Annotated in this window: 53 protein-coding genes and 2 pseudogenes (2 of these 55 running past the window's edge); 20 read left to right on the top strand and 35 right to left on the bottom strand. The window is 73.6% G+C overall.

Going from position 1 to position 55,680, the window contains the following annotated elements; genetic code table 11:
* Positions 1-280, top strand: partial view of a helix-turn-helix domain-containing protein gene (locus F3L20_RS21705; RefSeq protein ID WP_150155793.1) — the 3' portion only. It extends 155 nt beyond the left edge of the window; 280 of the gene's 435 nt are visible here — the last part of the coding sequence; its start codon lies off the left edge, out of view; it ends in the stop codon at positions 278-280.
* Positions 281-308: 28 nt separating this feature from the next.
* Here F3L20_RS21705 and F3L20_RS21700 read toward each other — a convergent pair whose 3' ends face one another.
* Positions 309-911, bottom strand: coding sequence for a ClpP family protease (locus tag F3L20_RS21700; protein ID WP_024885960.1), 603 nt, complete (start codon positions 909-911; stop codon positions 309-311).
* Entirely contained in the window at positions 911-1,567 is a 657-nt protein-coding gene (locus tag F3L20_RS21695) for an ATP-dependent Clp protease proteolytic subunit (RefSeq protein WP_150155792.1), read from the bottom strand. Before F3L20_RS21695 ends, F3L20_RS21700 begins: the two co-directional genes overlap by 1 nt.
* A gap of 234 nt (positions 1,568-1,801) precedes the next feature.
* Between F3L20_RS21695 and F3L20_RS21690 the strand changes: the two genes are divergently transcribed.
* The 5 genes from F3L20_RS21690 to F3L20_RS21670 all read left to right on the top strand — a co-directional run bounded on the left by F3L20_RS21690 (position 1,802) and on the right by F3L20_RS21670 (position 5,377).
* Positions 1,802-2,287, top strand: coding sequence for a VOC family protein (locus F3L20_RS21690; RefSeq protein WP_150155791.1), 486 nt, complete (start codon positions 1,802-1,804; stop codon positions 2,285-2,287).
* Between the two features lie 79 nt (positions 2,288-2,366).
* Complete coding sequence (locus tag F3L20_RS21685) at positions 2,367-2,696, top strand: nuclear transport factor 2 family protein (protein ID WP_150155790.1); 330 nt, start codon at positions 2,367-2,369, stop codon at positions 2,694-2,696.
* Positions 2,697-2,801: 105 nt separating this feature from the next.
* Entirely contained in the window at positions 2,802-3,596 is a 795-nt protein-coding gene (locus F3L20_RS21680; RefSeq protein ID WP_150155789.1) for a VOC family protein, read from the top strand.
* Positions 3,597-3,626: 30 nt separating this feature from the next.
* On the top strand, positions 3,627-4,334 hold the full coding sequence (locus tag F3L20_RS21675) for a ribonuclease H family protein (protein ID WP_150155788.1): 708 nt from the start codon (positions 3,627-3,629) through the stop codon (positions 4,332-4,334).
* Positions 4,335-4,393: 59 nt separating this feature from the next.
* Positions 4,394-5,377 (top strand): aldo/keto reductase, encoded by a 984-nt coding sequence (locus tag F3L20_RS21670; protein ID WP_150155787.1) that lies wholly within the window; start codon positions 4,394-4,396, stop codon positions 5,375-5,377.
* 32 nt (positions 5,378-5,409) lie between these two features.
* Here the strand turns inward: F3L20_RS21670 and F3L20_RS21665 are convergent, their stop codons facing one another.
* Entirely contained in the window at positions 5,410-5,751 is a 342-nt protein-coding gene (locus F3L20_RS21665; RefSeq protein WP_150155786.1) for a hypothetical protein, read from the bottom strand.
* A gap of 132 nt (positions 5,752-5,883) precedes the next feature.
* Between F3L20_RS21665 and F3L20_RS21660 the strand changes: the two genes are divergently transcribed.
* The gene (locus tag F3L20_RS21660) at positions 5,884-6,381 is read left to right on the top strand and encodes a DUF6328 family protein (protein ID WP_150155785.1); all 498 of its coding nucleotides are present in this window, start codon (positions 5,884-5,886) and stop codon (positions 6,379-6,381) included.
* Positions 6,382-6,431: 50 nt separating this feature from the next.
* Here F3L20_RS21660 and F3L20_RS21655 read toward each other — a convergent pair whose 3' ends face one another.
* Positions 6,432-6,857, bottom strand: coding sequence for an SsgA family sporulation/cell division regulator (locus tag F3L20_RS21655; protein ID WP_150155784.1), 426 nt, complete (start codon positions 6,855-6,857; stop codon positions 6,432-6,434).
* Between the two features lie 103 nt (positions 6,858-6,960).
* Positions 6,961-7,932, bottom strand: a complete 972-nt coding sequence (locus F3L20_RS21650; protein ID WP_150155783.1) for an LLM class F420-dependent oxidoreductase — start codon at positions 7,930-7,932, stop codon at positions 6,961-6,963.
* A 72-nt stretch (positions 7,933-8,004) separates the two neighbouring features.
* Between F3L20_RS21650 and F3L20_RS21645 the strand changes: the two genes are divergently transcribed.
* Positions 8,005-9,453 carry a serine hydrolase domain-containing protein gene (locus F3L20_RS21645; RefSeq protein ID WP_150155782.1) on the top strand — a complete coding sequence of 483 codons (1,449 nt, stop codon included), beginning with the start codon at positions 8,005-8,007 and terminating at the stop codon, positions 9,451-9,453.
* On the opposite strand, the gene F3L20_RS21640 is transcribed toward F3L20_RS21645, so the two are convergent.
* From F3L20_RS21640 to F3L20_RS21610, 7 genes are all read right to left on the bottom strand, one after another.
* Positions 9,445-11,037, bottom strand: a complete 1,593-nt coding sequence (locus F3L20_RS21640) for a serine/threonine protein kinase (RefSeq protein WP_206338811.1) — start codon at positions 11,035-11,037, stop codon at positions 9,445-9,447. The two genes, F3L20_RS21645 and F3L20_RS21640, sit on opposite strands and share 9 nt — an antisense overlap.
* A gap of 99 nt (positions 11,038-11,136) precedes the next feature.
* Positions 11,137-12,096 (bottom strand): threonine/serine dehydratase, encoded by a 960-nt coding sequence (locus F3L20_RS21635; RefSeq protein WP_150155780.1) that lies wholly within the window; start codon positions 12,094-12,096, stop codon positions 11,137-11,139.
* An 81-nt stretch (positions 12,097-12,177) separates the two neighbouring features.
* Positions 12,178-12,855 (bottom strand): AIM24 family protein, encoded by a 678-nt coding sequence (locus F3L20_RS21630; protein WP_150155779.1) that lies wholly within the window; start codon positions 12,853-12,855, stop codon positions 12,178-12,180.
* Between the two features lie 79 nt (positions 12,856-12,934).
* A complete protein-coding gene (locus F3L20_RS21625; RefSeq protein WP_150155778.1) occupies positions 12,935-14,311 on the bottom strand; it encodes a CAP domain-containing protein in 1,377 nt (458 codons plus the stop codon).
* Between the two features lie 117 nt (positions 14,312-14,428).
* Positions 14,429-14,782: a UBP-type zinc finger domain-containing protein gene (locus F3L20_RS21620; protein ID WP_024885943.1), complete on the bottom strand. Its 354-nt coding sequence runs from the start codon at positions 14,780-14,782 to the stop codon at positions 14,429-14,431.
* On the bottom strand, positions 14,779-16,233 hold the full coding sequence (locus tag F3L20_RS21615) for an ATP-binding protein (protein WP_382682780.1): 1,455 nt from the start codon (positions 16,231-16,233) through the stop codon (positions 14,779-14,781). Before F3L20_RS21615 ends, F3L20_RS21620 begins: the two co-directional genes overlap by 4 nt.
* A gap of 11 nt (positions 16,234-16,244) precedes the next feature.
* Positions 16,245-17,921 (bottom strand): FAD-dependent oxidoreductase, encoded by a 1,677-nt coding sequence (locus tag F3L20_RS21610; RefSeq protein ID WP_150155776.1) that lies wholly within the window; start codon positions 17,919-17,921, stop codon positions 16,245-16,247.
* A gap of 217 nt (positions 17,922-18,138) precedes the next feature.
* On the opposite strand from F3L20_RS21610, the gene F3L20_RS21605 reads away from it, so the two are divergent.
* Positions 18,139-19,011 carry a universal stress protein gene (locus tag F3L20_RS21605; protein ID WP_150155775.1) on the top strand — a complete coding sequence of 291 codons (873 nt, stop codon included), beginning with the start codon at positions 18,139-18,141 and terminating at the stop codon, positions 19,009-19,011.
* 19 nt (positions 19,012-19,030) lie between these two features.
* Here the strand turns inward: F3L20_RS21605 and F3L20_RS21600 are convergent, their stop codons facing one another.
* The 4 genes from F3L20_RS21600 to F3L20_RS21585 all read right to left on the bottom strand — a co-directional run bounded on the left by F3L20_RS21600 (position 19,031) and on the right by F3L20_RS21585 (position 23,079).
* Positions 19,031-20,263, bottom strand: coding sequence for a DUF4032 domain-containing protein (locus tag F3L20_RS21600; RefSeq protein ID WP_150155774.1), 1,233 nt, complete (start codon positions 20,261-20,263; stop codon positions 19,031-19,033).
* Between the two features lie 41 nt (positions 20,264-20,304).
* A complete protein-coding gene (locus F3L20_RS21595) occupies positions 20,305-21,057 on the bottom strand; it encodes an MBL fold metallo-hydrolase (RefSeq protein ID WP_150155773.1) in 753 nt (250 codons plus the stop codon).
* A 53-nt stretch (positions 21,058-21,110) separates the two neighbouring features.
* On the bottom strand, positions 21,111-22,343 hold the full coding sequence (locus tag F3L20_RS21590; RefSeq protein WP_150155772.1) for an acyltransferase family protein: 1,233 nt from the start codon (positions 22,341-22,343) through the stop codon (positions 21,111-21,113).
* Between the two features lie 97 nt (positions 22,344-22,440).
* A complete protein-coding gene (locus F3L20_RS21585; RefSeq protein WP_150155771.1) occupies positions 22,441-23,079 on the bottom strand; it encodes an alpha-ketoglutarate-dependent dioxygenase AlkB in 639 nt (212 codons plus the stop codon).
* 151 nt (positions 23,080-23,230) lie between these two features.
* On the opposite strand from F3L20_RS21585, the gene F3L20_RS21580 reads away from it, so the two are divergent.
* Positions 23,231-23,836 carry a TetR/AcrR family transcriptional regulator gene (locus F3L20_RS21580; RefSeq protein ID WP_150155770.1) on the top strand — a complete coding sequence of 202 codons (606 nt, stop codon included), beginning with the start codon at positions 23,231-23,233 and terminating at the stop codon, positions 23,834-23,836.
* A gap of 47 nt (positions 23,837-23,883) precedes the next feature.
* Positions 23,884-25,557: an FAD-binding dehydrogenase gene (locus F3L20_RS21575; RefSeq protein ID WP_150155769.1), complete on the top strand. Its 1,674-nt coding sequence runs from the start codon at positions 23,884-23,886 to the stop codon at positions 25,555-25,557.
* 36 nt (positions 25,558-25,593) lie between these two features.
* Here the strand turns inward: F3L20_RS21575 and F3L20_RS21570 are convergent, their stop codons facing one another.
* On the bottom strand, positions 25,594-25,947 hold the full coding sequence (locus tag F3L20_RS21570; protein WP_150155768.1) for a DUF488 domain-containing protein: 354 nt from the start codon (positions 25,945-25,947) through the stop codon (positions 25,594-25,596).
* A 133-nt stretch (positions 25,948-26,080) separates the two neighbouring features.
* Between F3L20_RS21570 and F3L20_RS21565 the strand changes: the two genes are divergently transcribed.
* On the top strand, positions 26,081-26,530 hold the full coding sequence (locus tag F3L20_RS21565) for a DUF6098 family protein (protein WP_150155767.1): 450 nt from the start codon (positions 26,081-26,083) through the stop codon (positions 26,528-26,530).
* 78 nt (positions 26,531-26,608) lie between these two features.
* Here F3L20_RS21565 and F3L20_RS21560 read toward each other — a convergent pair whose 3' ends face one another.
* Both F3L20_RS21560 and F3L20_RS21555 read right to left on the bottom strand, forming a co-directional pair.
* Entirely contained in the window at positions 26,609-26,866 is a 258-nt protein-coding gene (locus F3L20_RS21560) for a WhiB family transcriptional regulator (protein WP_150155766.1), read from the bottom strand.
* A gap of 106 nt (positions 26,867-26,972) precedes the next feature.
* Positions 26,973-28,193, bottom strand: coding sequence for a saccharopine dehydrogenase family protein (locus tag F3L20_RS21555; protein ID WP_150155765.1), 1,221 nt, complete (start codon positions 28,191-28,193; stop codon positions 26,973-26,975).
* A 139-nt stretch (positions 28,194-28,332) separates the two neighbouring features.
* Here F3L20_RS21555 and F3L20_RS21550 point away from each other — a divergent pair, with 139 nt between their 5' ends.
* A complete protein-coding gene (locus F3L20_RS21550; RefSeq protein WP_150155764.1) occupies positions 28,333-29,070 on the top strand; it encodes a TetR/AcrR family transcriptional regulator in 738 nt (245 codons plus the stop codon).
* Here the strand turns inward: F3L20_RS21550 and F3L20_RS21545 are convergent.
* Positions 29,036-29,935, bottom strand: coding sequence for a LysR family transcriptional regulator ArgP (locus F3L20_RS21545; protein WP_150155763.1), 900 nt, complete (start codon positions 29,933-29,935; stop codon positions 29,036-29,038). The two genes, F3L20_RS21550 and F3L20_RS21545, sit on opposite strands and share 35 nt — an antisense overlap.
* Before the next feature lie 66 nt (positions 29,936-30,001).
* Here F3L20_RS21545 and F3L20_RS21540 point away from each other — a divergent pair, with 66 nt between their 5' ends.
* Both F3L20_RS21540 and F3L20_RS21535 read left to right on the top strand, forming a co-directional pair.
* Positions 30,002-30,619 carry a LysE/ArgO family amino acid transporter gene (locus F3L20_RS21540; RefSeq protein WP_150155762.1) on the top strand — a complete coding sequence of 206 codons (618 nt, stop codon included), beginning with the start codon at positions 30,002-30,004 and terminating at the stop codon, positions 30,617-30,619.
* A 70-nt stretch (positions 30,620-30,689) separates the two neighbouring features.
* On the top strand, positions 30,690-31,988 hold the full coding sequence (locus F3L20_RS21535) for an MFS transporter (RefSeq protein ID WP_150155761.1): 1,299 nt from the start codon (positions 30,690-30,692) through the stop codon (positions 31,986-31,988).
* A 416-nt stretch (positions 31,989-32,404) separates the two neighbouring features.
* Here the strand turns inward: F3L20_RS21535 and F3L20_RS21530 are convergent, their stop codons facing one another.
* The 3 genes and pseudogenes from F3L20_RS21530 to F3L20_RS21520 form a co-directional block, all read right to left on the bottom strand.
* Complete coding sequence (locus F3L20_RS21530; protein ID WP_150155760.1) at positions 32,405-32,857, bottom strand: cyclic nucleotide-binding domain-containing protein; 453 nt, start codon at positions 32,855-32,857, stop codon at positions 32,405-32,407.
* A gap of 312 nt (positions 32,858-33,169) precedes the next feature.
* A pseudogene (locus F3L20_RS21525) lies at positions 33,170-34,658 on the bottom strand (aminotransferase class I/II-fold pyridoxal phosphate-dependent enzyme).
* Positions 34,659-34,739: 81 nt separating this feature from the next.
* On the bottom strand, positions 34,740-34,973 hold the full coding sequence (locus F3L20_RS21520) for a hypothetical protein (RefSeq protein WP_150155759.1): 234 nt from the start codon (positions 34,971-34,973) through the stop codon (positions 34,740-34,742).
* Between the two features lie 145 nt (positions 34,974-35,118).
* On the opposite strand from F3L20_RS21520, the gene F3L20_RS21515 reads away from it, so the two are divergent.
* From F3L20_RS21515 to F3L20_RS21500, 4 genes are all read left to right on the top strand, one after another.
* Positions 35,119-35,562 carry an ATP-binding protein gene (locus F3L20_RS21515; RefSeq protein WP_150155758.1) on the top strand — a complete coding sequence of 148 codons (444 nt, stop codon included), beginning with the start codon at positions 35,119-35,121 and terminating at the stop codon, positions 35,560-35,562.
* A gap of 208 nt (positions 35,563-35,770) precedes the next feature.
* Entirely contained in the window at positions 35,771-36,625 is an 855-nt protein-coding gene (locus F3L20_RS21510; RefSeq protein ID WP_150155757.1) for a SigB/SigF/SigG family RNA polymerase sigma factor, read from the top strand.
* Between the two features lie 50 nt (positions 36,626-36,675).
* Complete coding sequence (locus F3L20_RS21505) at positions 36,676-36,918, top strand: DUF5133 domain-containing protein (RefSeq protein ID WP_150155756.1); 243 nt, start codon at positions 36,676-36,678, stop codon at positions 36,916-36,918.
* 28 nt (positions 36,919-36,946) lie between these two features.
* The gene (locus F3L20_RS21500; protein ID WP_150155755.1) at positions 36,947-37,375 is read left to right on the top strand and encodes a hypothetical protein; all 429 of its coding nucleotides are present in this window, start codon (positions 36,947-36,949) and stop codon (positions 37,373-37,375) included.
* Positions 37,376-37,939: 564 nt separating this feature from the next.
* On the opposite strand, the gene F3L20_RS21495 is transcribed toward F3L20_RS21500, so the two are convergent.
* The 10 genes from F3L20_RS21495 to F3L20_RS21450 all read right to left on the bottom strand — a co-directional run bounded on the left by F3L20_RS21495 (position 37,940) and on the right by F3L20_RS21450 (position 53,682).
* Positions 37,940-40,177: an FUSC family protein gene (locus F3L20_RS21495; protein ID WP_150155754.1), complete on the bottom strand. Its 2,238-nt coding sequence runs from the start codon at positions 40,175-40,177 to the stop codon at positions 37,940-37,942.
* Positions 40,178-40,238: 61 nt separating this feature from the next.
* On the bottom strand, positions 40,239-41,612 hold the full coding sequence (locus F3L20_RS21490) for an NAD(P)/FAD-dependent oxidoreductase (protein WP_167534715.1): 1,374 nt from the start codon (positions 41,610-41,612) through the stop codon (positions 40,239-40,241).
* A 511-nt stretch (positions 41,613-42,123) separates the two neighbouring features.
* Positions 42,124-43,842, bottom strand: coding sequence for a PP2C family protein-serine/threonine phosphatase (locus F3L20_RS21485; protein WP_150155752.1), 1,719 nt, complete (start codon positions 43,840-43,842; stop codon positions 42,124-42,126).
* Complete coding sequence (locus tag F3L20_RS21480) at positions 43,839-44,906, bottom strand: ATP-binding SpoIIE family protein phosphatase (protein ID WP_150155751.1); 1,068 nt, start codon at positions 44,904-44,906, stop codon at positions 43,839-43,841. The genes F3L20_RS21485 and F3L20_RS21480 overlap by 4 nt, the downstream gene beginning before the upstream one ends.
* A complete protein-coding gene (locus F3L20_RS21475) occupies positions 44,906-45,349 on the bottom strand; it encodes an anti-sigma regulatory factor (protein WP_145825740.1) in 444 nt (147 codons plus the stop codon). Before F3L20_RS21475 ends, F3L20_RS21480 begins: the two co-directional genes overlap by 1 nt.
* A complete protein-coding gene (locus F3L20_RS21470; RefSeq protein WP_150155750.1) occupies positions 45,349-45,765 on the bottom strand; it encodes an STAS domain-containing protein in 417 nt (138 codons plus the stop codon). The genes F3L20_RS21475 and F3L20_RS21470 overlap by 1 nt, the downstream gene beginning before the upstream one ends.
* Entirely contained in the window at positions 45,762-46,661 is a 900-nt protein-coding gene (locus F3L20_RS21465; RefSeq protein ID WP_150155749.1) for an STAS domain-containing protein, read from the bottom strand. Before F3L20_RS21465 ends, F3L20_RS21470 begins: the two co-directional genes overlap by 4 nt.
* Before the next feature lie 69 nt (positions 46,662-46,730).
* Positions 46,731-47,120 (bottom strand): STAS domain-containing protein, encoded by a 390-nt coding sequence (locus F3L20_RS21460; protein ID WP_145825737.1) that lies wholly within the window; start codon positions 47,118-47,120, stop codon positions 46,731-46,733.
* Between the two features lie 102 nt (positions 47,121-47,222).
* Complete coding sequence (locus tag F3L20_RS21455) at positions 47,223-49,589, bottom strand: SpoIIE family protein phosphatase (protein WP_240810956.1); 2,367 nt, start codon at positions 49,587-49,589, stop codon at positions 47,223-47,225.
* Between the two features lie 88 nt (positions 49,590-49,677).
* Entirely contained in the window at positions 49,678-53,682 is a 4,005-nt protein-coding gene (locus F3L20_RS21450) for a HAMP domain-containing protein (protein WP_150155748.1), read from the bottom strand.
* A 359-nt stretch (positions 53,683-54,041) separates the two neighbouring features.
* On the opposite strand from F3L20_RS21450, the pseudogene F3L20_RS21445 reads away from it, so the two are divergent.
* Positions 54,042-54,409: pseudogene (locus tag F3L20_RS21445) on the top strand (PRC-barrel domain containing protein); the annotation flags it as partial.
* A 45-nt stretch (positions 54,410-54,454) separates the two neighbouring features.
* Here F3L20_RS21445 and F3L20_RS21440 read toward each other — a convergent pair.
* Positions 54,455-54,889, bottom strand: a complete 435-nt coding sequence (locus F3L20_RS21440) for an ATP-binding protein (RefSeq protein WP_145825735.1) — start codon at positions 54,887-54,889, stop codon at positions 54,455-54,457.
* Positions 54,890-55,036: 147 nt separating this feature from the next.
* Positions 55,037-55,680 carry the final stretch of an AMP-dependent synthetase/ligase gene (locus F3L20_RS21435; protein WP_150155747.1) on the bottom strand. It continues 1,261 nt past the right edge of the window, so 644 of the gene's 1,905 nt are visible here — the last part of the coding sequence; the start codon falls outside the window, past its right edge; the stop codon is at positions 55,037-55,039.

The following is a 55,680-nucleotide window of genomic DNA, read 5'->3' as shown; positions in this document are numbered from 1 at the left end:
GCTGCGCAAGGAGCGGCAGGCCCAGGAGCGGACGCTCAAGGACGTCGCCGACGCCGCCCGGATCTCCATGCCCTATCTGTCGGAGGTCGAGCGGGGCCGCAAGGAGGCCTCGTCGGAGGTCCTCGCGGCCGCCGCGGGGGCGCTCGGCCTCGGTCTCGGCGACCTGCTGGCCCGCACCCACGCGGAGCTGGTCCGGGTCACGTCCCGGCGGACCGCCGTCGGCACCCGGCCCGTCGTGCGAGACGGCTCCGCGCACAACGGGCTCTGCCTGGCCGCCTAGACCGGGAACCGTACGGCCGCCCGGCCTCTCACATGCCCACGAGGCGCCGGGCGAGCACCTCGTCGGCGAGGCCGTACTCCACGGCCTCCTGCGCGGTGAACACCTTGTCGCGGTCCATGTCGGCCCGCAGGGTCGCCACGTCCTGGTGCGTGTGCCGCGACAGCACCTCCTCGACCTGGGCGCGGATCCGCACCATCTCCCGGGCGCGCAGGGCCAGGTCGGACGCCGTGCCCCGCACCCCGCCGGTGGCGGGCTGCCCGAGCAGCACCCGCGCGTGCTCCAGCACGAACCGCCGCCCCGGGTCGCCGCCGGCCAGCAGCACGGCGGCCGTGGACGCCGCCTGCCCGACGCAGTAGGTCGAGACGGGCGCCCGCACGAACGTCATCGTGTCGTAGATCGCCATCAGCGAGGTGAACGAGCCGCCGGGGGAGTTGAGGTAGACCGCGATCTCGCTGTCCGGGGCCTCCGACTCCAGGTGCAGCAGCTGGGCCACGACCACGTTGGCGACCCCGTCGTCGATCTCCGTGCCCAAAAAGACGATCCGCTCGGCGAGCAGTCTGCTGAACACGTCGTAGGACCGCTCGCCGCGGGCAGTGCGCTCGACGACGTTCGGAATCGTGTAGCTCCCCATCAGCGCAGCCCCATCCTCGGTCGCGCGGCCGCCGGCCGGACGTCGTCGAGCGACTCCACCACCCGGTCGACCATTCCGTAGGCCAGGGCCTGCTCGGCCGTGAACCAGCGGTCCCGGTCGCCGTCCCGGGAGATGGTCTCCGGGGTCTGCCCGGTGTGCTCGGCGGTGATCCGCTCGATGGTCCGCTTGGTGTACTCCAGGCTCTCCGCCTGGATCTCGATGTCCGCGGTGGTCCCGCCGATGCCCCCCGACGGCTGGTGCATCATCACCCGCGCGTTCGGCAGGGCGTACCGCTTGCCGGGCGTGCCGACGCTGAGCAGGAACTGCCCCATGCTGGCCGCGAAGCCCATGGCCAGGGTGGACACGTCGTTGGGGATCAGCCGCATGGTGTCGTAGATGGCCAGCCCCGCGTGCACCGAACCGCCGGGGCTGTTGATGTACAGACTGATGTCGGTGCGCGGGTCCTCGGCGGACAGCACGAGGAGCTGCGCGCACACCCGGTTCGCGGAGACCTCGTCGACCTGGGTGCCGAGCAGCACGATCCGCTGCGCGAGCAGCTGAGCGGCGAGGTGGTCGTCGAACCGGGTCGGCGGGGTGTCGCCGTCCTCGGCCGTGGGCCGGACGGCCGGCCAGGGGCCGGCGGTGAGTGGGGACATGGACGCTCCCGTGGTTGCTCGTCGGAGCACGGCCGGGCGGCCGTGTGCGTCCACTGTCGGCCCGTCGCACCGGCCGGGGGAGAGATCTCTGCCCGCGGCAGATTCGCCCCGGGCAGAACGGCCCCGGCTGCCCTCCTCGGCCGCTGCGCGGCGACACCGATGAGTTCCGGCGCCCGGACCGGTCTGCCCCCGTGACCGGTTCCCACGAGGGGCACCGCACCCCGGGAGGTACTCATGGACACCGACGGATTCACCACCTGCCTCTGGTTCGACGGCCAGGCCGAGGAGGCCGCGCGGTTCTACGTCTCCGTCTTCGGCAACTCCGAGCTGGGCGACGTCGTCCGCAACACCGGCGCCACCCCCGGCGAGGCGGGCTCCGTGCTCACCGCCGAGTTCACCGCCAACGGCCAGAAGTTCGTCGCCCTGAACGGCGGACCGGAGTTCACGTTCAACGAGGCGATCTCCTTCCAGCTCGAGTGCGACGACCAGGACGAGATCGACCACTACTGGGAGAAGCTCGTCGAGGGCGGCGGCGAGCACGGCCCGTGCGGCTGGCTCAAGGACCGGTACGGCGTCTCCTGGCAGGTCAACGCCAAGCGGCTCACGCAGATGATCGGCGACCCGGACCGCGAGAAGGCGGACCGCGCGTTGAAGTCCATGATGACCATGGGCAAACTGGACATCTCGAAGCTGGAGAAGGCGTACGCGGGCGAGGCGTGAGGACGGCTCGGGGCGTGGCCGCGGACCCACGCTCCCGCCCCCGCGCCCGCCCGTCCGCACGCCGTGAGGAAGGAATCAGATGACCGCTCCTGATCTCCCCGACGCCATCCGTACCTTCGTCGAGGCCACCAACCGCGGTGACAGCGGCGCCTTCGTGGCCGCCTTCACCGAGGACGCCTACCTCAACGACTGGGGCCGCGAGTTTCACGGCCATGACGGAGTGCGGTCCTGGAACCGCACGGACAACATCGGCGTCCAGTCGCACTTCTCCACGGAGGGGATCGAACCCGGCCCCGACCCGGACAGCTACGTCGTCACCCTCGCGGTCACCGGGAACGGATACAACGGAACCGGCCCGATGACCTTCCACCTGCGCGACGGCCTGATCGCAAGCGTGCGGATCGGCTGAGCCGCCTCCGGCACCCCGGAGGGCCTCGCCGCTCGGCGCGCGGGTCCCGGTGGTCGTGGCTAGCGTGAGGGGAAAACCGAACCGTCGACGCGGAGGGCCGCAGCCATGGCCGTACCACCCGAAGGAACACCGTGCTGGGCCGACGCGACGTTCGAGGACCTCGACGCGGCCAAGGACTTCTACGGCGACGTCCTCGGCTGGACCTTCGGCGAGACGTCGTCCGAGCAGGGCAACTACACCCAGGCGTACGCCGACGGCAGGGCGGTGGCCGCCGTCGTACCGCCCATGCCCGGGCAGGAGGGCACCTCCCAGTGGTGCCTGTACTTCGCCGCCCGGGACGCCACCGCCACCGCCGCCCGGATCCGGGACAACGGCGGAGAACTGCTCCTGGACCCCATGCAGGTCGGGGACTACGGCACCATGTGTCTGGCGCGCGACCCCGGCGGGGTCGTGTTCGGCGTGTGGCAGCCCGGCACCCACGAGGGCTTCCAGGCGGTCGCCGAACCGGGCGCGTACTGCTGGGCCGAGGTCTTCACACGCGAACCGGAGAAGGCCGACGCGTTCTTCCCGGCCGTCTTCTCCTACCGCGCCAAGCAACTCGAGGGCGAAATGGACTTCCGCGTCTACGACCTGGGGGAGCGCAGCGTCCTCGGCCGGATGCGGATGACCGACGACTTCCCGCCCGAGGTGCCGCCGTACATCAACGTCTACTTCACCGTCGCCGACTGCGACGAGGCGGTCGCCCGGGCGACCGCGCGCGGCGGGGTGCTGCGGTTCGGGCCGATGGACACGCCCTTCGGACGGTTCGCGGCGATCAGAGACCCGCAGGGTGCGAACTTCTCGGTGCTCGACATCACCACCACGGCGGGGGAGATGCCGAAGACCACCGAGGTCGGCTGAGCCGGACCGGCGCACCCTCACGGCCGTGGCATGATCGGGCGCATGGGTGAACGTGTGGTGGCCGCGTGCGACGGGGCCTCGAAGGGAAATCCCGGGCCCGCCGGCTGGGCCTGGGTGGTCGCCGACTCCTCCGGGACACCGGAGCGCTGGGAGGCCGGCGCGCTCGGCACCGCCACCAACAACGTCGCCGAACTCACCGCCCTTGAGCGGCTGCTGGCCGCCACCGACCCCGGCGTGCCGCTGGAGGTCCGGATGGACTCGCAGTACGCCATGAAGGCCGTCACCACCTGGCTGCCCGGCTGGAAGCGCAACGGCTGGCGCACCGCGGCCGGCAAGCCGGTCGCCAACCAGGAGCTCGTGGTCCGCATCGACGGGCTGTTGCAGGACCGCCCGGTGGAGTTCCGCTACGTCCCCGCCCACCAGGTCGACGGCGACCGGCTCAACGACTTCGCCGACCGCGCCGCCAGCCAGGCGGCCTCCGCCCAGCAGGACGCCGGCAGCGCACAGGGCTCTCCCGAGCCGCCGCCGTCCGCCCCGCGCCCGGCGGGCGGCACGGCCCGCCGCGCCTCCGGCGGCGCCACAACGTCCCGGCGCACCGGCGGCTCCTCGGCGCGCACCGTCAAGGCCAAGTTCTCCGGGCGCTGCCCGTGCGGGCGGACGTACGCGGCCGGCGAGCCCATCGCCAAGAACGACAAGGGCTGGGGCCACCCCGAGTGCCGGACGGCCGTGACCGCCTGAGCAGCCCGAACGGGGGAGCCGCCGGTCGCCGGACCGGAGCGGATGACAGACTGACCGCCATGGAAGAGCGCACTTTCGACAGGTCGGGACAGCACGCCTCGGTGATCGGTCTCGGCACATGGCAACTCGGGGCGGACTGGGGAGACGTCGACGACAAGGAAGCCCTCGCGGTGCTGGAGGCCGCCGCCGAGTCGGGCGTCACCTTCTTCGACACCGCCGACGTCTACGGCGACGGGCGCAGCGAGCAGACCATCGCGTCGTTCCTGAGCGGACGGCCCGACCTGCACGTGCTGGTCGCCACCAAGATGGGCCGCCGCGTCGACCAGATCCCCGAGAACTACGTCCTGGACAACTTCCGCGCCTGGAACGACCGCTCCCGGCGCAACCTGGGCGTCGACCGCATCGACCTGGTGCAGCTGCACTGCCCGCCCACGCCCGTCTACTCCACCGACGAGGTCTTCGACGCCCTCGACACCCTCGTCGAGGAGGAGCGGATCGCCGCCTACGGCGTGAGCGTGGAGACCAGCGCCGAGGCCCTGACCGCCATCGCCCGGCCGAACGTGGCCAGCGTGCAGATCATCCTCAACCCGTTCCGCATGAAGCCGCTGCGCGAGGTGCTCCCCGCCGCGCGCGAGGCGGGCGTCGGCATCATCGCCCGGGTCCCGCTCGCCTCGGGTCTGCTGTCCGGCAAATACACCAAGGACACCGTCTTCGCGGAGAACGACCACCGCTCGTTCAACCGGCACGGCGAGGCCTTCGACCAGGGCGAGACCTTCTCCGGCGTGGACTACGCGACCGGTGTCGAGGCGGCAGCCGAGTTCTCGGCCCTGGTCCCCGAGGGCTGCACGCCGGCCCAGCTGGCGCTGCGCTGGATCGTCCAGCAGCCTGGCGTGACCACCGTCATCCCGGGCGCCCGCTCGCCCGAGCAGGCCCGCGCCAACGCGGCGGCGGCCCGGCTGCCGGAGCTGTCCGACGCGACCCTCACCGCGATCGCCGACCTGTACGACCGGCGGATCCGCGAACAGGTCGAGGGCCGCTGGTAAGGGAACGGGTCACCGCCGGCGGGAGCGGCGGCTCAGCTTTCGAGGAGCAGCTGACGCTCCTGCTCCTGGTCGCCGGCGACGGCGCCCTCGTCGCGGGTCGTGAAGGACCGCGACAGCGCGTCGCTCGCCCGGCGCACCGCCTCCGGGCTGCCCTGCACGGTGACGGTCACCGGCTCCGACAGGGGCCTGGTGTCCGTCCGCCCGGAGGCGTCCCCCTGCCCCTCCCCGGTGAACGTCGCCATACGGACCGTCGCGTCCGTGTCGGAGGGCCGCTCCTGCGGCGGTCCGAAGGTGCCTTCCAGCGCCCCGACGACCGCCCGGGCGTCCTCGGTGTCCCCGCCGCTGAGTGTCACGGTGAGCTGGGTGTCCGGCATGTGTCCCACTTTCCTCGGGCCTGGGTCGTGTCGTCGACCGTGTAACCGTGCCCCGCGCCGCCAAACCGGCGGTGGGGAGACGCCCCCTTTTCGGGGAAACCGCAAGGGGGAGACCTACCCGAAGGAGGCACCGTGCCGGACGCGGAGCGGGGCGAGAACAGGCGCCGGGGGCGGAACGAGTCGGAGGAGGAGAGAGCCGACAGGATGTGGACCGAGCTCATCCAGGAGGTCCGCGTCGCCCAGATGGGCGTGCAGATCCTGTTCGGTTTCCTTCTGACGGTCGTGTTCACCCCGACGTACGACGACCTGTCCGGCACCGACAAGACCATCTACATCGTCACGGTGGTCCTGGGCGCCTGCGCGACCGGGGCGCTGATCGGCCCGGTGTCGCTGCACCGGCTCGTCAGCGGACGGCGCATCAAACCGCAGGCCGTGCGGTGGGCCTCCCGGCTCACCCTGCTCGGGCTGGCGCTCCTGCTGGTCACCACCAGTTCGTCGCTGCTGCTGATCCTGCGCGTGGCCAGCCACGACGACTTCGTCCCGTACCTCGTGGCCGGGGTGGTCTGCTGGTACCTGCTGTGCTGGTTCGGCCTGCCGATGTGGGCCCGTTACCGCCACACCACCCGCTGACGCGGGGGAGGGGGCGCGCCTCGTCATCCGGCTGCCGCGGTGAGGCCCTTTCAGCTCCCGGCGAGGACGTCCGCGAGGAAGTCGTCCACGCGCACCTCTTCGCACCCCGGCGGCACCACCCGGTGGGTATCGTGCAGGAACTCCCCGACCGCCTCCGCCCAGGCGAACACCACCGCGTGGTGCCGGCCGCCGTCGGCGCGCGCCTCGCCCAGGAACTCCATCCGCAGCTCCCGCTCCACCCCGCGGGCCTGCGGGCACAGCCGTACGTCACCGATGCCGACCGGGCGGGTCAGGCCGTCGGTGACCATCTCCCGGTCCAGCTGCCAGCGGGCCAGGACCCGCCCGTCGAGAGTGAAGACGGCGGTGACGGCGAACGGGTCCGACGGGTCGTAGCTCAGGTGGGCAAGCACGGGAAAGCGTTCCGTGTCGCCTGCCTGGAGCTCCACCACCAGGGTTGTGTGCACGAACGAGTTCACGAGGTGCCTCCGGGACGTACCGACGTAGAGCCCTCTAGTACCCCGGTTCCGCGCAAGATGCTCAGCTCTCCGGGTGAATCTGTCACCGGCCCGGGACGGAGGGTCAGGCGAACGCCTCCCGGAGCGCCGGCAGCAGCGTCTTCTCCGACCAGTCCAGGAACGCGGGCTGCGACTCGCCGCCGATCTGCACCAGGGCGATCTCGGTGAAACCGGCCTCGGCGTAGGGGCGGACCGCTTCGACGAAGTCCTCCGGGTCGCTGCCGCACGGGATGGACGCGGCGACGTCGTCGGGCCGTACGAACTGGGTCGCCGAGGCGAAGGAGTCCGGGTGCGGCAGCTCGGAGTTCACCTTCCAGCCGTTGCCGAACCAGCGGAACTGGGCGTGCGCGCGTTCCACGGCCGCGTCCCGGTCCGGGTCGTAGCTCACCGGCAGCTGCCCCACGCGCGGCTTGCCCTCGCCGCCGTGCCGGTCGAAGGCGTCCAGCAGCTCCGGCCTGGGCTCGGTGGCGATCAGCAGGTCGGCGTGGTGTCCCGCGAGGGCGCATGACCGCTTGCCCGACACCGCGATCCCGATCGGCGGCGGCTGGTCCGGCAGGTCCCACAACTTGGCCGACTCCACGTCGAAGTGCTCGCCCCGGTAGTTCACGTGACCGCCCTCGAACAGCGCGCGGATGATCTCCACCGCCTCCTCGAGCATCTCGTGGCGTACGTCCACCGGCGGCCAGCCGCCGCCCACCACGTGCTCGTTGAGGTTCTCTCCCGAGCCCAGTCCCAGCCGGAACCGGCCTCCGGACAGCAGCTGCATCGTCGCCGCCTTCTGCGCCACCACCGCCGGGTGGTAGCGCTTCGTCGGACACGTCACGTACGTCATCAGCGGGATCCGCGAGGTGGCCTGCGCGGCCGCGCCCAGGACGCTCCACGCGTACGGCGAGTGTCCCTGCTCGGCCAGCCACGGGAAGTAGTGGTCCGAGGTCACCGAGAAGTCGAAGCCGGCCTCCTCGGCGCGCACCACGTGCTCCACGAGTTCTCGCGGCCCGGCCTGCTCGGTCATCATCGTGTATCCGATTCGCACCATGGTGTCCGGGTCCCCCACCGCGACCGGCGAAAACGATGGATCACCCGGCGGTGGCCCGGGCAGGATGCCCCCATGACCCACCGAGCCCTTCCCGCTGCAGCCCCCGCGACCCAGGGCGTCGACGCCTTTGGTGTCCACGCCTTCCTCGACGCCGTCGAGGCCGACCCGGACATCGAGCCGCACGGACTGATGGTCCTGCGGCACGGGAAGGTGGTGGCCTCCGGCTGGTGGGCGCCCTACACCGCCGAGCGACCGCATCTGCTGTACTCGCTCAGCAAGAGCTTCACCTCGACCGCCGCCGGGCTCGCCGAGGCGGAAGGACTGATCGACTTCGACGCCCCGGTGCTGTCGTACTTCCCGGAGTTCGAGGCGGACATCACCGACCCGCGCAGCCGGGCCATGCTGGTGCGCCACGTGGCCTCCATGGCCAGCGGGCATGACCACGAGACCGTCGACGAGGCGTTCGGCGCCGACCCGGCCGAACCCGTGCGCGGCTTCCTGCTCCAGCCGCCGCAGCGCGACCCCGGCACGCTCTTCACCTACAACCAGCCCTGCACCTACACCCTCGGCGCGATCGTGCAGCGGGTCACCGGACAGACGATGGCGGACTACCTGCGCCCCCGGCTGTTCGACCCGCTGGGCATCGGCGAGGCCCTCTGGTCGCGGGACCGCGCCGGACGCGACATCGGCTTCGCCGGACTGCACACCACCACCGACGCGATAGCCCGCCTCGGGCTGCTCTACCTGAACGACGGCGTCTGGGAGGGCGAGCGGCTGCTGCCCGAGGGGTGGGTCGCCCGCGCGACGCGCCCGCACATCGACACCGCCGGCGCCATGGGCGGGGACGACCGACCGGACTGGGACCAGGGCTACGGCTACCAGTTCTGGCGGGGCAGGCACGGCTTCCGCGGCGACGGCGCCTACGGCCAGTACTGCCTGGTGCTGCCCGAGCACGACGCGGTGATCGCCGCCACGACGGCCACCGTGCAGATGCAGCGCTACCTGGAACTGGTGTGGGAACACCTGCTGCCCGCCTTCGGCCCGAGCCCGCTCACCGGGCGGGAGGCGGCCGACGCCGCCCTGCGCGAGCGCCTGAACGGCCTCGCCCTGCCGCCGGCCCCGGGCGCCCCCGCGCCGGCCGACGGCTGGTCCGGCGCCGCGTTCACCCCGGACGGCGGGCTCTGCGCCGAGCAGCCGAAGCTGACCGCCGCCGAGCTCACGGCCGACGCCGACGGCGGCTGGTCGCTGACCCTCACGGAGGACGGCCACCGGTTCGAGGCGCGCCTGACAGGTCCTGGCTGGACCGTCACCGAGGGGGCCCAGCCGACCGCGGTGAGCGGAGGCTGGACCGACCCGGACACCCTCACCGTGGACATCTCCTTCCTGGAGACGCCGCACCGTCTGCGCGTCACCTGCTCCCTCTCCGACCGCACCTTCCGGGCGCACTGGCTCACCCGCCCTCTGGTCCCCTGGCCGCTGCGCGCGCTGCGCGCGCTGCGCGCCCCGCGCGGCTCACGCTGAGCCGGGCCGGAAGGTGCGCAGGACCGTCCGCAGCGCCTCGCGGCTGCCGGGCCGCGTCCAGTCGGCGGCCGGGGTGGTCCAGCGCAGCGAGAAACCCCGGCCCTCGCCCAGCAGGAATCCCCGGCCGAAGGTGCGCACCCGGGTGCCGTCGTCCGCCGCCAGCCACTCCATGTCGGCGGCCTCGCGCCCCTGGTACGTCGTCGGCCGGATCACGCCGATCCGCCGGTAGGAGCCGGTCCCGACGAGCCCCGGCTCCACGGTGTCCCGCCAGACGGCGACCGGATCCGGACCCACCCGCTCGCTGTAGGTGACGGCGAGGGTGCGCGGGTCGTCGTCGGCGCCGAAGGTGACGCGGTAGGACAACCGGGTGGCGCGCGAGGTGTCCTGCCGCTCCCAGCCCGCGGGCAGGGCCACGGAGAATCCCTCCGGCGCCCGGTAGGTCCGGTAGCCGGCGGGGAGGGCGCCCGTGCCCGGCGCGGACGGCGCGGCGGTGCGGGACGGGCCCGGCGAGGCGGCACCGGAGGGCGCGGGCGAGGGGGCGCCGGTCGGGGCCGGTGCGGGTGAGGCGGTGCCGCCGGACGCGGTCGCCGAAACCGGCGGGGTGCCGGCGGCGCGGTCGTCGCCGGGCAGCCCCCGCGCCACGGCGACCGCGGCGGCCGTCACCGCCACCACGGCCAGGGCGGTGCCGGCGAGCACGGTCCTGCGCGCCCGCCCCGCACGGCGCCAGGCGCCCCCGAACGCCGCCCGCGCGCACGGCGCGTGGACACCGCCGGGGTCGTCGCGCAGCACCCGGGTGAGCACCTCCCGGACCACCTGCCGGTTCGGCCGCTCCCGGGCCTCCTTGCGGAGGAGTCCCGTGACGACCTGGGTGAGCGGCCCGCAGCGCATCGGCGGGCGCAGCGGCAGCCGGTCCACCCCCTTCAGCGTGGCCGCGACCCTGCCCCGGTCCCGGAACGGCGGGCGGCCCTCCAGCATCGTGTAGAGGATCGCGCCCAGCGCCCACAGGTCTGCGGCGGGACCGAGCCGCTCGTCGCGGGCCTGCTCCGGCGCCGCGTACGACGGTGCCGTGAGCCGGGGGGCCGACGTCGTGCCGGCCAGTCCGTAGCCGCCGACGACCACCGGACCGGACTCGGGCAGGAACAGCTGGCCGGGGCTGAGCTCGCCGTGCGTGACGGCCTCCGCGTGCGCGGCGTCCAGCACCTCCAGCAGGTCCAGCGCGACACCCGCCGCCCGCACCGGGGCGAACGTGCCCTGCTGGAGCAGCACCTCGTCGAGCGGCGTGCCGTCGATCCATGAGGTGACGATCCACAGCCCGCCGCCCTCGGCGACAGCGTCGACGACCTCCGCGATGCGGCCCGGGCACAGCCGGGCCACATTGTCGCCGGCCCGCAGGATCCGCGAGGGCGTCCGCCGGGCGCCCTCCGCGGCGTCCGCCGGCAGGTCGATCCGGGTGGCCAGGCACGGCCGGCCGGTCCGCAGGTCGTCGGCGTACCAGCTGACGCGGTTGGTCTCGCGATGCGTGATCTCGACCAGCCGGTAACGGCCGGCGACCGGCCGATCGGTGGAGGCGTGCGCCCAGCCCATGGTGATCCCTCGTCGAACCGCTGACTCCCGTCCCCACTGGTACGCGGGGAGGGGGCCGGTGCGTTCAACGCCGGTCCTGGCACAGGCCGGACGCCGGGCTCAGCGCAGCGCGAAATGGTCCGTCCACGCCATCATGTCGGCCGTGGTGGCGTTGCCGCCGCACACCACGAGCCCCAGGCGGGCCCCTTCGCCGACCCGCTCCAGGACCCGCCGCGCGGCGGGCAGCAGACAGCCCGCGGCCGGCTCCGCCCACACCTTGGCGTGGTCCGCGAGGTCCAGCGAGCCCCGCACGGCGTCCCGGTCCGGCACCACCAGCACCTCCTCGACCAGCTCCGCGACATGGTCGTACGTCAGCCGCGACACGGACGGCGCGCTGAGGGTGGAGACGATCGACGTCAGCGCCACCGGCACCGGCCCGCCCGCCCTGAGCGCCTCGGACATCGCCTGCGCCCCCTCGGTCTCCACGCCCCACACCCGCACCCCGGGCCGCCGGGCCCGCAGTGCCGCCGCGACACCGGCGATCAGGCCTCCGCCGCCGATGCTGACCAGCACGTCGGTCAGCTCACCGGCGTCCTCGGCGAACTCCAGACCCACGGTGCCCTGACCGGCGATCACCTCGGGGTCGTCGAAGGGGTGGACCAGGGTCAGGCCGTCACGCCGCAGCTCGGCGGTGAGGGCGAAGGCACCGTCCATGTCGTCCGTCACGCGCACCGAGGCGCCCGCGGCCTGCGCGATCTCCACCGCCCGCACGGGCGCCGAACGCGGCATCACCACGGTCGCCTTCACGTCGAGGGCGGCGGCCGTCACGGCCAGCGCGATGCCGTGGTTGCCGCCGCTCACCGCGACCACGCCGGCGGCCCGTTCCGTCTCGCTCAGCGCCAGCAGCTTCGCCGCCGCACCGCGCACCTTGAACGACCCGGTCCGCTGGAGCAGTTCCAGCTTCGCCGTCACCGGCGCACCGAGCAGCGCCGAGAGCCCGGGACTCGGCACGGTCGGGGTCCGCACCACGTGCCCGGCGATCCGCTCGGCTGCGGCCTCGATGTCGGCGATCTCGATCACGACTGTCACCTTTCCGGCGCGGGGGGCGTGATCCGCGCCGTGCCCCAGCCTCACCCGGCGGGCGGCCGAGGTCAACGAGGTTCAGCGCTGCTGCGCCTTGTGCGGCGGCGCCTCGCTGGGGCGGACCACGACGTGACCCTGGCCCTCCAGCACCAGCTGGACGGCCTCGCCCGAGCCGCCGCGCAGCATCGAGCCCAGCGACTGCGAGCGGTGCAGCGAGGTGGACAGGCCCGCGGTCCATCCGACGATCGCGTCCGTGTCCACGTACACCGGGCTCTGCGGCGTCACCGGGATCACCAGCGGGCTGCCCTCACAGACCAGCCCCAGCCGGCCGTGCCCGGTGAACACGCTGTTGAACAGGCCGCCGCCGGTGATGCCCGCCCCCTTCACGGTGGAGATGCGGTAGGAGAGCGTGGCGTCGAAGCACAGGACGTTGCGGCCGTTGACGGTGAACTCGTCACCGGGGTCGACATCGACGACGAAGCAGTTCTGCGCCTCGTGCGCGAACCAGGCCTCGCCCCGTCCGCGCACCGCCATCAGCGGCAGCCCCTCGCCGGTCACCGCACGCTTGAGCATCCCGCCCACGCCCTGGCCCTTGCGCTCGAACTGCAGGTCGCCCCGGAAGGCGACCATCGCGCCCTGGCGGGCAGTCATCTCGCCGTCGACGGTGTAGCGCAGGCACTTGGCGTTCTCGACCGTCATGCCCGGGGCCGTGGCCGGCCGCACCATGTGCTCACTGGAAAACAGGTCACCCTTCATGGGGGCCATCCTCGCCCGGCTCCCCGCGCCCCGGCCAGAACCGGGCGCGTACGGCACGGCGCCGGATCCGCCCGCGCGCTCAGCCACCGAAGAGCTGCGTCCAGTACGTGCCCGCCCGGCCGCCGCCCGCGAAGCCGACGCCGAGACGCGTGAACTCCGGCTTGAGGATGTTCGCCCGGTGCCCCGGGCTGTTCATCCAGCCGCGCACCACCTCGGCGGCCGACCGCTGCCCGCACGCGATGTTCTCGCCGACGGTGCGGCACCGGGCCCCCGCCGCCGCGGCCCGGTCCCAGGGCTTGCCGCCGTCCGGAGCCGTGTGCGCGTAGAAGTCCCGCGCCACCATGTCGGCGCTGTGCGCCTGTGCGGCCGTCGTCAGCAGCGGGTCACGGGACAGCGGCGGCAGCCCGGCCCGCGTCCGCTCCCGGTTGGTGAGCTCGACGACCTCCGCCGCCGTGCGCTCCAGGCCCCCGGGGGTGAGCGGACGGGCCCACAGGGCCGTCCAGTAGGTGTCCCCCGCCCCCTCGCAGGAGGCCACCGCGGCATGGGTGAACGCCGGGTCGCAGACGGTGCGGCGGGCCGCCTCGTGGCGCAGACAGTGGCCGACGAACCGGTCGACGGACAGCGGCCCGGAGACCAGGTGCTCCCCGACGGTGAGGTACGGGTAGCCGGCGGAGACCACGCGCTGGTGCACGGAGACGCCGTCCGGTCCCTCGACCGCGAGGCGCCCGCCGCGCGCCATCGCGCGGGCATGCTCCCGGGCCGCCGCGGCCAGCCGCCCGTCGTGCGTGACCGGCGGTGAACCCGCCGACCGCCGCGCCGAGTTGACCAGGACGAGGAAGTCGTCCCCCGCGGACGGCGGGGCGGCGGGACGGGGCGGCGTGACCGGACGCGTCCGCGGGGCGGCGGGCGCCGTGCCGGGACTCACCGGCGCCCTGCCGGTGACGACCGGGGCGGTACGGGTGGAGACGGCGCCCTCGTCGTCCTCCACGTCCACGCCGAAGTCCCGGGCGAGACCGGCCAGTCCGTCGGCGTACCCCTGCCCGAGGGCGCGCAGTTTCCACCCGTCGCCGCGCCGGTAGATCTCCGCGAGCAGCAGCACCGTCTCCCGGTCGGGACGGGGCGGGCGGAAGCGGGCGAGGGCGCGCCCGCCGGGGCCGCCGACCTCCAGCACGGGCGCCGGCAGGGCGCTGAGCGGTGTGCCGGGCTCCTCGGGGCTGACGGCCACCGTGACCCGGGTGGCGCCGGGGCGCAGCGCCGACGGGTCGACGACGAGCGTGTCGCCGCCGAGCCGGGCGCCCGGCGCGGACGGCTGGTTGTAGAACACGAAGTCCCCGTCGCCGCGCACCTTCCGGCCGTCGTCGGTGATCAGCGCGGACACGTCGAACGGCCCGGGCACCCGGACGGTCACCGCACCGCCCGGGAGCTGGATGTTGCCGCCGGGGACCAACTCGCTCATCGCACCGCCCTGGTTGTCGTCGTCCGCGGACCGGTGTGGGGGTGTCCGGACAACGACGGGCGGCGCCCGCGGGTTCCCCGTGGGATTTCCGGGCGGAGACGGAGCGGGCCCGACGGTTCAGCGGTGCAGGGCCCGTGTCCAGTCGGCGGGGACCCGGTCCGCGGGGCCGGGGGCCGGCTGGTCGGCCGGGTGGCTGTCGGGCGGCGCGAGCGCCGGGCCCGACTCGTACAGCTCGTTCGTGGCGTAGTTCCAGAACCAGGTCTCGCCCGGTTCGTAACTGCTCACCACCGGATGCCCGGTGGCCTGGAAGTGCGCCGTGGCGTGCTGCCCCGGCGAGCTGTCGCAGCAGCCGACGTGGCCGCACTCCGCGCACCGCCGCAGATGGAACCACCAGCCGCCCGCGGTCTCGCAGTCGGCGCAGCCCGCGCCCGAGGGCGGGACGCTGGGATCGATGGCGTGGTCGGTGGTCATACGGACTCCTCCTGGGTCTCGTCGGGTGCGGGGGCGGTGAGCGGGAGGAGCACCTGGAAGCGGGTGTCGCCCGGCTCGGACTCGAACCGGATGCTGCCGTGGTGCTTGTTGACCACGATCCGCCAGGAGATGTCCAGGCCCAGCCCGGTGCCCTCGCCCACGGGCTTGGTGGTGAAGAACGGGTCGAAGACCCGGTCGCGGATCTCCGGCGGGATGCCGGGGCCGGTGTCGCCGAACTCCACCAGCAGCCGGTCGTTCTCCCGCGCGGTGCGCACGGTCAGCGTGCCCGTGCCGCCGTCCCCGTCCGCGTGGTTCATCGCTGCGACCGCGTTGTCGATGAGGTTGGTCCACACCTGGTTGAGCTCCGCGGGGTAGGCCGGGACCCGGGGCAGGGTCCGGTCGTAGTCCTTGACCACGCGAATGCCCTTCCCCGTCTTCCCCGACAGCATCAGCAGCGTGCTGTCGAGGAGTTCATGCACGTCGGCGACCTGGAAGGGGGCGCGGTCGAGCTGCGAGTACTGCTTGGCGGCGTCCACGAGGTGCGAGATGCGGCCCGCGGAGTCCTGGATCTCGTCCATCAGCAGCTCGGTCTCGACGGTGTAGCTCAGCCAGCCCACCGCACTGGGCAGCAGTGCCTCGTCCACGGCCGCGGCCACCTGCTCCAGCCAGTCCACGTCCAGTCCGGCCTGCACGAACGTCGGGGCGATCCGCCAGCCGTCGGCGATGCCGTGGTCGTCCAGCCAGTCGGAGAGCGTGTCCTCCCGGTCGGCCGCCTCCAGCGGGCTGAGCACCGGTGCCTTGGCGACCCGCTCGGCGGTGCGCTCCTGGATCTCGATCAGGCCCGCCAACGTCTGCCGGTCGAAGGTGCCCTCGGAGATGATCCGCAGCTTGCGGCGCATCTTGGCCACCCGTTCGCGCAGCGAGGCCGTGGCCCGCACGGCCGCCGCGGCCGGGTTGTTGAGCTCGTGGGTCAGCCCCGCCGACAGAGATCCGAGGGCCAGCAGCCGCTCCCGCTGACCGACGGCCTGCTGGGTGCTCTTCACCCCGAAGAACAGCCCCTCCAGCAGGTGCACCGCCATCGGGAACCACTCCTGCATGATCTCCGCGAACGTGTCCGCGGGCAGCACGAAGAACCGTGTCGGCTCCGTCACGCGCAGGGAGTTGTTGTAGACCTGCGGCACCCGGTCCCCGAGGTAGGCCTGCATGGCCCCCGCGTACACCCCGCGCTGGGAGGTGCGGGTGACCTCCACCTCGTCGCCGCCGACCCGCCGGGACAGCACGACGGTGCCCTCCACCAGCACGTAGAAGCAGGTGGCGGGGTCGCCCTCGGTGTAGACCGCGCCGGGTTCGTACCGCTCCACCTGGCCCGCGTCGCACAGCCGCCCCAGCTGCTCGGGGGTCAGCTTCTCGAACAGGAAGAGGGAGCCGATCTCGTCCGGCAGGCACGGCATCGACTGCGCGGTCACGACTGCTCCAGGTACCGGTGGACGAGCATCACGGCCATGGCTCCCTCTCCTACGGCGGAGGCGACGCGCTTGGCGGACTCCGCGCGCGCGTCGCCCGCGACGAACACGCCCGGGACGTTGGTCTCCAGGTGATACGGCGGCCGGTCCAGCTCCCAGCCGGCGGGCGGGCGTCCGTCGGCGGTGAGGTCGGGCCCGGCCAGGATGAACCCCCGCTCGTCGCGCAGCACGGTGCCGTCCAGCCAGTCGGTCAGCGGGGCGGCGCCGATGAACACGAACAGCCACTGCGCGTCGACGGCCTCGGTGCGCCCGCTCGCGGTGTCCCGCAGCGTCAGCCGCTCCAGGTGCCCGTCGCCGTGCGCCTCCTCGACGACCGTGCCGCACCGCACGGAGATGTTGGGCGCCCGGCCGATCTGCTGGATCAGGTAGTACGACATCGACGCCGACAGGTCCGGCCCGCGCACCAGCAGCGTCACCGACTTGGCGAACCGGGACAGGTACATGGCCGCCTGCCCGGCCGAGTTGGCGCCGCCCACGATGTACACGTCGTGGCCCTGGCAGGCGGACGCCTCGGTCAGCGCGGAGCCGTAGTACACGCCGCAGCCGCCCAGCTCCTCGCAGCCCGGCGCCGCCAGCTGCCGGTACGACACCCCGGTCGCCAGGATCACGCTGTGCGCGGCCACCGCCGACCCGTCGGAGAACCGTACGACCCGGGCGCCGCCGCCCACCTCGAGCCCCGTCACCTCCCGCGCGGTGAGGATCTCCGCGCCGAACCGGGTGGCCTGCCGGCGCGCCCGGTCGGTGAGCTGTGCCCCCGAGACCCCGTCGGGGAAGCCGAGGTAGTTCTCGATACGGGAGCTCTGCCCGGCCTGCCCGCCGGTCGCCGACCGCTCCACCAGCACCGTCCGCAGTCCCTCCGAGGCCCCGTACACGGCCGCGCCGAGGCCCGCGGGGCCGCCGCCGATCACCACCAGGTCGTAGAAGTCGGCCGTCGGGGTCGTCGCGAGGCCGACGTGGGCGGCGAGGTCCGCGGGGTCCGGCTCCACCAGCGGCGCCCCGTCCGGGGTGATCACCACCGGCAGCCGCATCCCGTCCTCGTCCGCGGCGGCCAGCAGCCGCCGGCCCTCCGGCTCGTCGGAGGAGTACCAGCGGTAGGGCACCTGGTTGCGGGCCAGGAACTCGCGCACGTCGGAGGAGCGCGCCGACCAGCGGTGACCGATCACCTTGGTGCTGGGCACCGGCCGGTGGTCGCTGGACCGCCATGCCTCCAGCAGGTCGTCCACGACCGGGTAGAGCTTCTCCTCCGGCGGGTCCCACGGCTTCAGCAGGTAGTGGTCCAGGTCGACGACGTTGATCGCGTCGATCGCCGCGCCGGTGTCCGCGTACGCGGTCAGCAGCACCCGGCGCGCCCCGGGATGCACGTCCATGGCGCGCTCGAGGAACTCGATGCCGTTCATCCGCGGCATCCGGTAGTCGGCGAGGATCACGGCGACCAGGTCGCCGCGCAGCTTCAGTTCGCGCAGCGCCTCCAGCGCGGACTCCCCGGACTCGGCGCGCACGATCCGGTACGTCTCCCCGTAGCGCCGCCTGAGGTCCCGGGCCACGGCACGGGAGACGCCCGGGTCGTCGTCCACGGTCATGATGACGCTCCGGGCGGCGTCGGCGGGCTGTGCCATGCGTCCCCCACATCGTGGTCGGATCCCCGGGGCGGCGGACCGAGAGCCCCTCGAAGCCACCGCACCGGCCCGTGCCCATCGTATGTTCGGACGCCGCGATGCGCGCGGGCGTAAGCGAACCCGCCCCCGGCGGGCGCGTACCGGTGACCGCGGTGCGGGGGAGGGAAGATCCGTAGGGAAGACTGGACCGCGAGCACACGACACCGGGAGGAACGGCATGACGCGCCCGATCACGGCAGGGATCGACGGCACCGAGGAGAGCCTCGCCGCGCTGGCCTGGGCGGCCAGGGAGGCGACCCGCCGGCGACTCCCGCTCAGGGTGGTCCACGCCTGGCGGTTCCAGGCGCACGAGGGGGTCGACACCGGGGACAGGGCCGCCCAGGAGCGGTGGGTGCGCGAGGCGACCGAGGAGGCGGCCCGGGCCGTCCGCGAACGGCACGGCGACCTGACCCTCACCACGGACGTCCTCGAGGGCGACGCGGTGGAGACGCTCACCGCCGCGGCCGCGGACGCCGAGATGCTGGTGCTCGGTTCCCGCGGGCACGGGCGGATCATGGGGTTCCTGGTGGGCTCGGTCGGCCAGCAGGTGATCGTCGACGCCGCGCGACCGGTGGTGTTCGTCCGGGCCGGCGACAAGGCGTCCGACGAGGTGGCCGGGCACGAGATCGTGGTCGGACAGGAGGGCGACCCGAAGGACGGCGCCGCCGCCCTCGGCTTCGCCTTCGAGACCGCGGCCCGGCGCGGCGCCACCGTGCGCGCGGTACGGGCCTGGACGCTGCCGCCGGTGTTCGCCTACAGCCCCGGCTCGCTGCGGCTCGCCGACGAGGCCGGCGGTCTGGAGCCGTTCGAACGGAAGAACCTGGCGGCCGCGCTCGCGCCGTGGCGGGAGCGCTACCCGGACGTGCACGTCGTGGAGCACGTCGAGATGGGCAGCGCCGGCCAGGTCCTGCTGTCGGTGTCGGGCACGGCCCAGCTGATGGTCGTCGGGCGCCGGGCCCGCAGCTCCGCCGTGGGCGCCCGGATCGGCTCCGTGGCGGGAGGCGTGCTGCACCACGCGGACTGCCCGGTCGCGGTCGTGCCGCCCGCCTGATCCCCGCCGGGCGTCCCGGTCAGTCGTCCGTCGGCTGCAGGGTGTCGCGGGCCTTGGGCAGGATGGTGCGGACGTAGTCCTCGACGGCGGTGCCGAGACCGATGTCGTGCTGGGCCCGCTCCGACAGGTACCAGCGGTGCTCCAGCAGCTCGTGGTAGATCTCCGCGGCGTCCATCGAGCCGCGCAGCTCCAGCGGCACGGACCGGACGGCGGGCCGGAACACCTCGCGCACCCAGCGGTGCGCGAGGACCTCCGGACGGGCGCCGAGGGGGTCGCCCGGGGCGTAGTCGTCCTGGGTGGCCATCCAGCTCTCCAGGTCGTTCAGCAGCCGGCGGGCCTGGTTCTCCTCGGTGTCCAGCCCGGTCAGCCGCAGCAACTGGCGCTGGTGGTGCCCGGCGTCGACGACCTTGGGTACGAAGGTCACCGAGTCGCCGTTGGAGGCGTGCTCGATCTGCATCTCGGCCACGTCGAACCCGAGGTCGTTCAGCCGGCGGATGCGGCGCTCGATGTAGTGGTGCTTGCCGGCCGGGTAGACCGAGGTGCGCGTCAGCTCCTGCCAGAGCCCCTGGTAGCGGGCGCAGATCTCGGTGCCGAACTCGATCGGGTCGACGGAGGGGTGCAGCGCGCCGGAGGCCTCGAGGTCGAGCAGCTCGCCGCTGATGTTGACCCGCGCCAGGTCCAGGTCGTACTCCCGCTGCCCCACGGTGAGTTCGGGGTGCAGGTCGCCGGTCTCCGCGTCCACCAGGTAGGCGGCGTAGGCCCCCGCGTCGCGCCGGAACAGCGTGTTGGACAGCGAGCAGTCGCCCCAGGCGAACCCGGCCAGGTGCAGCCGCACCAGCAGCACGGCGAGCGCGTCCATCAGCCGGTGCATGGTGGCCGGGCGCAGCGTCGTCTCGAACATCGACCGGTACGGCATCGAGCCGCCGAGGTGCCGGGTGATCAGCACGCACTCCAGCGGCTCCCCGCCCGGGTCGGTGCGGCCGGTGACCACGGCCAGCGGATCCACCGCCGGGATGCCGATCCGGTCCAGGTCGCGCAGCAGTTCGTACTCGCGCAGCGCCGGGCGCTGGGCGAGTTCCTTCACCGCGACCACCTCGTCGCCGGCGCGCGCGTAGCGCACGACGTGCCGGGAGATGCCGCGCGGCAGCGGCACCAGGTACTCCTCCGGCCACTCCTCGAGCGGCAGGTGCCACGGCAGTTCCAACAGGAGCGCGGGGTGCTCCGGGTTGGTGGCGTTGATCTGCAGTGCCATGGCGGCGGTGTCCTCGTCTCGCGGGTGATCGTCACCTCAGCCTATTGCGCGCGCTGCCGGGCGAGGAGGGCGGCGTCCCGCACCGGCCCCCGGTGCAGCGGCCCGTGTCCGGGCAGCAGCAGATCGCCGTCCAGACCGGCCAGGACGTCCAGCGACCGTACGGCGGCGGCGCGCTCGCGGTGGAACATGTCCGTCAGCATCTGCGGCCCCTCGGTGCGCGAGGTGGGGTGGCCGCTGACCAGGGCGTCTCCGGACACCACCACCCCGGTGTGCGGGAGGTGGAACGCGCAGTGCCCGGCGGTGTGGCCGGGGGTGTGCACGGGCACGGGCCGGCCCGGCAGGTCGAGCGGCCCCGTGCCGGGTCCCGGGAACGGCGTGGGCGCGGTGACCGCCACGTGTGCCGTGCCGCCGGCGCGCAGGGCGTGCGCGGCCCACGGCAGCACTCCGGGACGCCAGCCGTTGCGCAGCACCCGTGCCACGCTCACCTGGTGCAGGAAGTCCCGCCTCGCGTGCGGGACTTCGTCCTCGTGGGTGTGGACGGGGGTGCCGTAGACCGCGGCGAGGAACTCGGCGGACCCCAGGTGGTCGTTGTGCGCGTGGGTGATCAGCACCGCCGTCACCGCCTCCGGCGAGGCGCCCACCTCGGCGAGTGAACCGAGCAGCCCCTCGCGGTCGCCCGGGTAGCCGGTGTCGATCAGTGTGACGGCGTCCCCTTCGGTGAGGATCACCCAGTTCGTGCTCGTGCCGTGCACCAGAAAGGTGCCGTCCGCCACCTGCCGCACCGTTGCCTTCATGACCGCCTCGCGCGTTTCGCCGCATACCGGTTGGACGAGCACAGGAAAGCAGATCAGCGGGAGGGCGAGGGAGGCGGCCCCGGCTCCGGGCGTGCCTCCGCCGCGTCGGGTGCCGGGCGCATCCCGAACAGCCACCGGGTCGCCGCCCACCGGCGCACCCCGTACTCGTACAGCACCACGATCGTGGCCGACGAGGCCGCCACGATCACCGCGTACTTGAGCCCCGCGGGTGCGGACCAGCCGACCACGCCGTAGGCGAAGGCGACCACGACCGGCTGGTGCAGCACGTACAACGGCAGGGCGGCGACGGCCAGATACGGCAGCACCCCTGTGGCCCGTCCCCGCCGGGCGGGGCGCGGTCCGCGGGCCGGCCGGTCCAGCAGGCCGAGGATCGCCAGCACCCAGCACCACCCCGCCGCACCGAACAGCGCCCGGGTCACGAGGGCGGACGGCGTCCACGCCGTGAACGGGTCGTCGCCCGCGACGAAGCCGGGCGCGGTTCCGGCGAACAGCACCACCCCCAGCACCCCCACCCGTACGGCCGCCCGGCGCGTCGGCGCGCGGACCCGCTCGTCGTCGGCGAGGGCGAAGCCGTAGGCGAAGAACAGCAGGTACGCCCAGCGGTTCCAGCCCGCGTAGTCCTCCTCCATGCCGAGCAGGGCGTCTATCGCCGCGAGCGGCAGCGCGGGCAGCAGAAGCAGGGCGGGACGGCGGCGCACCGCGTCGGCCGCGCGGTCCGCCCCCCTGGTCAGCGAGGCCGCGAGCGGCGCCAGCAGCAGGCAGAAGGCGAGCAGCAGGACGACGAACCACAGATGCCCGGTCTCGAAGTGGTCGCCGCGCAGCACGAACGGGAAGTCCGCCGGGTCGGGCCCCACCGTCAGGAACCGCCCCCAGAACCGTGCGTACGACTCGTCGTGACCGGGGTCGGCGGCGCGCAGCCGCAGCCACTGGGGGAGCGGGCACAGCACGACGGTGCCGAACACCAGCGGGACGCCCAGGCGCAGCACCCGTTCCCGGACGAAGCGGGCCGCGCCCCGGCGGCGGATCGAGTACCGGGCGCCCAGGCCGGCGACCAGGAACAGCATGGGCATCGCCCACACCACGCCGAACCCGGCGAGGACGGTGACGGCGCCGGTCGTCGTCGCGTTCTTGACGTAGAAGTCGTCGTCCGGGGAGAACACCAGGGCGCTGTGGAAGAGGACCAGCCCGACGACGACGAGGGCGCGCAGGACGTCCAGTTCGCCGCGGCGGCCGGACCCCGCACCCCGCTCCGCGTCAGCACCCATCGGTCCTCCCCGCCACGGGTCCGCACCAGTGTGGGGAGGGCCGGCGGAGGAGGACAGGCTTCCGCGCCGCCGGTTCCGCAAGGGCTTGCGCGCGGGGTCAGTTCACCCCGCGCGGGCGGAACTGGATGCTGATGCGCGGGCCCGCTGCCTTCGTGCTCTTGGGCACGCAGTGCTCCCAGGTCCGCTGGCAGGACCCGCCCATCACGACGAGGTCGCCGTGCCCGAGGGGACGGCGCACCGTCTCGCCCCCGCCGACGGGCCGCAGCAGCAGGTCGCGGGGCGCGCCCACGGACAGGATGGCCACCATGGTGTCCTCACGGGCGCCCCGGCCGATCCGGTCGCCGTGCCAGGCGACGCTGTCCCGGCCGTCGCGGTAGTAGCACAGGCCGGCCGTGGCGAACGGCTCGCCCAGCTCCTCGGCGTAGTGGGCGCTCAACGCGTCGCGGGCCTCGGCGAGCACCGGGTGGGGGAGCGGGGCGCCGGCGCCGTAGTAGGCGAGCAGCCGGGGCACGGAGACGACCTGGTCGTACATCTGGCGTCGCTCCGCCCGCCAGGGCGCCTCGGCGGCCAGGTGGTCGAAGAGCGCGTCGGACCCGTGCAGCCACCCCGGGAGCAGGTCGATCCAGGCGCCGCTGCCGAGTTCGGTGCGGCGCACTCCGTCGAGCGGGCCGAGCCGCAGTTCGTCGTCCTGGTCGAACAGCGAGCCCTGGAGCGCCGGAAGGTGGTGCGTGCTCATGGGACCAGCGTACCCCTTAATCGAAAATACGTTCTAGATCGGCCCGCGGTCCCGTCCCGGAGCCGCTCGCGCCCCGTGATTCCCGGACCCAGGGACTGTTCGATACACCGGTGTATCGGATACGTTCCCGTATCGGACGGGAGGGGATCGCATGGCGCAGGACGGGACGGGACGCGTCACCAGACGCCGGCTGCGTACCCGCGCCAGACTGCTGGACGCCGCCTTCACGGTGCTCGCCGCCAAGGGCTTCGGGCACGTCTCCATCGAGGAGATCTGCGAGGCCGCCGGCTACACCCGAGGCGCCTTCTACTCCAACTTCGCCGGCCTCGACGAGCTGTTCTTCGCCCTCTACGCGGAGCGCGCCGACGTGATCGCCGAGCAGGTGGCCGGCGCCCTCGCCCTGGACGGGCCGGACCTCGACGTGGCCGCGGCCGTCGACCGGGTCTCCGAGGTCCTGCTGCTGGACCGCGACTGGCTGCTGGTCAAGACCGACTTCCTGGTGCGCGCCGCCCGCGACCCCCGCGTGGCGGACACCCTGCTCGACCACCGGGCGCGCCTGCGGCGGGCCGTCGCCGACCGGCTGGAGCGTGCCCGCGGCCACACCGCGCTGCCCGCCGTGCTCGGCGACAGCGAGGGCGCCGCCCACGCCGTGGTCGCCGCGTACGACGGCGTCACCACCCAACTGCTGCTGGACCGGGACGTCGAGCGCGCCCGGGCCTGGCTGAAACAACTGCTCACCGCGCTGCTCGCCGGATGAAGTCTCCGGATCACAGCCTCCGGACGGACAAGGAAGGGACGGTCGCCATGGACGCCGACGTCATCGTCGTCGGAGCGGGGCTCGCGGGCCTCGTCGCGGCCCACGAACTGACCAGCAAGGGGCGCAGGGTCGCCCTGGTCGACCAGGAGAACGCCGCCAACCTCGGCGGCCAGGCCTACTGGTCGTTCGGCGGGCTGTTCCTGGTCGGGTCACCGGAGCAGCGCCGCCTCGGCATCAAGGACTCCGTCGACCTGGCCTGGAACGACTGGCAGGGCAGCGCCGCCTTCGACCGGCTCGACGACGAGGACTCCTGGGCGCGGCGCTGGGCGCGCGCCTACGTCGAGTGGGCGGCAGGGGAGAAGCGGTCCTGGCTGGACGGCCACGGCATCACCTTCCTGCCGACCGTCGGCTGGGCGGAGCGCGGTGACCTGCGCGCCGGCGGCCACGGCAACTCCGTGCCCCGCTTCCACATCGCCTGGGGAACCGGCACCGGCGTAGTCGCCCCCTTCGTGCGGTACGCCCGTGAGGCCGCGCGTGACGGACTGCTCACCTTCCACCACCGCCACCGGGTCGACGAGCTGGTCGTCGAGGACGGCGCCGCGCGCGGGGTGCGCGGCACGGTGCTGGCCGAGGACGACGCGCCGCGCGGGGTCGCCTCCAGCCGCGAGGTGATCGGGGCGTTCGAACTCACCGCCCAGGCCGTGATCGTCACCAGCGGCGGCATCGGCGCCGACCACGACATCGTCCGGAAGTACTGGCCCGAGCGGCTGGGCACCCCGCCACGCGAGATGGTCACCGGCGTCCCCGCCTACGTGGACGGACGGATGCTCGACATCAGCGCCCGCGCGGGCGTGCGCCTGGTCAACCGGGACCGCATGTGGCACTACACCGAGGGCATCCAGAACTGGGACCCGGTCTGGCCGGGACACGGCATCCGCATCCTGCCCGGACCGTCCTCGATGTGGTTCGACGCGCTCGGCCGCCGGCTGCCCGAGCCGTGCCTGCCCGGCTACGACACCCTGGGCACGCTCAAGCACCTGCGCACCACCGAGGACATCGCGGGGTACGACCACTCCTGGTTCGTCCTCACCCAGAAGATCATCGAGAAGGAGTTCGCTCTCTCCGGCTCCGAGCAGAACCCCGACATCACCGCCAAGGACCGGGCCGGGTTCCTGCGTGAACGCGTCCTCGGCAAGGGTGCCCCCGGACCGGTGGACGCGTTCCTGCGCAACGGCGCGGACTTCGTCACCGCCCCCACCGTCGAGGAACTCGTCAAGAAGATGAACGGCCTCACCGACGAACCGCTGCTCGACGCGGCCCTGCTGCGGCGCCAGATCGAGGCCCGCGACCTGCAGATCGCCAACTCCTACAGCAAGGACGCCCAGGTCCAGGGCATCCGCAACGCCCGCCGCTACATCGGCGACCGCCTCGGCCGGGTGGCCACCCCGCACCGCATCCTCGACCCGGCCGCCGGCCCGCTGATCGGCGTGAAGCTGCACATCCTCACCCGCAAGACCCTCGGCGGCATCCAGACCGACCTCGACTCCCGCGCGCTGGGCGCCGACGGCAGCGCGGTCGAGGGGCTCTACGCGGCCGGCGAGGTGGCGGGCTTCGGCGGTGGCGGCGTCCACGGCTACAACGCCCTGGAGGGCACCTTCCTCGGCGGCTGCCTCTTCTCGGGCCGCGCGGCGGGACGGGCGGCGGCCGCGCAGACGGCGTAGCGCCGGCCGGCCCGTCCCTCCGGCCCGGGAGCGGCGTCAGTCCGAGAGCAGCCGCGCCAGTACCTCGGCGTGGCTGAGCTCCGGCTGCTTCGACGCGGTCAGCAGGGTCACCGGGCCCGCCCCGGCCAGCTCCCGTACCCGCTGCACCGCCCCGGCCGCCTCCGGGGCGGTCAGTTCGGCCTCGTAGCGCTCACGGAACTCGTCGAAGGGGCCCTCGTCCGCGTGATACCAGCGGCGCAGCTCCGTGGAAGGGGTCAGCGCCTTGGGCCACTCGTCCACCCGCGCCGCGTCCTTCGCCGGACCGCGCGGCCACAGCCGGTCGACCAGGACCCTTACCCCGTCGCCGGGCTCGGGCGGTTCGTACACACGGCGCACGCGCACGCTCGTCACGGTCCTTCCGCCGGAGTCGCCGTGAGCCTACTGCGGCGCACGGGACGGGGCACGACGAGTGGGGCGCCGAGATTCCCCCGACGCCGGCCGGGTACTACGTCCGCCGTGGTTCGTGACGGTCAGGAGGTGACGGATGGAGGCAAGGGACGACATGCCCGTCGTCGGCACCCTCGCGGAGCTCACCGCGCTGGTGGAGCGTGAGCGCGGGCTGTACGTCCGCTGGTCCCGGGGGCCGGCGATCGACCTGCACGCCGTGTCCAGCATCGACGACCTGACGGGCGTGGCCATGCCCGGCCTGTCCGCCAACCCGCTCGACGTGGAGGAGTGGTGGCGGGACCGGCCGGCGGCCCTGTGGGTGGCACGACGGCTGTACGACTACGAGCACCTGCCCCGGGAGAAGGGCGCCGGCATCCGGCCCTGGGTGCTCAGGGGCCGCGAGGCGGGTCGCGGTCCGGACAACGAGCCGCTGGTCACCGACGTGAGTCCGCTGTGCCGGATCGCGGACGACGTCATCGAGGAGGCGCACGCGGAAGTGGCCCGCCAGGAGAATCCCTGGGGGCCACTGCGCCGCGTCAACCGCTGACCGCCGGGCGGGGAGCCCGGGGCCGGCGCGGACGGGTGACACTCTCACCGTCACACCCTCACCGCCGGATCCCGCGCCTCACGCCCCGCGCGACGAACGGCGCGCCGCGATACGTCGCTTGAGCGCACGGCGCTCCGTCTCGCTCGTGCCGCCCCACACACCGATGGACTGCCCGCTCTCCAGGGCCCACTCCAGGCACTGCTCCTGTACGGGGCAGCGCCGGCAGACCGCCTTCGCCTGCTCGGTCTGCATCAGGGCAGGACCGGAGGTGCCGATCGGGAAGAACAGCTCGGGGTCCTCGGTCCGGCAGGCCGCGCTGTGCCGCCAGTTGTCCATCGAAAGTCACCTGCGTCCGGAGTCGATGCGCACCCTTCGGATGCCTTGCTTCCTTTCGGGTGACCTGTCAAGTGGCGGTCAAACAGCGCGATCCGCGGGGAAACGGTCACTGCTCGCGCTGCCCCCAGGGGGATCCGTAGACGGTGAGCAGGTCGAGGAAGGGGCGCGCGGGGAACGCCTCGGGGCCGAGCACGCCCGAGCCGGACCAGGCGCCGGTCGCCAGCAGTTCGAGGGCGATCACGGGGTTGACGGCCGTCTGCCACACCACGGCCTGGCAGCCGTACTCGCTCATCGACCACTGGTTGTCCACCACGTGGTACAGGTACACCTCGCGCGGCGCGCCGTCCTTGGTGCCCCGCACCCAGGTGCCCGCGCAGGTCTTGCCGTGCATCCGGTCGCCGAGCGTCGCCGGGTCCGGAAGGCAGGCGGCGACGACGTCCCGGGGGGAGACCCGCACGGGGCCGTCGGGCCCCGGCACGGTCACCGGCTCGGTGCGGTCCAGGCCCAGCAGGTGCAGCGTGCGGAGCGTGTCCGTGAACTCGCGGCCCAGGCCGTACTTGAAGGTGACGCGGCGCGCGTCCACCCAGCGGGGCACCAGCAGCACCTCCTCGTGCTCCACGTTCACGCACTCCACTGGGCCGATGCCCTCGGGGAAGTCGAACACCTCGGGCTCGCTGAAGGGTTCGGTGGTGAACCAGCCGCGGTCCTTCTCGTAGACCACGGGCGGGTTGAGGCACTCCTCGATCGTCGTCCAGATGCTGAAGGACGGCGCGAAGTCGTAGCCGTCCACCGTGAGGTTCGCGCCGTCGCGGACCCCGATCTCATCGATCTCGTCGAAGAGCTCGTCGGCCGCGTGCCGGGCGAACACGTCCGACATCCCGGGCTCCACGCCCATGCCGACCAGCGCCAACTGCCCCGCCCCGGCCCAGTCGTCGGCCTGCGCGAACTGCTCGTCGCCCAGCTTGACCCCGCACTCCTCGTAGGGCCGCTCGCCGTGCGGGCGGGACAGGGACATCGCCATGTCGACATAGGTGGCGCCGCCCGCCCGGGCCGCGCGGAACAGCGGCATCACGAACCGGGGGTCCGTGGCGTTCAGCAGGACGTCGCAGCCGTGCCGCTCCAGCAGTGCCGTCACCCGCGCCTCGTCGCCGGCGTCGACCCGCTCGGCGCGGAACCGGCCGCCGTCCGCGCCGAGCGCCGCGACCGTCGCCTCGGCCCGCGCCGGGTCGTAGTCGGCCACCACCATCAGGTCGAAGAACGGCCGCCGGGCCGCGATCCGGGTGACGGCGGTACCCACGCCGCCCGCTCCCACCAGCAGTACACGCATGACGGAGCACTCCCTTCCTTCCTCATGGATCCGCACGGATCCGGAACGTTGTGCGGGGCCCCTGACGTGATGAAACGCCGCACGGCGACGTAAGGTCAATGGCGTTGGCATAAGGGCTGCACGGGTGGAAGGAGCGGCGATGGCCAAGCGTGTGGTCCCCGAGGAGCGGCGGCGCCGCCGCAGGCCCACCAAGGGCGGCGTCGTGCTCTCGGAGCGGCTGATCGTCGAGGCGGCGCTGCGTCTGCTGCGCGAACACGGCAGCGCGGGCCTGACCGCACGCCGCCTCGGACTCGCCCTGGACTGCGACCCGAGCACGCTCTACCGCTACTTCCGCGGCATGGACGACCTGACCCTCGCCATCGGTGACGCGCTGATCGGCCAGGCGCTCGACGGCTGGCACCCCACCGGGCGGTGGCGCCACGACCTGCGCGGCCTCGGGCTGCGCATCCACGCGGCGTACGTGTCCCACCCGCAGGCGGCGGTCCTCACCGCGAGCCGGGTCTCCGGCCGGGCCAACGAACTCGCCGCCGACGAGGCGGTCCTGGACGTCCTGCGCACCGCCGGCTTCCCGCCGGCCGGCACCGTCCGCGTCTACCAGGCCTTCATCGACACCACGCTGGCGTTCGCCGCCCTCGACGCCGCGTCCCTCGCCCTGCCCGACGCCGTGCGGCGGGCCGACGAGGACATGTGGCGCTCGACCTACGCCCGGCTGCCCGCCGCCACCCACCCGCGCATCGCCGAGACCGCCCTGCTGCTCGCCGCCCGCATGGTCACCAGCGCCTACCCCACGGCGCTGGACATGCTGCTGTCGAGCGCGGAGCGGGACCTGGCGGAGCTCGGGGTCAGTGGTGCAGAGCCCGGGCCGCCGTCCGCGTGACCGCGTCGGCGACCGCCGCGAGCGCGGGGGAGTCCAGCTTCCACTGCTGCCAGTACAGGGCCGCGTCGACCTCCTGGCCCGGGGCGAACACCGTGACCCGCCCGGCCCGCAGCAGCGGCACCGCCTGCGCCTCGGGGACCATGCCCCAGCCGAGACCCGCGGCCACCGCCTCGGCGAACCCCTCCGAGGTCGGCACGTGGTGGCGCAGGATGCTCGCCCCCGTACGACCGCCGGTGAGCCGCCGTACGAACCCGTCCTGGAAGTCGTCCCGCCGGTCGAAGACCACCACCGGCGCCGCCGGCACCGACTCCGCGAGGGGGTGCGTCAGCAGCTCCGCCGCGAACTCCGGGTGCGCCACCGGCAGGTAGCGCATCCGCCCCAGGTGCCGCACCGAGCAGCCCGGCACCGGGTCGGGGGAGGACGTCACCGCGGCCATCACCGTCCCCTCGCGCAGCAGCGCGGCCGTGTGGGACTCGTCCTCCCGGCGCAGTTCGAAGCAGAGCCGGGACCGCGCCGGCAGCCGGACCAGGGCGTCCAGGAACCAGGTGGCCAGGGAGTCCGCGTTGACCGCGACCGACACCCGGGTCGGCTCCCCGGCACCGCTCAGCCCCAGCTCCGCGTACGCGTCCCGCTCCAGCCGGGCCACCTGGCGGGCCAGCCGCACGAGCACCTCGCCGGACTCGGTGGGCCGCACCGGCCGGGTCCGCAGCAGCAGCACCCGCCCGGTGCTCTGCTCCAGCGCCTTCACCCGCTGGCTGACCGCCGAGGGCGTCACGTGCAGCGCGGCGGCCGCCGCGTCGAACGTCCCCTCGTCCACCACCGCGAGCAGCGTCCGTACCTGGTCGAGCGGAAGGTCTTCCCTCACGGTTGCTAAGGGTACGTAAGAATCCTGAGCTGTACTGCACTCGGCGTCCGGCCTAGTTTCGACGCCATGACCAGCGCTTTCACCACCGCCGCCGCCGGTTTCGGCACCGGCCTCTCCCTGATCGTCGCCATCGGCGCGCAGAACGCCTTCGTCCTGCGCCAGGGGATCCGCCGGGACGCCGTGCTCGCCGTCGTCGGCATCTGCGCCCTGTCCGACGCCCTCCTCATCGCCCTGGGGGTCGGCGGGGTGGGCGCCGTGGTGGTGGCCTGGCCCGCGGCTCTGACGGTGGTGGGCTGGATCGGCGGCGCCTTCCTCCTCGGCTACGGCGCCCTGGCCGCCCGCAGGGTGTTCCGCCCGGCCGGCGCCGTCCTGGAGGCGGGGGGCGACGCGGCCGGCTCGCGCCGCCGCGCCGTCCTCACCTGCCTCGCCCTGACCTGGCTCAACCCGCACGTCTACCTGGACACCGTGTTCCTGGTCGGCTCGGTCGCCGCCGACCACGGCCCGGCGCGCTGGACCTTCGGTCTCGGGGCGGCGCTGGCCAGCCTCTGCTGGTTCGCCGCGCTGGGCTTCGGCGGCCGGCTGCTCGCCCGCTTCCTGGCCCGCCCGGCCGCCTGGCGCGTACTGGACGGCCTGGTGGCCGCCACCATGATCGTCCTGGGTGTGACGCTCGTCCTCGGAGCCTGAGGACGCTCGCGCTCCGAGGGGTGCGATAGTGAGTCCCGGCCAATGGATGTAAGCACCAACCAGGACGGTCGTGGACACCAGCGAGAGCAGTACCGAACCCCGGGCGGACGACACGGAGACGGGGGCGAGCGGGCCGCGCGGATGGCGCCGCTGGGCCATGGACACCCGCCCGCTCCGCCGCCCCGCCTACCGCCGGCTGTGGGTCTCCACCGTGGTGACCGCCGTCGGCAGCCAGCTCACCGCCGTCGCGGTACCCAAACAGATCTACGACATCACCGGCTCCTCCGCCTGGGTCGGCACCGCCGGCCTCGCCGGACTGCTGCCGCTGATCGTGTTCGCGCTGTGGGGCGGGGCCATCGCCGACAGCATGGACCGCCGCAAGCTGCTGCTGATCACCAACAGCGGTATCGCGGTCACCTCGGTGCTGTTCTGGGTGCAGGCCTTCGCCGGCCTGGAGTCGGTGTGGGCGCTGATGCTGCTGCTCGCTCTCCAGCAGGCCTTCTGGGGACTGAACGCGCCCGCCCGCAGCGCCTCCATCGCCCGCCTGGTCCCCGCGGACGAGCTGCCCGCCGCCAACGCGCTCGGCTCCACCGTGATGCAGACCGGCCAGATCGCCGGGCCGCTGCTCGCCGGCGCGCTCATCCCGGTGATCGGCCTGGCGGAGCTGTACCTGATCGACGCCCTCGCGCTGTGCGTCACCGTCTGGGCGGTCCACCGGCTGCCCGCCCTGCCGCCGCTCACCGCCGCGAAGGCCGGCAGCGCGGGGCTGCGCGGCGTCCTGGAGGGCTTCCGCTACATATCGGGGCACGCGGTTCTGCTGCTGTCGTTCCTCGCCGACATCGTCGCCATGGTCCTCGGCATGCCCCGCGCCCTGTTCCCGCAGCTCGCCGCCGAGACGTACGCGCCCTACGGCGAGGGGTTCGCGCTGGGCCTGCTGTTCGCCGCGATCCCGCTCGGCGCGGTGCTGGGCGGCCTGTTCTCGGGCACCTTCTCCCGGGCCCGGCGGCACGGCTGGATGGTCATCGGCTCGGTGGTCGTCTGGGGTCTGGCCGTCGCCGGGTCCGGCCTGAGCGGCAGCCTCTGGATCGCGGTCGCCTTCCTCGCCCTCGCCGGGGTCGCCGACATGGTCTCCATGGTGTTCCGCGGGGCGATCCTGCTGTCCGCCGCGACCGACGAGATGCGCGGCCGGATGCAGGGCGTGTTCACCGTCGTCGTGGCGGGCGGACCCCGCCTGGCGGACGTCCTGCACGGCACCGCCGGCACCGCCTTCGGCCCCCGCACGGCCGTCACGGGCGGCGGCGTCCTGGTCGTCGCGGTGATGCTGATCCTGGCCGCGACGATGCCGGCGTTGCGCCGCTATCGCGTGTGAGGGGGCGCGGCGCGCCTGCGTGTGCCGCGTGGGGCGAGGGGTGCGGTGTTCCGCGCCGTGCGTCGCCTTCGACGGGGCTGCGCGTTCTGAGGGCGAGGGCGAGGGCGACGGCGCCAGGCGTCGCGAGGGCGGGGGCGGGGGCGCCAGGCGCCGTGTGTCGCCTCCGGCGAGTAGAGGGTCCCGGGTCGCGTGGGGCGGCAGCCGTGCCCCTCGCCGTGCCCCCTCGCCGTGCGCGCTTCCGGCGTGTGGGGCGGGGTCCGTGTCGCGGGATCTTGGGGCGAGGCCGGGCCGAGTCGTGCCGCGCCTCCGGCAGAGGTCGGGTGTCCCGTGCCGGGGGTCGTGTACAGCGTGAGTCGCGCGTGACGCGTCGCGGAGAGTGCGGGCCGCGGCCCGGGGCGGGCCGCGTACGGCCCGGGCTACGGTACGCCGCCGCGGGTCGCGTACTGGTGCATGAGCTGGCCTCGGGTCGTCTCCAGCCGGTGGGCCAGCACCTCGGCGACGCAGCGGACCAGTGCCAGCCCCAGGGCCGTGTCGTCCTCGCACAGGCGCAGCACGGTCGCGGCGTCGAACTCGTAGGCGCGCACCGGGCTGAACGCCTCCGCGCCGAAGTCCCATTCGTAGGGCGGGAAGAGCCAGGACCAGCCCAGCAGATCGCCCGCGCCGAGGCCGGCGACGGTGACCCGCTGGACGTCGCTGAGCTCCTGGTCCAGCGAGACCGCGCCGGAGCGGATCACCCAGAACCGGTCGGCGGTGCCTCCGGAGTCGAAGATGCGGGTGTCCTCCGGGAAGTACACCTCCTCGGCGAGTTCCATCAGGCGCGCGCGCTGGGGAGGGGGGAGGGCGTTCAGGATTTTGATCGGCTTGGTCATGGGGCGGGACTCCTCGCCGAGATGCGGTCCGGGTGCTTTCCCTATGTTCATTTCAGCCGCTGCCGCCGTCCGGGGCACGTCGGGGCCGGAGCCGGTCCCGGCGGCGGACCGCCCGCCCGTGTCCGGGCATGAAAAAGCCCTGGCTGGACGGGGGAAGCCAGCCAGGGCCGTGAGCGGTGGTGTCCGGGGGATGGGGGTCGACCCCGCCACCACGTAAGTGAACGATAAACCATTCACCAAAGGTTCGCGTAATCGGGGGGCGTGACGTCGTTCACCCGGAACGCCGGACCTCCCGCGGGGCCGCGACGGAGCTCACCCCGCGCCCCGGTGCGCGTCCCGCGCGACCACCCGCACCGTGTTCAGGTCAGGGTCCGCCGGGTTCGGCAGGTGCATCCCGGCGGCGAGCCCCGTCCGCAGATACCGCAGCACCGGCCCGGTGAACCGCTCGCCCGGCAGCACGGCCGGGATGCCCGGCGGATACGGCGTGATCATCTCGGCCGCGACCCGTCCGGCGGCCTCCTCGACCGGTACGTCCTCGGTCGGACCGAAGAACGCGTCGCGCGGCAGCACCGCCTGCTCCATCCGCAGCTCGCCCGGCGCGGGCACCGCCACCTCGGGGCCCCCGCGCAGTTCGGGCGCCGCCCGCCCGAGGTCCCGCAGCGCCGACAACAGCTCGCCGGTGGTCTCCCGGTCGTCGCCGTGGGTGATCTGCGCCCCGATGCGCCGGTGGTCGACCAGGTGGGCGTCGACCGCCCGGTGCTCGCGCAGCCAGTCCGCCGCCCGGTAACCCGACACGCCCAGCCCCTCCAGGTCGATGACGCAGGGCAGCGGGTCGAAGTCGTCCGCCAGGCCCGGGCCGCAGAAGTCGTCCCGGTCGTTGACGTGCATGCCGTCGATCTCCTCGATCGACGCCCTCACCTCGCCCGCGAGCGTCAGGGCCGACCCCATCAGATCCTTGCCGCTCAGTGCCATCTGCCGCCGCCAGCCGTCCAGCCCCGCGAAGATCGGCACGGAGGGGCTGGTGGTGCCCAGCAGGTCGGCCCGCATGCCGAGCAGCGCGGGCGGCACCAGGTCGCCCCGCAGATGAACACGGACCCCTGCTCCAGACCGCTGCCCATCTTGTGGATGCTGGTCACGCAGATGTCGGCGCCCGCGTCCATCGCCCAGGACGGCAGCTCGGGGTGGAAAGGCAGATGCGCGCCCCAGGCCTCGTCCACGATCAGCGGACGCGAGCGCCGGTGGCACACGTCGGCGATGTCCCGCAGGGCCGCGGCGGCGCCGTACGGCGTCGGACTGGTCACCAGGGCGCCGCGCGCGTCCGGATGCGCCTCGAAAGCCTGCTCGAACTCCGCCGCCGACGGGGGATGGGCCAGGTGCCGCTCGGCGTCCCACCGCGGCTCCACCCAGACCGGCACGATGCCGGACAGGATCAGCCCGACACCACCGACTTGTGCGCGTCCCGCCCGATCAGCAGCTTCTCGTGCGGGCCGGCGACCGACAGCATCGCGGCCTTGACCGACAAGGAGCTGCCGTACGTACTGAAGAAGGTGTGCTCGGCGTGCACCGCGTCGGCCATCAGCTCCTGCGCCGACTGCAGCACCCGCCCCCGGGTGAGGCGGTCGTCCAGACCGCCCGTGGCCAGCACGTCACCCAGGAACACGGAGTCCCCGAGCACCTCGCGCACGGCCGGATCGACTCCGCGCGCCTGCTTGTGGCCCGGGGGCGTGAAACCCAGTCGTCCGCTGCGGTGGTAGTCCTCCAGGGCTTCGAGCACCGGTGCCCGGTGATGGTCGACGGTCATGCGCGGGCGGGTTCCCGATGTCCCTCGCGTCAATCCGCCGCTACCGGGAACACGCCCGGCGCCGCGGCCGGTGCCGGCCGGTCAGTGCCGGTCCGCGTGCCGCCCCGGCGTCAGGATCTCGTCCAGCACCCGGAGCACCACTCCGTAGGCCACCGTGCGGATCTCGGCGTCGCGCGCCGCGCCGGCATCCTCCGGGCCGCCCTCCCCGCCGAGCTGCTCGCCCCGGGCCCGCCACGCCCGCTCCTCCTGTGCCGCGCAGGCACGGGCCCGCTGGATCCGCCGCAGCAGTTCGTCCGAGTCCACCACATCCGTCATGCGGATCCGGGTACCCCCGACGGACCGTTCGCATGACAGAAGGGGCGGGAGGCGTCCGGGAGGTTTGCAGGAACCGGGACAGGTGAGCCGAAAAGGGAGGTCCGAGACGAAACCGTAGACGAACCGACCGACAAGGAGCCGCAGAATGCGCGAGGAGCACGTCACCGAACCCGTTGTGCAGCCGCCCGGCACGCTGCGGGCCGGGCCGCCGTGTCCGTCCCGGCCCGCCGAGGTGCGCGAGGCCGTGGTGCGGGCGGTCGCCGAACGCTGCCTGGCCACCCGTACCCCCTGTGACACCGATGCCCTGGCGGACGCCCTGCTCGTCGCCTCCGAACTGACCACCAACGCGATCCTGCACGGCGGGGGAGTCACCGACTTCCAGGTCGACGTCAGCGGCCCCGGCGTCCGCCTGTCCGTCAGCGACCGCAGTGAGGCCCTGCCCGTGGCCGTACCGGCCGCCGACGGCGAGGGACGTCGCCGCCCAGGCGGCCACGGCTGGCCCATCGTGTGCCGGCTCGCCCGCGACGTCCGGGTGTCCGACCTGCCCGGCGGCGGCAAGTGCATCACCGCCCTGGTCTCCCTCGTCTGACCCCTTTCCGGGCGGGCGCGCGGCCCCCTGGCAATTTCCGCGAAGAAGCGGAGTTTGTTCTACCGGACCGGGGGCAATCGGAGGTTCGTGCTTCGGACCGGAGGCGCGCCGGCGGGACGGGTACGACCGCTGGGACCCCTCCGGATGTCCCCGCGAAGACCGCCCCGCGGTAGATCCCTGAAACCACCGTTCGGGAGCTGAATCCGCAATGCTCATTGACACGTCCGCTTCTCGTCCCGGCTCCTCCGGAACGACCGCCGCCACGACCCGCCGGCGGCACGACGACGCCCCCGACACCACGACCCTCTTCTCCCGGCTGGCGTCCCTTCAGGACGGACCCGAACGGGACGCGGTGCGGGACGAGCTCGTCACCGCCTGGCTGCCGATGGCCCACCGGATCGCCGGCCGCTTCCGCGACCGCGGCGAGTCCATCGAGGACCTGCGCCAGGTGGCGGCCCTCGGCCTGGTGAAGGCCATCGACCGGTTCGACCCGGACCGGGGTGCCTTCGAGAGCTACGCCGTCCCCACCATCACCGGCGAGGTCAAGCGCCACTTCCGGGACCGGATGTGGGCGCTGCGCGTGCCCCGCCGGGTCCAGGAACTGCGCAACAAGGTGCGTGTGGCGCGCCGCGAGCTCACCCAGAACCCCGGCAGCCCCGAGCCCTCCGTGGCGGACATCGCCGCCCACACCGGGCTGACCGAGGAGGAGGTGTCCGCCGGCATGGAGGCGCTGGAGAGCTTCAGCACCCTGTCGCTGGACGCCGAACTGTCCTCCGACGACGACGGCTACAGCCTCGCCGACACCCTCGGCACCTCCGACGGCTCCTACGACGTCGTGGTCGACCGTGAGTCGGCCAAGGAGGGACTGCGGCGACTGCCGGAACGCGAGCGCGCCATCCTCTACATGCGCTTCTTCGAGGACATGACCCAGAGCCGGATCGCCGACCGGCTGGGCATCTCCCAGATGCACGTCTCCCGGCTCATCAGCCGCAGCTGCGCCCGGGTCCGCGCCGACGTTCTGGGACAGCGCCCCGGCCGCCGCGGCGCCCGGCCCACCGACTGAACGGCCTGCTCAGCACCCCCCACACCGCCCCGAAAGCGAGTCACACCCACATGCTCAAGCCCCACCCCGCCGTGCTGCGCCGCCTCGTCGAGGAGTACGAGGCCCTGACGGCGACGCGTACCGCCCCCGTCGCGGGCGCCGTCGCGCCGGACGCGCGGCTGGCCGACCTGGCCTACACCCTGTGCGTGTCGACCGGCACGCGGGAGGTACGGCAGGCGCTCGCCACGGCGCGCGCCTGGCTGGCGCCGACCGAGAGGGAATCCGCCACAACGGTCGCGCCGGCCGCAGTATGACCCGGCGCGGGAAGGGAACCCGAGGCCCATGAGCGAATCCGAGTTCACCCCGGACGACCGCCCCGTGGACGTCTACCTGGACCTGCTGCGGGTGCGCATGGACACCGAGGACTACCGGCTTCTGCTCCGCGTGGTGGAGCCGGTCCTCGAGGCCATCGACGAGCACCGCCTGTCGGGCGTCGACCTCGCGCTGGACGGCGGGGACGAGGAGCTCCCGCAGGAGGTCCGTGACGAGGCCGCCCTGGTCATCGCCACGGCGGTCACCGGCCGGCTGGACAACGAGGTGGTCGAGCTCGACGTCGACGACACCGGGCCGGTCCGGGTGGTCACCGACGCGGCGACCGCCGCGGACCCCTCCCGGCTCGGTGAGATCGCCGACTTCATCCGCGACCGCCACCGCCAGAACGAGGAGCTGCGGGGCATCGCCGAGGCGAGCGGCCTCCCCACGGACTTCTGACTCTCCCTCCCCCGACGCCGGGCCGCGACTCCCCCGCGGCCCCGGCGCGTCGTGCGCTCGGTCCGGGGGCAAGGGCTCGCCGCGCCCGCCGGAGAGCAACGGGGACCGCACCCCCCGAGTCACCGCGGCCCGGTGGGGGCCGGTCGCGCAGTTCCCCGCGCCCCTGAGGGGCGACGGTCGGGCCGCTATCCCTAGCGGCGCGGGAAACTGCGCTCCGGGCCTGCGTGGTGGCTGTCCCGGTTTCCCCGCGCCTGCCGAAGAGCGACGGGGACCCCCGAGTCACCCGCGCCCGGTGGGGGCCGGTCGCGCAGTTCCCCGCGCCCCTGAGGGGCGGTCGGTCGGCGCGGGAAACTGCGCTCCGGGCCTGCGTGGTGGCTGTTCCGGTTCCGGGCCCGAAGAGCGACGGTTGCCCCCCCTCACCCGCGGCCCGGTGGGGGCCGGTCGCGCAGTTCCCCGCGCCCCTGAGGGGCGACGGTCGGGCCGCATCCCCAGGGGCGCGGGGAACTGCGCGAGCGACCACCATGGCGCCGCACCCGGCCAACCACCCCCGGAGGGTGCCGTGCGTCAGCGGTCCGGGGCCGTGACGGGGACGTCCAGGGGCCGGGCGAGGCCCACCACCGCCTCGTCCAGCCGTTCCAGGTGGCGCAGCACCCGTCCCGTGATGCGGCCGTAGCGGGCGGCGTCGTCACCCGCCAGCAGGGACGCGATGCTCGGGCCCGTCTCCACCGGTGCCGTGACCTCGTCGTCGGCGACCCGTGCGGTGATCGTGTCGATGTTCCGCACGGTCCGCCCCGCCGCGCCCCGCAGCCGCGGATCCGCCGCGATCGACGGATGCGTCGGCAGCAGCTCCGCCGTCGCCGCCAGCGCACGCGCGTGGTACGCGCAGGTCTCCAGCAGCGCCACGACGTACCGTGCGTTGGTGCGCCGGGCCCGCAGCGGGGTGACCGGATGCGTCAGCGGCTTGGTCGCCGAGCGCAGGTCACCCAGCGCCTGGTCCAGCTCCCGTGCCTTGTCCAGCAGGTCGGCCGGCAGGCCGCCGCTCAGCTGCCCCACGGCCGCGTCCGTCACCTCGGACAGCCGTTCCAGCACGGTGACCAGCAGCTCGTTGGTACGCCGGTCGGTGTGCACCGGCAGCACCAGCGCCGCCGCCACCACCCCGCAGACCGCGCCCAGCGCCGTCTCCTCCACCCGCAGCAGCAGCACCTCCCAGCTGTAGGTGTGCAGCAGGGTGTACAGCATCCCCAGCATCGCCGTGACGAAGAACGACATCAGCGTGTAGGACAGCGGTGCCGTGTAGAACATCGCGAAGATCAGCACCAGCACCAGGGCGAAGGCCGCCGTGGTGTTCCCGCCGACCAGCGCGGCCAGCATGATGCCGGCGACCACGCCGAAGACCGTGCCCAGCAGCCGCCGGTAGCCCTTGACCAGGATCTCCCCGGTGGAGGCCGTGTTGATGAAGACGATCCAGCAGGTCAGCACCGCCCAGTACCAGCGGTCCGTGGACAGCAGCTCACCGCCGACGATGGCCAGCGTCGAGCCGACCGCCACCTGGACGGCGGCGCGGGTGGTGGGCCGCTCGAGCCCTTTCGGCTTCTCGCCCTTCTCCTCCTCCGTCTCCTCCGCGTCGATGGCGGCGTCCTCGGCGTCCAGCTCCTCCCGGGAGCGGGCCGTCGCCGGACTGTCGTCCGACTCGTCCTGCGGACCGTCCAGGGCTATGCGCAGCCCCATGACCGCCCGCGCCGCCTCGCCGATCCCGCGGAACACGTCCCGTACGGCCGCCGAGCCGGCGGGCAGGTTCTCCTCGTCCCGGTAGCCGAGCAGACGGTTGCGGACCTGGGCCACGCCGGTGCCGGACGGCCCGGACCGCAGCACCACCGTGCTCAGCGCCACCAGGTCACGGCGCAGCAGCGCGGTCGCCTCCTCCGGACCCGGCATCCGGCCCACCTCCGGCGCCGGGGCCCCGGGCAGGTGCAGCGTCAGGGTGTCCGCCCGCTCCGCGCTGCGGGCGGACAGCAGCAGCAGTCCGAGCCGCTCGGCGGCGATCTCCGCGTCGGCGATACGGCGCTGCACCAGCCGCGCGGTCGGCTCGTCGGGGGTGCCCGCCTCCAGCCGGCTCTGGATCATCAGGGCCGTCTCGTGCAGCCGGGCCGTGCCGTCCCGCACCTCCTCCAGTGCCTTGTCGACCTCGTCGGGACCGGCGTCGAGCAGCGCCAGCTGCGCCGTCACCAGCCGGGCCATCCGCGCCCGGAACGCCTCGCGCAGCCGCTCCAGCAGCCCGGTGGGCGTCACCGGTACGACGGCGAAGCGCACGACGGCACTGCACGCGAAGCCGATCGCCATCACCGCCCACAGCCCCGGGAGCTGGCCGGGGGAGGCGCCCACGAACAGCGACACGAAGTACATCTGGAAGCCGATGAGGCCGAGCGACATCCCGCGGTCGCCGAACCGGCGGCCGTAGACGGCGCAGAAGATCAGGGCGACGGCGAAGACGTCACCGATCACCACGCGTTCGCTGAGCAGCGCGCCCGCGGACACCGACGCCAGCGCCACCGGAAGCCCGACGGCGAGCGTGACGGCCTGGGCACGGCGCTGCCGCTCCCGGATCGCGAAGGTGGCGGCCATCGACGTCATCGCGCCCGCCACCAGATGGGTGATGGCGAGGCCGGCCGGGGCGAGCACGGCCAGCGTCAGCGCGATCGCCCCCACCGTCCGCAGCCCGGCCGTCAGCCGCAGCAGCCCCGGGTCGGACGCCGCCAGATGGTCGCGCAGCCGTGCGCCCACCGAGCGTCCCGCCGCCTTCACTCCCGCGCACTCTCCCCCGTCGTTCCTGATCCCTGCGTCTCCCCGGGCCGCCGCGGCCCGGTCACCGAGCCGACCGGCCCGCTTCCGCGACGTGCGCCCGCACCTGCTCGGGTGTCAGGTAGGCGTCCAGGTACTCGAAGTCGCGCAGGTTCCCCGGCCGGTGCGCCTGGAAACCGGTGCGCACGAAGTCGTCACCGGCCACCGCGTTCAGCAGCCAGTTGGTCATCACACGGGTCTTGGCGACCCCGGTGCGCAGCGCGGACCAGTGGTAGCCGCGGGCCACCACCTGGGCGGGCAGGCCGTGCAGTTCGTAGCCGAGCGGCTTGGACACCGCGTCGGTGCCGCCGAGGTCCACCACGAGCCCGAGGTCCTGGTGCACGTACGGGCGGGTCGGCCGGCCCCGCAGGGTGGCGATGACGTTCTCCGCGACGTGCCGGCCCTGCCGCAGCGCGTGCTGCGCGGTCGGCGGGCACACGGCGTCGTCACCCTTGGCCAGGTCCGGCACCGCGGCGGAGTCGCCGAGCGCGAACACCCCGTCGTGGCCGGGCAGCCGCATGTCCGCGTTGACCGCGAGCCGCCCGCGTACGGTCTCCGCGTCGAGCGTGCCGATCAGCGGGCTGGCCACCACACCGGCCGTCCAGATGAGTGTGCGGGTGGGCACGACCCGGCCGTCGGTGAAGGTGACCTCCTCGGCGCCGGCCTTGGCGATGGACACGCCCAGCGAGATCTCGACGCCGCGCCGGGTGAGGATCTCCTGCGCGCTGCGCCCGAGGTTCTCGCCCAGCTCGGGCATGAGCTTGGGCGCGATGTCGATCAGATGCCACTTGATCAGGCCCGGGTCCAGACGCGGGTAGCGCTTCACGGCGGCGTGCGTCAGCCGCTGCAGGCAGGCCGCGGTCTCGGTGCCCGCGTAGCCGCCGCCGACGACCACGAACTGCAGCCGCGAGGCGCGCTCGTGGGGGTCCTGGCAGGCGTCGGCCAGGTCGAGCTGGGAGATCACGTGGTCGCGCAGGTAGGCGGCCTCGGCGAGCGACTTCAGACCGAAGGCGTGGTCGGTCAGGCCGGGGATGTCGAACGTGCGGGTGACGCTGCCGGGCGCGAGCACGATGTAGTCGTACGGCTCGTCGATGATGTCGCCGTTGATGGTCCGGATGACGCACACCTTGGCCCTGAGGTCCACGCCGATCGCGCCGCCCGGGATGATCCGGGTGCGGTACTTCGAGCTGCGCCGCAGGGAGATCGCGACCGAGTGCGGGGTCAGGACCCCGGAGGCGACCTGAGGGAGCAGCGGCAGGTACAGCTGGTAGGACATCGGCGTCACCAGCATCAACTCCGCCTCGTCCGGGGCGAGCCTGCGCTCCAGCCGCCGCACGCACTCCACACCGGCGAAACCGGCGCCCACCACGAGGATCCTGGGTCGTGTCACGATGTCCATCCCTTCGTGCGGCTTCAGGCGGTCCGCCCCGAACGTCGATGTCTGACGCGTGCCCCTGTTCAGCTCCACGATGCCCGCCCCCTCGCCGAACCGCACCGGGAAGCCCGCACACCGGGCGACGCCCCCGTCCGCCCGACCGGCGGCGCGCCCCCACCGGCCCGCTGCACCCCGGTCCCCGGCCCGCGAACGGCGGCGGCCCTCCGCGCCCCTGCCACGCGCCTGCACCGCGCACCGCGCCCTGCTCCGCCCGGCCCGGGGCAACCCTGCCCCCTCGGCTCGCCGCGAGCGGCGACGGCGCCGGCCTCGCACCCGCGCGCCCGGCCTCGCACCCGCACCCGCGCGCCCGACCCGCGTGCGGGTGCCCGCCGGCAGCTACGCCGGAGCCTGTCACCCTTGCTGGGCGCGCCCGTCCATCCGCTTCGGCGGTGCTTCGACCCCCTCGGCGCCGAGGGCTCGAGCGCCGTGGGCCGGTCGCGGGGACTTACGGGGTGGCCCCGGACGGACGCGACACTCAGCCGCGCAGGTGGCACAGGAGCAGGCAGACGTCGTCGTCGCGTTCGCTGTCGCTGAGGAGAGGGTGGAGGACACGGTCCGCCGCGTCCTCCAGGTCCGTGTCCAGCTCAGCGCGGTCGAACGACGCCAGCGCCGCGCCCAGGCGTTCGATACCCGGGTCTATCCCCTGCGACCGCCGCTCCACCAGCCCGTCCGTGTAGAGGGCCAGCGTCGAGCCGGGCGTCAGCCGCTCGGTGTGGTCCGCGATGTCCTGGCTCAGCGGGATGCCGAGCATCGCGCCCGGCTTGGCGTCCAGGGTCCGCACCTCACCGTCCGGCAGCCGCAGCACCGGCGGCGGGTGGCCCGCCGCGGCCCACGTCAGCGTCTGGTCGTCCGGGTGGAAGCGGGCTATGACGGCCGTGGCGAACAGGTCGGGCTGGAGCTGGCGCAGATAGCCGTGCAGCCGGGTCAGCAGCCGCCCCGGGCTGTCGCCGTCGACGGCGTAGGCACGCAGCGCGGTGCGCAGCTGGCTCATCATCACCGCCGCGTGCAGCCCGTGCCCGGTGACGTCGCCGATGACGGTGACCAGGCTGCCGTCCCGCTGCTGGAAGGCGTCGTACCAGTCGCCGCCGATGTTCAGGCCGCGCGTGGCGGGCAGGTAGCGCGCGGCCAGGCCCACACCGGGGGTCGACGGCAGCTCCGTCAGCAGGGCGCGCTGCAGCGTCTCGGCGATGTCCCGGTTGTGCTCGAAGCGGCGGGCGTTGTCCAGGGCGATCCCGGCCCGGCGGGCCAGCTCGATCAGCATGACGGCGTCGTCCGGGTCCCAGCGCTCGCCCTGCGGCGAGAGCGTCAGCACCCCCAGCGGCGCGCGGCGCGGCGTCAGCAGTGGCACGCACAGCAGCGGCCGGTCGGGCGCCAGGGCCGACGGCGGCCGGTCCTCCACGCCGGGCAGACCCCCGGGGTGGTCGGCGGCGTACTGCGGGCGCCCGGTGCGGGCCGCCTGCACGGCCGCGCCCGGATGATCGGCGGGCAGCGGCCGGCCGTCCTCGTGGTCGAACAGCCAGACGTCCACGCCGTCGGCGTACCGCGGCACCAGCAGTTCCGGCAGCCGCCGCAGGATCTCGTCGTGGTTCAGCGACGCGGTCAGCTCGGCGCTGGCGTCCGCGAGGAACGTCAGCCGCCGCCGCGCGTTCTCGGCCTCTGTACGGGCCCGGCGCTCGGCGGCGAACGCCTCCCGCTGCGCCCGCCCGGCCGCGTCCAGCTCGGCGTGCAGCGCCAGGACGCCCTGGTTGGTCTGGTGCAGCTCCTCCCGGTGGAAGGCGACCAGCCCTTCCTGCTCGGCCAGTTCGTCCAGCACCACCGAGGTATCCTCGTCGGCGCCCAGCAGCCCCTCCGACAGCGCGGCCGGCTCGTCCGGCACCGGGCAGGGGTCGGACACCCGGCCGGGGGCGGGGCAGGGCACGCCCGCCGTCCACGGGGTGCGCTCCTCGGCGGCCCCGTCCGGGGCCGGTACGACCACGACGTGCAGCTCACCGGGCCCGGCGTCCGCGCCGGTCGTCTCCAGGGTGAGCAGCCAGGTGCCGCCCTTGGTGAGGCACTGGCGCAGCTGTCCGCCGACGGCCGTGGCCAGCCGCGTCCGTTCCACCGTGGGCACCCCACAGGCCGCGGCCAGCCGCGCCACGGCGATCCGGGCGCGGGCCGCGTCGGTGACGGTCGTGATACGCCAGGCACGCGTCATACGGGAGCCTCCGGTACGGGGGCGAGCACGGCGACGGCGGTGTCGTCCCGCACCGGGCGCGCGGCGCTGCCCGCGTCCCGCACGGCCACGGCGGCCGTCACGGCCGGGTCGGCCGGCGGCACACCGGTGTCCGGCGGCGGTGTCCAGCGGCCGGGCAGTCCGTCCGTGTGCAGGATCAGCAGGCTCTCCGGGGTCCAGGCGACCTCGTCCTCGCGCACCGTACGCGGCCGGTGCGCGCCGACGATGCCGGGCCGGGACAGCAGGGTGCGCCAGCGCCCGCCCTCCCGCAGCCGTGCCGTGACGTTGCCGATGCCGGCGAACCGCAGCCGGCCGGTCCAGGTGTCCAGCTGGGCGACGGCGACGGCCGCGCCCCGGGTGCCGCCGAGCGCGGTGTGCAGCCGCTGCAGCAGTTCGGCGGGCGGGAGCCGGGCGCCGTGCCGCAGCTCCTCTACGGCGGCGGTGGAGGCGCGGGCGGCCTCGGCACCGTGGCCCAGCCCGTCCGCCAGCAGCAGTGTCACCCGGTCGCCGGAGCGCACCCAGGACCAGGCGTCCCCCGACAGCTCGGCGCCCGCGAAGGGCAGGTTGACGCCACCGGCGTGCACGCCGAGCGTCCGCGCGGGGTCCTGCTCGGGGACGAGTCCGGCCGTGGCGGGGCCGATGCGGGCGACGGCGACGGTGCCGCGGCCGGGCACGCTGTGCAGTCCGAACGCGTCGGCGAGCCGCCGGCACGTCCCGAGGCCCGCGCCGAGCGAGTCGCTCGTGGTGAAGCCGTCCTTCAGCGCGCCGGGCACGTCGGCGATGCCCGGCCCGTGATCCAGGGCGGTGATCTGCACGGCCTGTCCCGGCCGTCCCTCCGGCAGCACGGCCGGGTCGACCACGTCGACGACGACCTCGCCCGCCTGCGCGTGCTTGAGCAGGTTGGTGGCGAGTTCGGTCGCCACCAGCGCGCACGCGGCCCGGCGCTGTTCGTCCAGCCCGGCCCGCGTGGCGGCCTGGTCGGCCGCGACCCGTACGTCACGCACCCGGGTCGCGTCGTGCACCGGCACGTGCCACACCCGGGGCATCACCCACCTCCGCGCGGGCGGACCGGCCGGGTGACCCATGAGGTGACCCGCACGGTGGTTCCCGAGCCCGGGGTACTGTCGACCTCGAAGTCGTGCACCAGGCGCCGGGACCCGCCCAGTCCCATGCCCAGCCCGTCGCCGGAGGTGTAGCCGTCGCTGAGCGCCCGGTCGAGATCGGGGATCCCGGGGCCCTCGTCGGAGAAGACGAGCCGCAGCCCGGCCGTCCCGTCGGCGGCGGTGACGCGCGAGGTCTCCATGACGCCGCCCCCGCCGTGCACCAGGGTGTTGCGGGCCAGCTCGCTCGCGGCCGTCACCAGTTTCGTCTGGTCGACCAGTCCGAAGCCGACCAGGGTGGCGGCCTGCCGCACGTGCTGGCGCACCCACGCGAGGTCCATGTCGGACCGGATGGGCAGCCGCGCCTCGACGTCCGAGGCGGTGTCCATCACGGTCTCCCCTCTCGGCCGCCGTACCGGTTCGCGACGATCGGCTGCGCGAGCAGCTCCAGTGCCGCCTCGGTGGTCAGCGCGGTGCGCAGCTCCGGGAACGTCAGGCCCAGCTCCACCAGCGTGATCGCCACGGCGGGACGCATGCCCGCCACCACGGTCCGCGCGGCCAGCAGCTCGGTCTGCGCCGCCGTCTCGGCCAGCACCCGGCCGAGGAAGGAGTCGACGATCTCCACCCCGGAGATGTCGATCACCACGCCGGTGACCCGGCTGGCGGCGATGGTCTCGGCGAGGTCCTGCTGGAGCTGGGACGCCATGCTGTCGTGCAGGTCGCCCTGCAGGGTGACCAGCAGGACGTCCCCGAGCCGTAGCACCGGAACGTGTCCCGCGACCGGGCGGGCGAAGTGCTCGTTCACCGCCGGACCGCACCCTCGGCCGGGGCGTTCACGATGTTCGCGCCCAGCTCGTGCAGGCAGTACCCGAGCGCGTCGGCGAGGCTCGCCCGGGTCTTGACCGTGCCGAGGTCCAGCCCCAGGTGCACGATGGTCTGCGCGATCGCCGGCCGGATGCCGGAGACCACGCACTCCGCGCCCATCAGCCGGGCGGCGGCGACCGTCTTCATCAGATGCTGGGCGACCAGCGAGTCGACGGTCGGCACCCCGGTGATGTCGAGGATCGCGAACCGGGCGTGCTGGTCGACGACCGCGTTGAGCAGCGTCTCCATCACCACCTGGCTGCGGGCGCTGTCCAGCGTCCCGATGAGCGGGACCGCGACGATCCCGTCCCAGAGCTTGATCACCGGTGTCGCCACCTCCAGCAGCTGCAGCCGCTGGCGGTCGATCAGGGCCTGGTTCTCCATGAGCGCGGTCTGCATCGTCACCAGCCGCAGGGTGCCCATCAGCACACTCAGGGCGGTCGCGCACTCCCGCCGCCACTCGGGGTCGCGCTGCTCCAGATCGGCCACCAGCAGGTTCTCCACCGGCGGCAGCAGCGCGGCCAGTTCGCTGGAGACCTGTGTGGTGGACAGCCCCGCGCGGGAGCGGGCCGCCCCCATGCGCGCGAGCTGCTCGCGGACCCCGGTGAAGCCCGCGGCGTCCGGGTCCTCGATCCGCTGCGCGTCGGCCACCTGGGCCAGGGCGTCCACGATCACCCGGCCGGCGTCCACCGCCTCGTCGCGCGAGACGGTGAACACCGTGCGGAACAGGGGCTCGTCCGCCCACCGCTGGGCGATCTGCTCCCGCAGCCGCCGCAGGAAGTCACCGACCTCCCGGGCGGGGGTTCCGTGGGTCGCGTCCGCTTCGTGCTCCGGCACCTGTCTGCTCTCCTCCTCGTCGTCACAAACGCCCGGACCCGTGCGGGGCCGGGCGGGGGGCGGTCCCGCTCAGGCCGCTGGCCCGGCCGGGGCCTCGGGCGCGTCGACGCGCTCCAGCGCCTCGTCGACGCTCTCCGAGACGGGGACGGTGATGCTGACGCCCGTCAGATCGAGGATCCGGCGCACGGCCGGGGTGGGGGCGATGATGTGGACGCTCCCCGGAAGCTCCCGCGCCTCCTGGTACACGCGCAGGATGATGTTCATGCCGGAGGAGTCCATGAAGGGGACCGCCGACAGATCCAGCAGGAAGTGCCGGCGGCCGTGGTGCAGCTGGTTGGCCAGATGGTGCTGGAACTCGGTCGCCGTGTCGACGTCCAAGTAGCCCTCCACCGTCAGAAGGGCCACATCCTCACGCGGAAGTGTCACCTCTACGGACAACGGGTCCTGGGCAATGGGCACGAGTACCTCCAACAAGGTGATCAAGCTCTTCGTCGCGCAGCCGCGCGTACCCCCGAATCGCTCTCTCATGCCTCCGTCCGTCCGATCGGCCGCTCGGGTGACCTATCCCACGCGGATACCGACGATGCAGGTGTCGTCGTCGGTGTCCGACCTGCTGTACGTGAGCAGCCGGTCCAGCCGCTGGTCGAGCGAGCCCGGCACCGTCGCCGCGGTGGTGAGGAGGTGCGTCAGCGACTCCTCCACCGAGCGGTCCCGGCGCTCGATCAGCCCGTCCGTGTACATCAGGAGGTTGTCCTCGGCGGCGAGCTGCACCTCCGACTCCTCGTACTGCGCCTCCGGCACCGCACCCAGCAGCAGGCCTCGCACCACCGGCAGCGGGGCCGCCTCGGAACCGCGCACCAGCACCGGCGGCAGATGGCCGGCCCGCGCCCACCGCAGGGTGCGGGTGGCCGGGTCGTACAGGCCGCAGACCGCCGTGGCCGTCACCCCGCCGGTCAGATGGTGCGTCACGATGTTCAGCCACGACAGCAGCTGTCCCGGGCCCGCGCCGGTGACGGCGAGCCCGCGCAGCGCGTTGCGCAGGACGACCATGCTGGTGGCCGCCTCGATGCCGTGACCGGCGACGTCGCCGACGCACAGCAGCACCAGCCGGGACGGCAGCACCACCGCGTCGTACCAGTCGCCGCCCACCAGCTGCTCCGCCTCCGCCGGCCGGTAGCGCACCGCCACGTCCAGGTCGGGGATCTGCAGCGGCGCCTGCGTGGGCGGCATGATCGCGCGCTGCAGCTGGAGCGCCAGCCGATCGCGCTCGCTCGCGTGCTGCTCGGTGTGGGCGAGCTGGTCGCGGGTCGCCGCCAGCGCCACCTCGGTCCAGTGCTGCGACGAGATGTCCTGGTAGGCGCCTCGTATGGTCAGCAGCCGGTCGTCGGTGTCCAGCACCGGCTCGGCGACCACGCGGATGTGCCGGGTCACCCCGTCCGGCCGCTGCAGCCGGAAGGCCGCCGACGCCGGACGCCGGTGGTGCAGCACCGTCCGCAGGAAACGGCCGATGGCGACGGCGTCGTCCGGGTGGGCGTACGCCGGCAGGTCCTCCAGCGGCACCGGCGGACTGGTCTCCGGACGCCCGTACAGGTCGAACAGCTGGCCGTTCCAGGTGATCTCCCCGGTCAGCAGGTTCTCCTCGAACCCGCCGATCCGGCCGAGCCGCTGGGCGTGCTGCAGCAGGCTCGCCAGCCGGGCCGTCTCGTCCTCGATCCGCCAGATGAACAGGATCCCCGCGCCGTGCCGGCTGACGCTGATGTCCGCCATCGCCGACAGCGGCACCTGGTCGACCAGCGCGGTCAGATGCATGCGCCGGGCCCGGAACGGCTCACCCGTGGCGTACACCCGCTCGATCCGCTGGAACAGCTCGCTCTCGCCGGCGGCCATCGGGTAGGCCTCCAGCAGCAGCGCGCCGCTGACCATGCCGCGCGGCCGGCCCGCCGGGTCCAGGAACCGGCTGTTGACGTGCTGGATGCGGAAGTCGAGCAGGTTCCCCGACTCGTCCAGGTGCGGCACCAGCACCAGGGCCGGGTCGTACAGCCCGTCGGCCAGGTCCATCAGCTCGGCGGCGTCCGGCAGCACCCGCGGCGGCCGGCTGGGGTCGTCCGGCACGGTGAACGTCTCCAGGGTGTGCGCGCACAGCTCGGCCAGCGCCTCCACCTGCCGCACGATCTGCGGCGGCTGCTGCGGCAGCGGCGTCGGCCAGACGATCTCCAGCACCCCGTACACCCGCCCCCCGGTGCCGGCGGGCACGGCGGCCCGGCCGCCGTCCGGGTGGTGGTGCCGTCCCACGCTGGGCAGCCCCCGCTCGGACAGCGACTCGATCCACAGGCCGTCGCGCTCGGCCAGGCCGTACCGCGCGACCGTCGCCACGTCCGGCGGCACGTAGTACCAGCGCGCCGCCTCGGCGGGGGAGAAGCCGGAGCTGCCCGCCAGGGTCAGCGACCCGTCGGCGCCCGCCGCCCAGATCGCCACGGCCACCGCGCCCAGCGGGCGCAGCGCCTGCTCCAGCAGCGACTCGGCCACCGCCTGGGTGTCGTCGGCGGCGAGCGCGCCGCTCTCCGCCGCGCGCAGCCGTACGGCCGCCGGGTCCGCCTCGCCGGCCGCCCGGGTGGCGGCCAGGAAGGCGTCGGTGACCTCGGACATCCGGTCCCGGGCGGCCTGGTTGATCACCTCGACCGCGAACTCCAGCGGGTTCGTCCCGGCCTGCTCGGTCAGCTCGGCGAGCTGCCGCGCGGCCTGCGCGGGCCCGCAGCCCAGGCGCTCGACGAGGATGCCCTTGGCGAGCTCGATCAGCGCACGCCCCTCGGCCTCCGCCTGCGCGGCCCGCACCTCACGGCTGAGCCGGTCCACGGTGGCCGCCAGCCGGCCCACGGGGGAGTCGGCGGCCACCCCGGCGGGCCCCGCCGACGGCCGCCGCAGCTCCATCTCCGTCTCGTCGGGCGGCGGTTCGTTCACGTACTCCTGGATGCTCACGTCACCCACGCCTTCCGGTCGGAGCGCTCCGTCGCGCGGCTCATGCGGGCAGCCAACGGCGGACGCAGGCGATCAGCTCACGGCTGTCCACCGGCTTGGTGACGTAGTCGCTGGCACCCGAGGCGAGGCTCTTCTCCCGGTCCCCGGGCATCGCCTTCGCGGTGACCGCGATGATCGGCAGATCCGCGTACCGCGGCATGGAGCGGATCTCCGCCGTGGCGGCGTACCCGTCCAGCTCGGGCATCATCACGTCCATCAGGACCAGGGCCACGTCCGGGTTCTCCACGAGTCTCTCGATGCCCTTGCGGCCGTCCTCGGCGTGCAGCACCCGGAAACCGTGCAGCTCCAGGATGCCGCTCAGCGCGAACAGGTTGCGCGCGTCGTCGTCGACGACCAGCACCGTGCGCCCGGCGAACGAGCCGTCCACCACGGTCTCCGGGGCCGACCGCTGTGCCTCTTCCGGGCGCACCAGCGACAGCACGTCACCGGGCTCCTCCGCCGACAGGTGCAGCGCGATCCGCTCCCGCAGCTCGTCCAGGCTGGACAGGAACTCCAGCGCCGTGCCCGAGGCCCGGGTGCGCAAGGTCGCCTCGACCTCGGCGTCGGCCCGGTGCCCGCTGTGCACCAGGACCGGCACGCTCGCCAGGGCGGAGTCCCCGCGCAGCGCCTCCAGGAAGCGGGTCACCTCCGCCTCGGCCATGCCCAGCTCCAGCACCACGCAGTGGCAGGGGTCGGCGGCCAGCGCACCGGCCGCCTCCTGGGCGCCGACGGCGGTGATGATGTCGACCGAGGGGCGCGAGGCGCCGCCCGCGTCCGTGACGTCCTGCACCACGCTCTCCGCGACCAGGGTGAGCAGCCCCCGGGGCCGCTCCTCCACCACCAGCAGGCGGCGCGGACGCTGTCCCGGCGCGGCCGGCGCCGCCTCGATGGCGGGCGTCTGCCGGGAGGACGTCTCCGGCAGCTCCTCGCCGGCCGTCTCCTGCTCCGCGACCGGGGCGGGCCGCAGCTGCTGCTCGAAGTCCGGCCGGGCCACCGGCAGGAACAGGGTGAACGTGGAGCCCTGGCCCGCGACGCTGTCCACGGTCACCGCGCCGCCGAGCAGGTGCGCGATCTCCCGGGTGATGGACAGGCCGAGGCCGGTGCCGCCGTACTTGCGGCTGGTGGTGCCGTCCGCCTGCTGGAAGGCGCCGAAGATCGACTCCAGGTGCTGCTCCGGAATGCCCACCCCGGTGTCCCGCACCCGGAAGGCGGCCACGGGACCGCCCCGCAGCACCTCGGCGGGCACCTCGTCGTCCGGAGCCGGCTCGATCCGCAGCTCCACCTGGCCCCGCTCGGTGAACTTCACCGCGTTGGACAGCAGGTTGCGCAGCACCTGACGCAGCCGGGAGTCGTCGGTCAGCAGGTCGGCCGGTGCGCCCGGCGCCGTCACGATGGTGAAGTCCAGGCTCTTCTGCATGGTCATCGGCCGGAAGGTCGCCTCGACGTACTCGACGAGCCGGCGCAGCTCCACCCGCTCGGGGCTGACGTCCATCTTCCCGGCCTCGACCTTCGACAGGTCGAGGATGTCGTTGATCAGCTGGAGCAGGTCCGAGCCCGCCGAGTGGATGATCTGCGCGTACTCGACCTGCTTGGGGGAGAGGTTGCGCGAGGGGTTCTGGGCGAGCAACTGGGCCAGGATCAGCAGGCTGTTGAGCGGGGTGCGCAGCTCGTGGCTCATGTTGGCCAGGAACTCCGACTTGTACTTCGAGGCGAGCGACAACTGCTGGGCGCGCGCCTCCAGTTCCTGCCGGGCCTGCTCGATCTGAAGGTTCTTCGCCTCGATGTCCCGGTTCTGCGCCGCGAGCAGCGCCGCCTTGTCCTCCAGTTCGGCGTTGGAGCGCTGCAGTTCCTCCTGCTGGGTCTGCAACTCGGCGGACCGCTCCTGCAGTTCGGCGGTCAGCCGCTGCGACTCCACCAGCAGCTCGTCGGTACGGGCGTTCGCCACGATGGTGTTGACGTTGACGCCGATGGTCTCCATCAGCTGGGCCAGGAAGTCCTGGTGGATCTGTGTGAACGGCGTCACCGACGCCAGCTCGATCACACCGAGGACCTGCCCCTCCACCACGATCGGCAGCAGCACCAGCGCGGTCGGCACCACCTGGCCGAGCCCGGAGGAGATGGTCACGTAGTCCGGCGGCAGCGCGTCCACCACGATGGTGCGCCGGCTGCGCGCGGCCTGGCCGACCAGGGTCTTGCCGAAGGCGATCCGGGTGGGCCGGTCGCTGTCCTCGGGGTAGCCGTAGGAACCGACGAGCCGCAGCTCGGGACCGTCCTCGCCGTCGTCCGCGAGGTAGAAGGCGCCGTACTGGGCGGACACCAGCGGCACCAGCTCGTCCATGATCAGCTCGGCGACCACGGGCAGGTCGCGGTGGCCCTGCATCAGCCCGGACACCCGGGCGAGGTTGGTCTTGAGCCAGTCCTGCTCCTGGTTGGCCCGGGTCGTCTCGCGCAGGGACTCCACCATCGCGTTGATGTTGTCCTTGAGCTCCGCGACCTCGCCGGAGGCCTCCACGTTCACCGAGCGTGTCAGGTCACCCTCGGCGACCGCGCTGGTCACCTCGGCGATCGCGCGGACCTGCCGGGTGAGGTTCCCGGCCAGCTCGTTGACGTTCTCGGTGAGCCGCTTCCAGGTGCCGGAGACCCCCTCGACCTCGGCCTGTCCGCCGAGCCGTCCCTCGGTGCCGACCTCGCGGGCGACGCGGGTGACCTCCTGGGCGAACGCGGAGAGCTGGTCGACCATCGTGTTGATGGTCGTCTTCAGTTCGAGGATCTCGCCGCGCGCGTCGACGTCGATCTTCTTCGACAGGTCGCCCTTCGCGACGGCCGTCGTCACCAGCGCGATGTTGCGCACCTGGCCGGTGAGGTTGTTGGCCATCGAGTTGACGTTGTCGGTGAGGTCCTTCCAGGTGCCGGCGACACCGGGCACATGGGCCTGTCCGCCGAGCCGTCCCTCGGTGCCGACCTCGCGGGCGACGCGGGTGACCTCGTCGGCGAACGCGGACAGCGTGTCCACCATCGTGTTGATGACGTCCGCGAGCGCCGCGACCTCGCCGGCGGCCTCGACCCGGATGCGCTGGGACAGGTCGCCCCGGCCCACCGCGGAGGCGACCTGGGCGATGGAGCGCACCTGGCCGGTCAGGTTGGACGCCATCACGTTGACGTTGTCCGTGAGGTCCTTCCAGGTGCCCGAGACCCCCCGCACCTGGGCCTGTCCGCCGAGCCGTCCCTCGGTGCCCACTTCGCGGGCGACGCGGGTGACCTCGTCGGCGAAGGCGGAGAGCTGGTCGACCATCGTGTTGATGGTGTTCTTGAGTTCGAGGATCTCGCCGCGGGCGTCGACGGTGATCTTCTGCGACAGGTCGCCCTGTGCGACGGCCGTCGCGACCAGCGCGATGTTGCGGACCTGGCCGGTGAGGTTGCCGGCCATGAAGTTCACCGAGTCGGTCAGGTCACGCCAGGTGCCCTTGACCCCCTGCACGTCGGCCTGTCCGCCGAGCCGTCCTTCGGTGCCGACCTCGCGGGCGACGCGGGTGACCTCGTCGGCGAAGGCGGAGAGCTGGTCGACCATCGTGTTGATGGTGTTCTTGAGTTCGAGGATCTCGCCGCGGGCGTCGACGGTGATCTTCTGCGACAGGTCGCCCTTCGCCACCGCCGTCGTCACCTGCGCGACGTTGCGGACCTGCGCCGTGAGGTTCCCCGCCATGGCGTTCACCGAGTCGGTGAGGTCCGCCCAGGTGCCCGACACCCCCGGCACCTGCGCCTGACCGCCCAGCGTCCCCTCCGTGCCCACCTCGCGGGCGACGCGGGTCACCTCCGAGGTGAACAGCGAGAGCTGGTCCACCATCCCGTTGAAGACCTTGGCGATGTCCCCCATGAGCCCGTCGGCGTCGCCCGGGAGCCGGGTACCGAAGTCCCCGTCCCGCACGGCCGTCAGTCCCGCGAGGAGCTGCCGCAGCTCCTTGTCCCCCGGCACCGTGTCGGTCCCCTCGGCGCTCCTGCTGGTCATGCGCACCCTCGCTCCGGCCCCATTCAATGCGCATTCCCGCAGATCAGCGGAGTCGCGCGACGAGAAATACGCCGCAGGTTAACCCACCTTCACGGCGTGCGACAAAGCGGTCCGGGTCCTTCCCGGACCCGTTGAGAATCACTGAATCCGGCAGGCATGGTCCTGCGAATGGGGGGTACTTGACCTCATTTCGCGAGGGCGCCGCGAAGGGGCGCCCCGAGGGAGCCGCCGCGCCGCACGCTTTCGGCGGGCGCCGTTCGAATGTGTGAGCGCCAGAGGGGTATCTGCTCGGGTGGAGGGGGCGGAGTGCCGCCCCGCTCCGGTCAGGGAGCAGACGTTTCACGGGGAGGCCGGCAGCAGTGCCCACCGACAGCATCTGGTCGTACGCGCGGGACCTGGACCACGTCCGCGGGGAGGACCTGACGGGATGGAGCGTCGTCGCGAGCGACGGCACCGTCGGCCATGTGGACCGTCAGGCCGGCCATCACGGCATGGCGCACCTCGTCGTCGACACCGGAGTGTGGGTGTTCGGCCGCAGTCTGCTGGTGCCCGTCGGCGTCGTCGCCGCCGTCGACACCGCCGAGCGGAAGCTGACGGTGTCCTGCACCAGGGGCGAGCTGAAGGCCGCCCTCGCTTCCGCACCGACAGCGAGACCATGGACCTCACCTATCTCACCGCCGTCGGCGACTACTACCGCGCGCTGCCCGCCCGCGGCGTCCGGCCGGCTGACCGCCGGGAGGCGGGCCCGCATACCACGGCAGACCGGGCCCGCTCACCACGGCAGGAAGACGTGAATGTCCTTGCCGCGCTCGTCGGTCACGACACTCACCTGGTCGCAGAGGGTGTGGATCAGATGCCATCCGATGCCGCCCCCGCCGCTGTGCGGGTGGAACGGCCGCGGGGCGGGCTCGGTGGTGCTGGTGTCGTGCATCACCACGTGCACCCCGTCGAACGTGCGGCGCAGCCGCAACTGGAACGGCCCGGGGGCGTACTGGACCGCGTTGGCGGCCAGCTCCGTGACCACCAGAAGTATGTCGTCCCAGTGCTCCGGGGCCGTCGGTGCCGACGCCCGGGCCAGGTCGAAGAGGAAGTCCTCCGCGACCAGGCGTGCGTCCGTCACATCGTGCAGCTCCCCCGGGAAGCTGGCGATGCGGCTCGTGATCTCCTCGCCGGCCAGTGTTCTGTCCCTACGCGACTCGGGTGCCATGTCGCCTTCCAGGCCCCGGCCGTCAACCGGGGCGGTCGTTGCTGCTCCTGTGCGTTCCCCGATCATTGGGTTCCCGTGCGGGCGGAGCCTACGCGCCCGCATGCCCGACAGCGTGTGGTCACAAACACCACACGCCGCAGCGCGCGCTCAGCGGAACACGTTGTCCGCGTCGTCCCAGGCCGACGACTCCTCCGGCACGGGCGTACGCTCCGGCCGCCTGCGGGACTGGTACATCGCGTCGATCTCCAGCGCGTACCGCCGCACTATCTCGTCCCGGCGCAGCTTCATCGACGGCGTCAGCAGACCGTTGGTCACGTCGAACGGCTCCGGCAGCACCCGGAACACCCGGATCGACTCCGAAGGGGAGACGCTGCTGTTGGCCGCGGCGACCGCCCGCCCGATCTCCTCCCGCAGCGCGTTCTCCTCGCGCGCCTCCCGGGCCGGGGCGTCGCCGGGCAGCGACAGCGCCGCCCGCCAGTCCGCCAGGAAGTCCGGGTCCAGCGTGATCAGCGCGCCCACGCAGGGACGGTTGTCGCCCACCACCACGGCCTGGTGCACCAGCGGATGCATCCGCAGCCGCTGCTCCAGCGCCGCCGGGGCCACGCTCTTGCCGCTGGTGGTGATGATGATGTCCTTCTTGCGGCCGGTGATCGTGAGATAGCCCTCCGTGTCCAGCCGGCCGAGGTCCCCCGTGGCCAGCCAGCCGCCGCGCAGCGTGGCCCGGGTGGCGGCCGGATCGCCCACGTACCCCTGGAAGACCGACGGCCCGCGCACCAGGATCTCCCCGTCCT

Source organism: Streptomyces tendae (genome assembly GCF_008632955.1).
Lineage (GTDB): Bacteria > Actinomycetota > Actinomycetes > Streptomycetales > Streptomycetaceae > Streptomyces.
This window is presented reverse-complemented; position numbering and strand designations above follow the sequence as displayed.

Bases quoted from the DNA above. Each gene is read 5' to 3' on its own strand.
- F3L20_RS21700 (WP_024885960.1), bottom strand. From the start codon at position 911: ATGGGGAGCTACACGATTCCGAACGTCGTCGAGCGCACTGCCCGCGGC.
- F3L20_RS21695 (WP_150155792.1), bottom strand. From the start codon at position 1,567: ATGTCCCCACTCACCGCCGGCCCCTGGCCGGCCGTCCGGCCCACGGCC.
- F3L20_RS21690 (WP_150155791.1), top strand. From the start codon at position 1,802: ATGGACACCGACGGATTCACCACCTGCCTCTGGTTCGACGGCCAGGCC.
- F3L20_RS21685 (WP_150155790.1), top strand. From the start codon at position 2,367: ATGACCGCTCCTGATCTCCCCGACGCCATCCGTACCTTCGTCGAGGCC.
- F3L20_RS21680 (WP_150155789.1), top strand. From the start codon at position 2,802: ATGGCCGTACCACCCGAAGGAACACCGTGCTGGGCCGACGCGACGTTC.
- F3L20_RS21675 (WP_150155788.1), top strand. From the start codon at position 3,627: ATGATCGGGCGCATGGGTGAACGTGTGGTGGCCGCGTGCGACGGGGCC.
- F3L20_RS21670 (WP_150155787.1), top strand. From the start codon at position 4,394: ATGGAAGAGCGCACTTTCGACAGGTCGGGACAGCACGCCTCGGTGATC.
- F3L20_RS21665 (WP_150155786.1), bottom strand. From the start codon at position 5,751: ATGCCGGACACCCAGCTCACCGTGACACTCAGCGGCGGGGACACCGAG.
- F3L20_RS21650 (WP_150155783.1), bottom strand. From the start codon at position 7,932: ATGGTGCGAATCGGATACACGATGATGACCGAGCAGGCCGGGCCGCGA.
- F3L20_RS21645 (WP_150155782.1), top strand. From the start codon at position 8,005: ATGACCCACCGAGCCCTTCCCGCTGCAGCCCCCGCGACCCAGGGCGTC.
- F3L20_RS21640 (WP_206338811.1), bottom strand. From the start codon at position 11,037: ATGGGCTGGGCGCACGCCTCCACCGATCGGCCGGTCGCCGGCCGTTAC.
- F3L20_RS21630 (WP_150155779.1), bottom strand. From the start codon at position 12,855: ATGAAGGGTGACCTGTTTTCCAGTGAGCACATGGTGCGGCCGGCCACG.
- F3L20_RS21625 (WP_150155778.1), bottom strand. From the start codon at position 14,311: ATGAGCGAGTTGGTCCCCGGCGGCAACATCCAGCTCCCGGGCGGTGCG.
- F3L20_RS21620 (WP_024885943.1), bottom strand. From the start codon at position 14,782: ATGACCACCGACCACGCCATCGATCCCAGCGTCCCGCCCTCGGGCGCG.
- F3L20_RS21615 (WP_382682780.1), bottom strand. From the start codon at position 16,233: ATGCCGTGCCTGCCGGACGAGATCGGCTCCCTCTTCCTGTTCGAGAAG.
- F3L20_RS21610 (WP_150155776.1), bottom strand. From the start codon at position 17,921: ATGGCACAGCCCGCCGACGCCGCCCGGAGCGTCATCATGACCGTGGAC.
- F3L20_RS21605 (WP_150155775.1), top strand. From the start codon at position 18,139: ATGACGCGCCCGATCACGGCAGGGATCGACGGCACCGAGGAGAGCCTC.
- F3L20_RS21600 (WP_150155774.1), bottom strand. From the start codon at position 20,263: ATGGCACTGCAGATCAACGCCACCAACCCGGAGCACCCCGCGCTCCTG.
- F3L20_RS21595 (WP_150155773.1), bottom strand. From the start codon at position 21,057: ATGAAGGCAACGGTGCGGCAGGTGGCGGACGGCACCTTTCTGGTGCAC.
- F3L20_RS21590 (WP_150155772.1), bottom strand. From the start codon at position 22,343: ATGGGTGCTGACGCGGAGCGGGGTGCGGGGTCCGGCCGCCGCGGCGAA.
- F3L20_RS21585 (WP_150155771.1), bottom strand. From the start codon at position 23,079: ATGAGCACGCACCACCTTCCGGCGCTCCAGGGCTCGCTGTTCGACCAG.
- F3L20_RS21580 (WP_150155770.1), top strand. From the start codon at position 23,231: ATGGCGCAGGACGGGACGGGACGCGTCACCAGACGCCGGCTGCGTACC.
- F3L20_RS21575 (WP_150155769.1), top strand. From the start codon at position 23,884: ATGGACGCCGACGTCATCGTCGTCGGAGCGGGGCTCGCGGGCCTCGTC.
- F3L20_RS21565 (WP_150155767.1), top strand. From the start codon at position 26,081: ATGGAGGCAAGGGACGACATGCCCGTCGTCGGCACCCTCGCGGAGCTC.
- F3L20_RS21560 (WP_150155766.1), bottom strand. From the start codon at position 26,866: ATGGACAACTGGCGGCACAGCGCGGCCTGCCGGACCGAGGACCCCGAG.
- F3L20_RS21555 (WP_150155765.1), bottom strand. From the start codon at position 28,193: ATGCGTGTACTGCTGGTGGGAGCGGGCGGCGTGGGTACCGCCGTCACC.
- F3L20_RS21550 (WP_150155764.1), top strand. From the start codon at position 28,333: ATGGCCAAGCGTGTGGTCCCCGAGGAGCGGCGGCGCCGCCGCAGGCCC.
- F3L20_RS21540 (WP_150155762.1), top strand. From the start codon at position 30,002: ATGACCAGCGCTTTCACCACCGCCGCCGCCGGTTTCGGCACCGGCCTC.
- F3L20_RS21530 (WP_150155760.1), bottom strand. From the start codon at position 32,857: ATGACCAAGCCGATCAAAATCCTGAACGCCCTCCCCCCTCCCCAGCGC.
- F3L20_RS21520 (WP_150155759.1), bottom strand. From the start codon at position 34,973: ATGACGGATGTGGTGGACTCGGACGAACTGCTGCGGCGGATCCAGCGG.
- F3L20_RS21515 (WP_150155758.1), top strand. From the start codon at position 35,119: ATGCGCGAGGAGCACGTCACCGAACCCGTTGTGCAGCCGCCCGGCACG.
- F3L20_RS21510 (WP_150155757.1), top strand. From the start codon at position 35,771: ATGCTCATTGACACGTCCGCTTCTCGTCCCGGCTCCTCCGGAACGACC.
- F3L20_RS21505 (WP_150155756.1), top strand. From the start codon at position 36,676: ATGCTCAAGCCCCACCCCGCCGTGCTGCGCCGCCTCGTCGAGGAGTAC.
- F3L20_RS21500 (WP_150155755.1), top strand. From the start codon at position 36,947: ATGAGCGAATCCGAGTTCACCCCGGACGACCGCCCCGTGGACGTCTAC.
- F3L20_RS21490 (WP_167534715.1), bottom strand. From the start codon at position 41,612: ATGGACATCGTGACACGACCCAGGATCCTCGTGGTGGGCGCCGGTTTC.
- F3L20_RS21485 (WP_150155752.1), bottom strand. From the start codon at position 43,842: ATGACGCGTGCCTGGCGTATCACGACCGTCACCGACGCGGCCCGCGCC.
- F3L20_RS21480 (WP_150155751.1), bottom strand. From the start codon at position 44,906: ATGCCCCGGGTGTGGCACGTGCCGGTGCACGACGCGACCCGGGTGCGT.
- F3L20_RS21475 (WP_145825740.1), bottom strand. From the start codon at position 45,349: ATGGACACCGCCTCGGACGTCGAGGCGCGGCTGCCCATCCGGTCCGAC.
- F3L20_RS21455 (WP_240810956.1), bottom strand. From the start codon at position 49,589: ATGGAGCTGCGGCGGCCGTCGGCGGGGCCCGCCGGGGTGGCCGCCGAC.
- F3L20_RS21450 (WP_150155748.1), bottom strand. From the start codon at position 53,682: ATGACCAGCAGGAGCGCCGAGGGGACCGACACGGTGCCGGGGGACAAG.
- F3L20_RS21440 (WP_145825735.1), bottom strand. From the start codon at position 54,889: ATGGCACCCGAGTCGCGTAGGGACAGAACACTGGCCGGCGAGGAGATC.